The sequence below is a fragment of the Mycobacterium sp. NTMscope_MAC_269 genome, from assembly GCF_976985695.1.
Genome location: NZ_OZ335668.1, coordinates 3,299,170 through 3,354,950, shown reverse-complemented (window position 1 = coordinate 3,354,950; position 55,781 = coordinate 3,299,170). Strand labels below are relative to the sequence as shown.

Genomic DNA, 55,781 nt, shown 5'->3' with positions numbered 1-55,781 from the left:
AGCGGAGACCGCGACAGCGCGCGCAAGGAGCAAGCGGCCCGACCCGAGGTCTTCGCGAACTCGATGCAGTACAACTACCTCGAGGTGGGTTCCCTTGTCACGGAGCGCGACTACCGCGCAGCCCAGCAGCTCGCGACCATGGAGCCTGGTGATATCCCGCCATTCGTGATCTATCACCAGATGTGCGAGGAGTTGGCGCTCGCGGAGGGGGTCGACTTCCCCAAGATGTCGATGGAGCAGTACTTCGCCGGCAACGGGGATTGGCATGTGTTCCCGACCCTGGTCATCCTCGTCGAGAAGTCTTGTGCGCTGGGCTATCGCATGCTGCCCGACGCCGAGGATCCCAATCGTTGTGTGTTCGAGATGTTCTCCCTCGAACACTTCCCCGCAGGGGAGGTGCCTGAGACGAGCTGGCTGGAAGTCGAACGCTGGCAGGACCACGACAGCTGGGGCGAACTGCCCACCCAGGATCTCGTGAACATCGACGCGATCCATGCGGGTATGCATTCCCGGGGGTTCGACGGATTGTGGCTGAACACGATGCAGGAGATGTCGATTCGCAACGAACACGCCATTGCCGACCGGTTCATCTTCGGCGTCGATGACTGACACATCGTCGGCGGGTGGACGTCCTCTTCCCGCTCTGACCGCGACCAACCGCACGTATTGGACATCGGGTGCCGAAGGCGTTTGGCGTCTGCAGCGCTGCCCGGAATGCGAGCGGTTCATCCACCCGCCCACGCTGCGTTGCCAATTCGACCACGCCACGCCGGAGTGGGTCGCGCTGTCGGGTCGCGGCACGGTCGAGTCGTGGACCGTCAACAACCACCCATTCTTCCCTGGAATCCCCACCCCCTACGTCATCGCCTTCGTCAATCCAGTCGAGGATCCACGTGTCCGCGTCTTGACCAATCTCGTTGACGTCGAACCGGATCAGGTCTTCTGTGGCATGCCGGTGAGCGTCAAGTTCGAGGTCGGAACGGACGGCGGCGACGAAGACGTAAATATCCCGCTGTTCGGCCCGGAGCGCTGATGTCCGGTCGACTGACAGACGAGGTGATCATCAGCGGCATCGGCCAGTCCGACATCGGACGGCGCCTTGGCCGTGATCCGCTCGAGCTCACGGTGGACGCGTGCCTGGCCGCTGTCGAGGATGCCGGGCTCACGCTGGCCGACATCGACGGGCTCACCACCTACCCCGGTGCGTCGATGGCGGGCAAGGGTTTCTCGGGTGCCGGGCTGCGGGAGATCCACGACGCTCTCGGGATACGCCCTAACTGGGTCGCCGGCGGGGTCGAGTACCCGGGGCAGCTCGGTGCGGTCGTCGATGCGATGCTCGCCGTCGCCGGCGGGATGGCCAAGCACGTCTTGTGTTGGCGCAGCATCTGGGAGGGCACCGCGCAGGGAGCCGACCGGCGCCGAGGCTACGGGGTGCCGGCGGGCAGCCGGGCGACCGGGCAACTCGGGTGGCAGCTTCCCTACGGTGCTTCGGCGGCCAACCTCGCGGCCCTCCAGATCCGTTCGCGGATGGCCCGATTCGGGTTGACCCGCCAGCAACTCGGGCAGGTGGCCATCGTGCAGCGCTCGCACGCGAAACTCAATCCGAAGGCGGTGTACACCGAGCCGATCGATGTGGGGGACTATCTCGAGGCCCGCATGGTCTCCGACCCGCTGTGCATGTATGACTGCGACATCGCCTGCGACGGGGCGACGGCATTCGTAGTCTCACGGGCCGAACACGCAGCTGCGCTGGACCATCCTGGGGTCGTGGTGGAAGCGCTCGACTGTGCGCACCATGATCGGTTCCTGTGGGAGGGCGGTCAGGACATCGCGCGGCTCAATTCGCGGTGGTCGACCATCTGGGACCGAACGGATTTCACCGTCGATGACGTGGACTACGCATCGTTGTACGACGGCTTCAGTGTCTTTGTGTTGTGTTTTCTCGAGGACTTCGGCTTTTGCAAATTCGGCGAATCGGGGGAGTGGGTGTCGGAGCCGGCGCGGTTGTCCATCGGCGGCGAGCTGCCGATCAACACGGCGGGGGGCCAGCTGTCGGGAGGCCGCTTGCACGGCTTCGGTCATCTGCACGAGGCCTGTGTGCAGGTGCGGGGTGACGGCGGCGCTCGGCAGGTTACGGATGCCGAGCTCGCGGCCTGCGGCGTCGGCGGCGCAAATAGCGGCACCACGATGATGTTGTTGCGCCGCAACTGAATCCGGGTCAGGTGATGAAAGCACTGTCACGACTGTCAGGTAAAGGAGACCCATAATGGTCGATCCGTCGAATCTGGTGTTGATCAGCGTCGATGACCACACCGTCGAGCCGCCCGATATGTTCGCCAAACACGTGTCCGCGCGATATGTGGACGATGCTCCTCGCATCGTCGAAGAGGCCGACGGCTCTGTTGCCTGGGTGTACGACGGCGTGAAGCTGCCGAACATCGGCCTGAACGCGGTGGCGGGCAGGCCCAACGATGAGTGGGGTTTCGAACCCTCGCGGTTCGAGGACATGCGCAAGGGGTGCTATGACATTGACGCGCGCGTTGAGGACATGAATGCCTGCGGTGTATTGGCGTCGGTGTGCTTTCCTTCGTTTCCGACTATCTCGGGCGCGCTGTTCACCTTTCGTGGCGATCGCGAGATCTCGGGCGTGATGGTCAAGGCGTATAACGACTGGCACATCGAGGACTGGTGTGGTGCTCATCCGGATCGCTTCATCCCGATGGGAATTCTCCCGCTATGGGACCCGGCGAAGGCGGCGGAGGAGGTGCGTCGGTTGGCCTCGCTGGGCTGCCGGGCTGTGACCGTTCCGCAGCACATCGCGAACTACGGGCAGCCGCCGTGGCAGGACACCCACTGGGATGTGCTGTGGGAGTCCATCTGTGAGAACAACACCGTCGTCAACATTCACATCGGGACCGGGGGTGGCCTGCCGGTTCCGTCGGATCAGACGAGCTATCTCGCGTACAACTCGATGCTGGCACTGGACACCGGCCGATTCACCGCGGATCTGCTTTTCTCTCGTGTCGTCAAAGAGTTCCCTACGATAAAGTTCGCCCTGTCCGAAGGCGGCATTGGATGGATTCCGTTCCTGCTGGAACGCTTTGAAGACGTCTACAGCCGACAGCGGGCCTGGACCGGCGACGATCTCGGCGGGGGCTGCACGCCCACGGACGTCTTTCGGCGGAACTTTCTGTCGTGCTTCATCCGCGACCGCGTCGGCATCGAAAACCGCCATCGCATCGGCATCGAGACGATCTGCTGGGAGATGGATTATCCGCATTCGGATTCGAGTTGGCCTGACGCTCCCGAGCAGCTCGCAGCGGAACTCCAGGGGTGTTCGGACGATGAGGTCGAGGCCATTTCATGGCGTAATGCCGCGACGGCGTTCGGATATACCGGAGTCGAGCGGCTGGGACGAGAGAACTGCACGGTAGTCGCGCTCCGCCAAAAAGTCACGGGCAAGAATTTGTCGACGCCCAAGGTCGACGTCGATCGCATCCCGAGGCCGGGCGCGCAAGCCATCACCTACGGGGAAATGAAGACGCGGATGGCGACGATCATGACCGGTGGCAGATCCGAGTCTTGTTCAGAGTCGGTTGATCGGTGACATTTCTATGTCGGTTGATCGGTGACACTCTGTGTTGTGGTTTAGGCCGGTGCGCTGGTGCGCAGGGCCCGTTTGTTTCGTACCTCGCCGCGGCTGGTGCGCGCGGCGGTTTTGACCAGATCATCGCCGACCCAAAACCGCAGCAGGTCCCCATCGACGTGGACATCGCAGCGCGCGCCGGGCATAGTGGCGCCCGATACAGACCTGCTGCCAGGACACGCACACGATGCCGTTGGAGCACACCCGTCGACTTACCCAATCATCGCCACTGCGGTCGACGTGTCGGGCACACGAGTTCGAGGGCGGTGATGCCGGCGCACCGGCGTGAAACCGTTGAGCCGGTGTGGTCATCTTCAGGGCTTGGTGCGGCCGGGTGGTGTTGTAGTCCTCGACCCACTCATCGAGCGCCTGCTGAGCGATCTTGAGGCTGGTGAAAGGCTCACGGCCGCTGAGGAACTCGGCACGCAGACTGCGGTGAAACCGCTCGATTTTGCCCGTCGTGGTCGGACTTCGCGGCTGGGTCAACACGTGCTCGATGCCGTGCTCGCGGCAGATCGCATCAAAGAGCACCTCGACCGGTGGATGAAAGAACCGCCCGGTGAACACCTTGCCGTTATCGGTCAAGATCTGCTCAGGCACGCCGTAAGCCGCCAGCGCCGCCCGTAATCCGTCGCAGACCGCACCGGTGCGCTCACGAGCCATCAACTTGGCGCACACACACATCCGGGAATGATCATCAATACCGGTCAAGGCTTTGGCGCTGGTGCCGTCAGCCAACGCGAACCCGCCCACGATGTCCATCTGCCATAACTCCATCGGGGCGCCACGCTCCCAGCGTTTCCATTTGCGCGACCGTCGATCTCGCATCGCGGGGTCGATCAGACCGGCCCGCACCAGCGCTCGATACACCGCCGACTCCGACGGCACCGGATGGACACCTCGTTTGGCCAACTCGAACACCAACCGCCGCGGCCCCCAATACGGTCGCGAGCGGCGCAGCTCGAGCATCTCGGCCTCCACCTGCCCGGGCATCTGATGCGGACACGACACCGGCCGATGCGACCGATCCACCAGTCCTTCCAAGCCCGCGGCTTCATAACGGGCCAGCCATCGGTGCAGCGTCTGACGCGCCACCCCGGTCTTCTCTGCGGCCTGCGACACCGACAACCCGTCGCCGATCACCGCCATCACGGCCTGATACCGCTGCTCAGCCACACTTAACTCCCTCATCTAGGGAGTGTCACCGATCAACCGAAACAACTGTCACGCATCAGCCGAAACACTGACACGCATCAACCGAAGGCGAAATGTCACGCATCACCCGACGTCATACACCGCTTGAAGTGCCCCTGTTCAGAGTTGAAGTACCCCAGGTTTTGTTCCGATCCTTATAGGAGGATTGGAAGCTATGCCCCGTCAGTATCCGCCGGAGTTTCGCTCTCGTGCGTTGCGGTTGTTGGACACCATGTTGGAAACCTCGGATATATCGGAGTTTGAGGCCATCAGGTCGGTGGCCAGCAAACTCGGTATTGCGCAGGAGTCGGTGCGTCGATGGCGGCGCAAAGCGCAGGTCGATACCGGGGAGCGTCCCGGCACGACCAGTTCTGAGCACGCCGAGATACGCCGCCTTAGGCGAGAGAATCTCGAATTGCGTAGGGCCAATGAGATTTTGAAGTCTGCATCCGCGTTTTTCGCAGCGGAGCTCGACCGCCCCGCACCGAAATGATCGCCTTCATCGACGCGCATCGCGATCAGTTCGGGGTCGAGCTCATCTGCCGTGTCTTGCGGGCGCCAATCCCGGGATTTTTCACCTCACGGGGGTATCGCGCAGCGTTGACCCGGCCGCCCTCAGATCGTGAGATTCGCGATGAGCAACTGATCGCCGACCTGCAGGCGGTGCACCAGCAGAATTACTCGGTCTATGGCGTCAAGAAGATGCATCAGGCCATGACCCGGCGTGGCTGGACACTAGGTAGAGAACAAACTCGCAGGTTGATGCGCAAAGCTGGGCTGCGCGGGGTGCAGCGCGGCAAGCCGGTATTCACCACCGTCACCGATCCCGCCTCAGCGCGACCCGCCGACTTGGTCAACCGGCAGTTCCGGGCGCCGGCACCAAACCGGTTGTGGGTCGCCGATATCACCTTCGTGCGGACTTGGCAGGGATTCTGCTACACCGCGTTCGTCACCGATGCCGCCACGAAAAAGATCGTCGGTTGGGCGGTCTCGGCAACCATGCGCACCGAGGACCTTCCGCTACAGGCATTCAATCATGCTGTGTGGCAGTCTAACTCGACTCTATCTGAGTTGGTGCATCATTCCGACCGCGGATCGCAGTACCTATCGGTGACCTATACCGACCGCCTGATCGAGCTCGGGATCGCCCCCTCGGTGGGCTCGCGTGGCGATAGTTATGACAATGCCCTCGCCGAGGCGGTCAATGCCGCTTACAAGACCGAGCTGATCAACCGCGCTAAACCCTGGCGCTGCATCGACGACGTCGAACTGGCAACAGCCGAATGGGTGGCCTGGTACAACCAGGAACGCCTGCACGAAGCCCTCGGCTATCAAACCCCAGCCGAGTACGAGGCCGCCCTGACCGGCACCTCACACCCCGCGAGCCAGCCGACCCCGGCCCTCGCAACCGACTAGGAACAAAACCTGGGGTACTTCAAGTCGGTTGATTCTTGACGTTTCTGTTTCGGTTGATCCTTGACGCTCGTGTTGTGTTTTAGGGTCCTGTGCTGGTGCGCATGGCCCGTTTGATTCGTACCTCGCCGATGCTGCGTCGGGTGGCGGTTTTGACTAATTGGTCGCCGACCCAGAATCGCAGCAGCTCGCCGTCGACGTGGACATCGCAGCGTTGCCCGGCGTAGTAGCGGCCGATGCTGACCTGCTGCCAAGCCACGCACACCACCCCGTTAGTGGTCACCCGACGGCTGACCCAATCATCGCCGCTACGGTCGTCAGTTCGGGCGGTCGCGCAGTTCGACGGTGGTGATGGCGGTGCACCAGCGTGGAACCGCTGGGCGGGGGTGGCCATCTTCAGCGATTGATGCGGCCGATTGTTGTTGTAGTCATCCACCCATTCATCGAGGGCCTGCTGAGCGATCTTGAGGCTGGTGAAAGGCTCACGGCCGCTGAGGAACTCGGCACGCAGACTGCGGTGAAACCGCTCGATTTTGCCCGTCGTGGTCGGACTTCGCGGCTGGGTCAACACGTGCTCGATGCCGTGCTCGCGGCAGATCGCATCAAAGAGCACCTCGACCGGTGGATGAAAGAACCGCCGGGCGTGTCTCATTGACTGTGTAAGTGGTTGGGCCTGAATGGTGGTCAGGCATGCTGGCCACCGGACAGGAGTGAATCGCTTTGTCTCGATCGGATCCATCGCGCGATGAGGCTGCCAAGCAGTTGGCGCAGGTGCTGCCCCCGGCGGCACTTGATGCCTTGCTTGCCGACGCCGAGGCCTCCGGCATGCCTATCGACGGCCCTGATGGGCTGTTGTCCCAGATCACCAAGAGTGTTCTCGAACGCGCCCTCGATGTCGAGATCGCCGATCACCTTGGCTATGAGCACGGCGATCCGGCCGGCAATGGCTCGGGCAATTCGCGCAATGGCCACGGACGCAAGACCGTGCTGACCACCGCCGGCCCGGTGGATCTGGAAGTGCCTCGCGACCGCAATGGCACCTTCGATCCGGTCATTGTGCCTAAGCGCAAACGCCGGCTCGGCCAGGTCGAGGACATGATCTTGTCGCTCTACGCGCGCGGCATGAGCACCCGTGACATCACCGAGCACCTGGCCGAGGTCTATGGCGCCAGTGTCTCAGCGGCCACGGTCTCGCGGGTCACCGAGGTGGTGGCCGACGAGATCGCCGCCTGGCAGTCCCGGCCGGTCGATCCGGTCTATCCGATCCTCTACATCGACGCGATCCGGCTCAAGATCCGCGATGGCGGCGTGGTGGCCAACAAGGCCGCCCACGTGGTGATCGGGGTCGATGTCGAGGGCATCAAGCAGGTCTTGGGGGTGTGGATTCAGCAGACCGAAGGGGCGAAGTTCTGGCACGGCGTGCTCACCGAGCTGCGCAATCGGGGGTGCCGGGATGCGTTGTTCGTCTGCTGTGACGGGCTGACCGGGCTGCCGGAATCGATCGCCGCCGTCTGGCCCCAGGCGGTCATCCAAACCTGTGTCGTGCACTTGTTGCGGGCCAGCATGCGCTACGCCTCCTATACCGACCGCAAGAAGATGGCCGCCGCGCTGCGCCCGATCTACACCGCAGCCACCGAACAGGCCGCTGCGGTCGCCCTGGAGCAGTTTCGGTCTGAATGGAAGACCAAATCCCCGGGGGCGGTCGCGGTCTGGGACCGGGCCTGGGCGGAGTTCGTGCCGTTTTTGGCCTTCCCCGTCGAGATCCGCAAGATCATCTACACCACCAACGCCATCGAATCGCTGAACTACCAGCTGCGCAAAGTCACCAAGGCCCGCGGCTCATTCCCGTCTGACGCCGCGGCGATGAAACTGCTGTATCTGGCCATCCGCAACATCAACCAGAAACGAGGATCAGCCCAAGGACAAGGAACCTACCGCTGGACCGAAGCGCTCAATGCTTTCGCGATCCAATTCCCCGACCGACTCCCACTATGACAACCCACTAAACACCAACGGCCACAACTACTTACACAGTTATCTTGACAAGCCCGAACCGCCCGGTGAACACCTTGCCGTTATCGGTCAAGATCTGCTCAGGCACGCCGTAAGCCGCCAGCGCCGCCCGTAATCCGTCGCAGACCGCACCGGTGCGCTCACGAGCCATCAACTTGGCGCACACACACATCCGGGAATGATCATCAATACCGGTCAAGGCTTTGGCGCTGGTGCCGTCAGCCAACGCGAACCCGCCGACGATGTCCATCTGCCACAGCTCCATCGGCGCCCCACGCTCCCAGCGCTTCCATTTGCGCGACCGTCGATCTCGCATCGCGGGGTCGATCAGACCGGCCCGCACCAGCGCTCGATACACCGCCGACTCCGACGGCACCGGATGGACACCTCGTTTGGCCAACTCGAACACCAACCGCCGCGGTCCCCAATACGGTCGCGAGCGGCGCAGCTCGAGCATCTCGGCCTCCACCTGCCCGGGCATCTGATGCGGACACGACACCGGCCGATGCGACCGATCCACCAGTCCTTCCAAGCCCGCGGCTTCATAACGGGCCAGCCATCGGTGCAGCGTCTGACGCGCCACCCCGGTCTTCTCTGCGGCCTGCGACACCGACAACCCGTCGCCGATCACCGCCATCACGGCCTGATACCGCTGCTCAGCCACGCTCAACTCCCTCATCTAGGGAGTGTCAAGGATCAGCCGAAGTAGCTGTCACGCATCAGCCGAAACACTGTCAGGCATCACCCGAAGCCGGAATGTCAAACATCAGCCGAAGTCACACACGCTTGAAGTGCCCCCGGCAGGATTCGAAAATGCCGACCCGTCCGGTTCTGTTACCGTCAGTTAGCTGCAGAAATCCGCTTCTACCTGCCGATACGTCCATCATAGGTTATGCGCACAGTTGCGCAAGGGTTAGCATGAATCAGCGTGTCTGGTGCACGTGCAGGGCACGGGTGAAAGGTAGCGGGATGGCTGACCGACGATCATGGGGAAAGCTGCGCAAGCTGCCCAGCGGCCGCTGGCAGGCATCCTATGTCGGCCCGGACCTGGTGCGCCACACCGCGAAAGCCACCTTCAGCGCCAAGATAGATGCCGAAGGCTGGTTATCGGATGAACGCCGCCTCGTCGAACTGCACGCCTGGACACCGCCCGCTCAACGCGAAGCCGAACGGCTCGCCGGCGGCGTCACCGTTGCCGAATACGCAGCCGCATGGATTGAGCAGCGCCCGCTGAAGGCCCGCACGAGGATCGGATACGAATCGACGCTGGCCCGCCATATCACCGACACCAGCCTGGGACGGCTGCCCCTGCGCAACGTCACCGGCGCCGCTGTGCGCTCGTGGTACGCGGGGCTCAACACCGCCAAGCCGACCGCCCGGGCGCATGCCTATCAATTGCTCCATGCCGTGCTGGCAACCGCGGTGGTCGACGAACTGCTGCCGGCCAACCCTGCGCATATCACCCGGGCGATGGCCGCACCCACCAAACGCCAGCCCGTGATCCTCGAGGCCGCCGAGGTGGCGGCGCTCGCCGACGAGATCAAGCCCGAGCTGCGGGCGCTGATCCTGGTGGCCGCCTGGTGCGGCCCGCGATGGGGGGAACTCATCGAGCTGCGCCGAGGCGACGTCGGGAAGGACTGCGCCACGATCACGATCGCCCGGGGCGCCACCCACAGGCAGGGGAAGTGTCGCATCGACACCCCGAAGTCGGGGCGCGGCCGCTCGGTCGTGGTCCCGCCGCATGTTCGGCTGGCGCTGACCGAGCACCTGAAACGCTACGTCGGCAAAGGTACGGGGGAGAAGCTGTTCCCGCCGGCCCGTGGCGGCTGCCACCTCAACGACCGCGTGTTCCGCGAGGCGTACAACGCCGCGCTCGAGCAGATTGGCCGTGACGGCGAGAGGCTGCCCCGGCCAACGATTCACGACCTACGGCACTTCGCGGGCACCTCGGCCGCCCGCGTCGGCAACTTGCGCGAGACCATGGACCGCCTCGGCCACAGCACGATCAAGGCATCGTTGCGCTATCAGTCGATCGCGGCTGGGCGTGACGCGGAGGTGGCCGAAGCGTTGTCAAAACTCGCTGAGTCGCCAGCAAAATAGTCCATGCGACACTAGGCGAGTTTCAAACTCTGGACCCGCTGATTTTTAGTCAGCGTCTCCACTATTTCGCAACCAGCACCGCGTGCGTGAATGCCCAAATGTTGCACCCAACTGGTCCCTATGTACAGCCAACTGGTCCCCAAGTCTTCAGTCGCATTCAGGCGACACTATTTGCTATCAGCAACGAAAACCCCTGCAGCAGAGCCTAATTGTCTAGTTGTAGGCATTTGCGTGCGTTCGTTCGCTGTGTTTACCGTTGGATTACACGTTGAACGCACGAGGAGTTGAAAATGACCTCCACCAGAACGGAACTCAGCCCCGCCGAGGCGGCCGCATATAAGGGCGTGCATCCTGCGACCATCCGCCGTTGGCTGGCGTCGGGTGCGCTGTCCGGCCGACGTTGCGGACCAAAACTAATCCGCATCAAGGTCGCCGACCTCGACGCCATGGGCGCACCCATCGGCGGGGGCGCATGAGCCCCACAGCGCCGCCAGCGGAAGCGTCCACCGACACCACCCTGTCGAGCACCGATAAGTGGCGCCGCGACCATGAGCGCCGAGCTGCCCGCGCAGCGGTCGACTCCGACTACTTCGACATGATGCCCCGCGGCGTTCGTGAACGCGCACAACAGATTCAGGCCCGGCGCCCGGCATGAAGCAAAACGAAGGGCCGGCGCCCAACTGGCACCGGCCCAACGCGCAAGTGGCTATCAGCTGCCGCGGGCGTCGTTGTACAGAAACACGTCCGCCAGGGTGGTCATTTCGTCGTGTGACAGGCAATACGGCCGCTCGCACAGCGCGATCGTTGCGCGGCGGATCTGTTCCGCCGAGGGCAGTTGTTCCCTGGCGCGTTGCATCCTCCGGTCGACGAATCGGCGTTGCTCAGGCGCCGCCGCCGAATCGGGGAACCGCACCTCGAATTCGTCAAACGCAAATGCCTGGACATGGACAGCTGGGGATTCATCTAGAACCGTCATAGCAACAGTATACATAACTGGAAGGCTTACCGAAAACAAATGGATACGCTCGAAACTGACCTCACCAACCATGCGATTACAGACGAAGATTTAGCCGGAATCGACGAGCAGCTACACGGCACGGTGCGCGACCTATACGCGGCGTCAGGACACCGCGAATTCGCCATCACGGTCGCCAGGAACGCCGAACGGCGGCGCACTCAACCAGAACTGCAATTGGCATTACTTCTGAACGCCATCGACAGCGCGATAGACAGCGGACAGCGGCCTGACACTCACGTCGCCAGCGGCCGCAGCCTGGTGGAGATGCTGGCGCAGTTGTTCCCAGCCGAACCAGGGCCACAAGAGGCTGCACAAGTCTGGCACGAACTCGACACGCAACTTGCCAAGCTGGCCGGGCTTCGGCAGCTTCCACGCGACTTCTACGACCAGACCAGGGCTGCGGTGCGCATCGGCCAATACGCCTACGCTGCAACAGGAAGCAGCGATTTCGCCGTGGCGATGGCAGGCGCGTTCGAAACCAAAGTGACCAAGGGCTGTAAGCCTTCGTTGCGGCCAGTCATCCAGTCTGCCATCGCCGCCGGGACGGACCTCCACGCCCGCATAAGATGCAGCGACCTTCGCGGGCTGCTGCGATACCTGGACCCCGACATAGACCTCGACGCCGCCTGGTCGGAGACGGCAGAGGAGATCGCTATAACGGCACGTCATGCTGAAATTGCTCGCGCATTGGCAGCGGAATACGACGATGACGACAAAGACTTCTCCCCATTCTTCAGCCGGCGTCTTAATTGGTTCGACAACAAAGACGACCCACAACTGCTAGGTAAAGTATGTAATTTCCTCGACGGGGCAGACGAAGAATGCCTCGACATGGACGACGTAGCAACTGCGCTCAAACGCCACGTCGGCATCCTCGATCCCATCGTCGATGAGGCGTTCGACAAATTAGCCAATCGGAAAAAGGAGGAGGAGCGCCGAAAGGTACTGCAGCGCATACGCGGGCACTACGACACCGATGGGCAATACCGCATCCTCGGCACCTCCGTTATCCCGATGTCGCTGGCAGCCACGGGCAACACCAGCGTCCCGCCGGCCATCTGGGGTGAAGGCATGGACGTCCTTTGGACTGAGGATGAATCGCTGATTATCGAAGCCAGCTACGGGGTTGGGAAAACCACCCTTGCCGGGCTGCTGCTCCGCGGGAAGTTCTGCGGGGGTGAAGTTCTCGGCTACCCGGTGCGCAAACTGCCTGACGGGCAACGAATTCTGTATCTTGCCCTTGACCGACCGGAGCAGATCGTGCGATCCATGCTGCGGCAGTTCACGCAGGAACAGCTCGACGACCTCGGCAACCGGCTCTCGATTTGGCGTGGCCCGCTACCAGGCGACGCCGCCGAGAATGACCACCTGCTCACCGACCTTGCCGATATGCACGAGGCCGACGTCATCTTCGTGGACTCCGTGAAGGACGCTGCTTTGGGTCTATCGGAGGACCGCGCCGCAGCGATCTACCAGCGCGGCCGGCAGAGGTTGCTGCAGTCCGGCCGGCAGCTAGTCGAGCTGCATCATCTGACCAAAGGCGGTGACGCCTACGGCTCCATATGGCTCAACGCCGGTGTCGGGTCGGTTGTTCGACTGAAAGGCGCAGCGGGCGGCCCAACGGCGACACTCACGCATCTGAAGTCACCGGCACGTCGGGTCGACCCGATCGAGATCATCCACGACCGGGCCAATGGTGGCATGACCGTCGCGGCCAAGGAGGCGGCGGAACGGGGCGGCTGCGATGCCGGCGAGTCCACCGCGGACGAGCCGACCGCGGCAGGGCTGCCCGAATGGGTCGCAGGGCACGGCCCGGAAGGCGTTACCGGCGCCCAGGCCGCCGACTGGTTGTATCGGTCGAACGGCCGGAACGACAAGGTCCGCGCGCAGCGCGCACTGAACGCGCTCTGCGGCGACGGTGGCCCGTTGCGGCATGTCGAGGGCAGCCGCGGCGGGGATATCAAGACGCCGGCGCGGTGGGTGGCCAGGTGCCATGACTAGCCATTACACACCTGATCGCCCTGGCATCCGTTGCGTGCATTGGCCTGACCTGCGGTTTTCCAATGCATGTGTATTGGCTTTCCACCCACGTTTTTGCAGCTCAAAGCCCATTTTTCGACCCACCGCACACATGACACCGCAGGCCTGGTCCCCCCTCTTAGAGGGGGACAGACCAGCAGGCCCGCGGTCCATCAACCCACAACCCCCGGAATGCCGTGGGCCGCGGATCCCGGCGCGGCGGGCCGCACCCGACGCGCGTTGGGCAATCCACAGGCAGGAGTCAACAGTGAGCAACATCGACACCGCGGCCCGGCCCGGCTGCGCCCGTACAGGCGCGTGGTCCGCCGCCCTGGCTGAAGTCCCGCCCTGTGGGCACAGTCGCGCCCAGATGGCCGTAGGCGTTGACCCACAGGGGTTGTGGTGGCGCCGGTGCCTGGCGTGCAGCGGTAACAAACCTGACCACCACGGGGCGACCCGATGAACGCCGACCAGTTTGCCGCCCTGATGGGCATGGCTGCCTCTGTGCCGCGAATGCCCGATGCGGCGTGCCGCGGAGAGGCGTGGCTCGCGGACCTCGACGTCACCTCGGGTCGGGAACGGATCGACGCCGGCATCGAAACCTGCCTCGGCTGCAGGCAGTTGCAACGCTGCAGCGACTGGGTGGACGCGCTGCCAGCGGGTCAACAGGTCCGCGGCGTGGTGGCCGGCCGCCTCGTGGATCCTGCCGCGTATCAGACCGCCAGGGCGGTGATGGTGGGCGAGCTGAGACCGCACCCGCCACAGGAGGTGCCGAAGCCGCGTGGCCCGCGGCGGCCGGCGCGGCGACTACTCGCCGCATCGGAGGCCGCCGGTGAGGTTGGCCTGACCGTGCGGGAGGCGGCTGCGGTCCTGTACGGACCAGAGGCGACCTTGAATCAAGCCGAGCAGACCAGGCAGGCGCTCGAACGCATGCGACGCCGTGGTGTGCTGCGCCGCGTCGACCGCGGCCAGACCAGCGCCCGGGGGCGCGTCTCGCGGTACATGCGCGTCGACGTCGAGGCGGCGGCGTCGTGAATCACCGCCCGATCACCCGCGTGTGGCGCGCGGATCTGCCGGGGGCGCCCTGGGCGGCCGAAACCAAACCGGCCGCACCCGAACCGCCCGATCGCGAAAACAGTTGCCCCACGGGCACCTCAGCCCCGAACGCGGCGGCTGCCGCGTGGCTGCGGTCCCGACCGAGGACGAAGGGAGGGTCGTCGTGACGGCCAACTACACACCACAGGATGCGTTGCTGCATATCGCCGCGGCCATCGAGCAGATGCGTAACGAACTGGCGAGGGTGGCCGATGCTGCCCCGCCGGCCGCCACCGTGCGCGACTACGCGAATTGCGCACTTGCATACATCGATCGAGTGTTCGCTGGGATCCAGGAACACCAGGTCAACCACGGCGCGCACGGCGATCACTACAGCACCGGGCTGCCAGTATCGACAACCGCCAGCCTGGCCGGCGGGGCGAAGTGGCAGAAGTTGCATCACCCGGCGCCGGATCATCCGATCAACCGGCCCCGCGTTCTGGCGACTGGGGTGCCGCTGGGTGACGGGTCCAAGGCGGACGTGATCGCTTCGGCGCCTGGCGTTCTCGACGTAGTCCGTCGGCCGTCGCCCTATGTCGTCTAGTGTCGTTTCTTCGCGCTTGTTGGCGTGTTCCTTTATGCTGAAGGTGGATTCAGGCTGCAACCGAGTCACGAGGATTGTTGCGATGCCTGACCACCAATTCACCATCAGCGAAGCCGCCGCGCATGCGCGCGTCTCGCGTCGCACCGTGGAGCGCTGGATACATACCGGCGTGCTGCCCGCTCGACGTCTTGGCCCCAGATTGGTGCGGATCGCCGCCGAGGACCTCGCGCACGTGGGCCGGCCCGTAGAGGTGGCGGCTCGGTGACCGCGGCGACAGAACAAATCACCCTCGGCGGAAACGAACTTGTCCACCGCGCCGCGGTGTTCTGCATGACGTGCCGTCATTACCGGGACGCCCCCTGCAGCCGGCATTGCTGGTCTGACGATCGCGCATCGTGGGAGGACGAACGATGAGCGACGGCGCAAAGCTGGCATCTGGCTACATCGAGTTGACGGTCAAGAAGGCCGGCGACGCGATGAAAGAGATCACCGCCGAAATCACCGGCGTCGGTAAGCAGGCCGAGAAGGCCGGCAAGCAGGCCGGCGACGCCATCACCAAGGGTGTCACCAAGGGCGCCAAGGAAGCCGGCAAAGCGATCAACGACGAGATCACGTCGAGCGCCGAGAAGGCCGGAACCTTTGCCGGTAAGTCAGCCGGGGATGCGATCGAAGCGGGAATCGGCAAGGGCGCCAAGGGTGCCGGCAAGGCCATTCAGGACGAGATCACCAAGGCCACAAAGAAGGCCGGCGACGACATCGGCAAGACCAAGATCGAGCCGAAGGTGGAGCCGAAGGTCGACACCGCCAAGACGAAAGGTGCGCTCCGCGAGATCGGCAAGGACATCGCCGAGACCGTACAGAAGGGCATCGAGGACGCCGGATACACGACCGACCAGGTTGTCGGAGAGCTGGCCAAGCGTGCGGGCGCGAAAATCGGTCAAGAGCTGCACGACGCGGTTCTGAACGTCCCCTACCTCGGCGATGCTGTCAGAAACGTTGGGAGCGTGATCGATCCGGTGGTCGACGCCTTCCACGGAATCGGCGACGCGATCACCGGCATCAAGGACAAGGATGCTGCTGGAACGCTGAACGGGCTTGCCGCCGCGCTGAACTCGGTCGGACAGACACAGGCCGGAGCGGCGGTACAAGACGTCGCCAACAAGGCCGCCCCGCTGCAGGAGAAGATCTCCACGCTGAAGAGCGACATCGAGGGGACCACCGAGGGGTTCTTGATGTTCGCCGGGAACTCGGGGCGCATCTCTGGCGCGTTCACGGCGATCGCCGCAGCCGCCGGGCCGCTCGCGGGCACGCTCGCCGCGCTGGACACGGTGATGCCGGGGTGGCACAACGCCGGCGCGAATGTGCTCGATCAGATTCAGGGTAAGCAGCCGGTTAACGCGAAAGACTGGGTCAATACTCTGGTTCCGGGCTCGAATCTGCTCGACAGCGTTATGGGGTGGGGGCATCAACAGCGGCCAGCTTCCCCGGTACAAGGGCCGCCGTCGCCGCCAGCGCCGCCGCCCATCACCGCACCAGGGACCGACTACTCCTGGCTTCCGAAGCGCGCCACGGGCGGCGTGACGCCAGCCGGCAAGATTTACGGGCCGGGAACCGGCACGTCCGACTCGATCATCGGGATCGGCGCCGACGGTGTGCCGACCGCGCGGGTGTCAGCCGGTGAGGGCGTGGTGCGGAAGTCCGCTATGGACCGCGGCGCCGCCCCGATCGTCGCGGCCCTCAACGCCGGCACCCTCCCCGGCTTCGACGACGGCGGCATCGTGCCCCCAGCGGTGCCCGCTGTACCCCCAATCAAGGTGCCGGAAGCGACCACCGGGCAGGCCGGCGACTTCAACCAGTGGCTCGGCGCCCAACAGGGCAAGGCGTACCAGTACGGCACGCTGTACGACTGCTCGGGCTTTATGTCGCAGATCTACAACAGGCTGACCGGCAAGCAGATGCCGCGCTTTAACACCGAAAGCGACTTGGCGGCCTACGGTTTCGTCCGCGGAAGCAAGCCCGGGACATTCCAGCTCGGCATCCACCACGGCGGCGGCGGCCCGAACAGTCACATGGCGGGCACCTTGCCTGACGGCCGTGCTGTCGAGTCCGCTGGAAACGGTGTGCAGATCGGTGCGGGCGCACATGGGGCCTCAGACGCTCAATTCGAGGACCACTGGTATCTGCCGGGCAGTGAACTGGGTTCGGCGCTGACGGGTGGAGCGCCTGGCCAGCTCGCCGCAATGCTCGGAGGAATGTCTGGCAGCCAGGGGGATCCGGCTTCGCTGTCCGCCGCTGGCGGGCCTGGCGGCGGATTCGGCCGCACGCAGGGCTACATCCCCGCGGGTGCGGGCGGGGGTGGCACGGCGGGCACCAGCCTCTGGTCCGGCGCGATGCAGATGGGCGCCCAAGCTATCAACGGTTTGATCGAGCAGGCCGCGTCGGCGGCGTCGACCGCTATCTCCGCGGCTGCGACTGCAGGATCCTTCGGCGCCGGCGGCCAAGCCGGCGGGGCGGCGTCGTCGTTCCTGATTGGCATCGGCACAAAGATGGCCGAACGTGGTGTGCAATACGGCTTCCAGATGGCCGGCATCGGCGGTGACGCGCTGGCCGAGATCCTGCTGCCATTCGGCGTGCCCAGGTTCTTCCAGACCGACCCGTCTCAGTTCATGCCGCAGCTACCCGGCCAGGCCGCCGCCGTCACCACGGGCGAGAAGGCGCAGGGGCAACAAGAGGGCCTGCAGACACCATCCCCATCGGCCCCGGTGCAGCCCGGACAGCTGCCGGGACAGCAGCCGGTAGGCGCGTCGGCGCCGATCGCTACGGCCGGCACGGGGGATTTCACACCGGCGCCAACGCCGATGCAGGGGCTGGCCGATACGCAGACGCAAGGCCCGGCCGTGCCCGTTCCGCAGCCTTCGGGGTCGCCCGCCCCGGTTCAAGGACCGTGGCCCGTGCAGGGTCCGAAGCCGCAGCAGCCATCCGCGCCGGGATCGCAGCCGCCGCTTCGGCCCACCGACCTGGCGGGGCTGCTCGGCCTGTCGCGAGGCGGAGTCATTCCCGGGAAGTTTGACGACGGCGGCTGGCTGATGCCGAACGGCATCGCGATCAATCAGACAAATCGGCCCGAACCGATCCTCAACGATGAGCAGTGGGGCAACCTGCACGCGATCGCGAGCCAGGGCATGCCGACGCCGGACCCGAAGGCGTTCCGCGGTGGCGACGACTACAGCGTGCGGATCGACCAGGTGACGGTCAAGGACGTCAACGAGCTTCAGCGCGAGATTGATTCGCGCCAGCGGTTGCAGCGGATGCGGTACGGGGGGCGGCCGTGATAATCGTGGACCCCATTGGCGGCAATGCGCTGACGCCTCCACGCCAGGCAGGCGCAAGCCACACCGACGCTGACGGCTGGCCTACGCACCGCGCGAAAAGCCGAACACGACGGCGACGGAAAGCTCGTAACAGACTCAAAGGCAACAACATTCAGGGGAGGACGCGTTGACCGCCGCGAGCAGTTGGGATGCGCGTTTCTACCGGCACGTCAACCCGGACGGCTCCGTTACCGTCCCGCCGCGGATCGCCAGAATGCTCGACAAGCGAACATTGCCCGAGTGGCGAATGCTAATGCGCACCAGCGACGTCGAGGCGTACGAGATTCTGGGCGCGCTGCATCTGTCTGGTTTGGGGTACGAGCAGAACCTCTTCCGGGAACCCCAAATGTCCGGTAGCGGACACGATTTCGACACGAGCGGCGCGCAACGGACAGAATCAGAACATGAACAGTTGACCTCGCCGCAGGCAGCCGAACGGCTGGGCGTCACAGACCGCACCGTAAGACGTTGGTGCCAAACGAAACGCCTGGCCGCCAGATGGCACGGCGGCCGGTGGCACATCAACGAGTACGACCTACGCATCACCCAAGCGGCAACCGCCGCCTGACCGAATGGAAAACGCAAATGGCTACCACGCAAATCGCCGACGCGAAGAGCAAGATGACCACGATCCGCGCCAGCCTCGCCAAGAAATGCGACGCCATCCGCGCCGATCCACGCTACACGGAGGCGGGACGCCGCCAGGAACTCGCGAAAACACTTCTGGCACACCGCAAGCAGGCAGCCGCGCTGCGTGACGGCACCACGGTCGACAATGACAGCACACGCGCCAGGCTGACCACGAAGCTGTTCGGGCTGCCCGCCGGCGCCGACGCCGGCTCCACCCTGGCCTACCGCGACGCCGTGGACCGCGCCTCGCAGCTGCGCAGCGGGAAGGACCTGCAGGCCATGCGGCAACGCGCAACAGCCATGGGGGACGACCTCCTGGCGCGCGCCGCAGCCGCCCGAGCGTTTGAGCTTGGGATCCGCGATGTCGCGAAGGACTATGCCGAAGCCGCCGGCCTCGACAACGAGTACGACGACCTCGCGGCGACGCCCACATCAACGATGGCCAGCGCCGCACTGTTCTCGGTCCCGTGCCCACCGGAGCTGCGCGCAATCGTGGGCGGCGTGTCGGACGACATGTTGCAGCGCATCGCGGACGGTGACACGGCGTGAACGAGGCAGGCCACGAGGCGCAGCGGGACGCGAAAGCCGCTGCGGCCGAGGCGTTGCGCGGTGTCCACAAGAGCACTGCGCTGCCCCGGCCGCTGCAAACCCTCGTCGGGGCGGTGGTGCTCGAGTCCCGCGAGCCGGCCCGAAGGCCATGGGCCGACGTGGGATGAACCAGGACCGTGTGGAGCTTGGCACCGCCGTATCCATGGCCTGCGGCGCGGTTGCCGACCACACAAAAGGCCGCCGGGTCCGTTTCTATCGGAGGCAACGCGACCCGGCGGCACCCAAAGGTTAAGGAGCACAACCAAAAGTGAAAGCACTCACCGTCCACCGTCCACCGAATCCCGAGCCAGACGACTTCAGCCACGGCATCGAGGGTGAACTCGCCGCACCGATGTCACCATGCGCCCGGACCAATTGCGGCTGCGACCGCGCCCACATCGGCCTGAACAGCCGCGCCGGCAGCACCACGGTCATGGTCCGCGACGTGGACATGACGTTCAACGACATGGTGACCGCCTGCGCCGGCTACCTCGAAACAGCCTGGGGTGCAACACCACATGCCGCCATCGACACCGCGGCAACGATCATCGGCGAAGCAGTCAACGCAGCCACCTATCACAAAGCGGGCACAGTGCTGCGGCCGTGGTTCGATCACAGCGTCGGCGAATGGCGCTACCGTATCGCCAGCGGTGTCTCGTGACAATGCCGCAGCAGCAGCCCGAGCGCTGCAAGCACTGCGGCAACACGCGCATGAACGTAACCAAACACCGCTGGTTGTACGGGCAGCGAGTCACGCTGTGCGGGCCGTGCAACCGCAAACACAACCGGCACATGCGCAGTCGCAGCCGGGTACCGCAGGACCGCTACCGTCGACCCGCAGGTGGTGCCGCATGACACGCCGCTCAGGTTGGCAGCGCGCGGGCAAACCGACCGCCTCGAGCAACGTCACCCGGGGCTATCAGTGGCAGCGCACCCGGAGGCGGATCCTGCGTCGCGACGACCACGAGTGCCAGATCCGCGGGCCGCGATGCGCGGTCGACGCCACCGAGGTCGACAAGATCGTGCCCATATCGCTGGGCGGATCCGATACCGACGATGACAACCTGCGTGCCGTATGCGTGCCATGCCATCGCGTCAAGACAGCCCGCGAGGCCGCGGCAGCCGGTGCGGCGGCACGGGAGCGTCGCAGCAGGAAGCGCCCATCGAGGACGCACCCATCCGACGTCTTGCTAGGGGATGTGTAGTATGGCTATAAAGTTTGCTGGATGCGGAAGTGATGCGCGCTCGATGCATAACTATGCACGATGTTCAGGGCGGCAAAAGCCCGCTGACCTGCGCATACCTGGGGGGACCCCCCCTGACCTGCGGTTTTGCGCGCCGGCCGGACTTAGTGCGTGACAAAATGTCGGGTTCCACAAGTCCCCATCGGCTGCATAATATGCAGGCCGATTGTTTGCTGTGGGTTGACCTGCGGGGATGCCCGCCGACGCGCCGATCAAGGCTCCTAGTGAATTGCCGCTAACTCGGCCGAAAACCGGGCCATATCGGAAGGAAACACGGACAAAATGAGCACCACGCAACGTGGCCGGCCGCCGTCGACGGAAACCAGGATTCGCCGGCAATACGCCGAGCTGCTCGAGGAGATCGGCGGGGGCCGCATCGACTACAGCCCCGACGAGCTGGACATGATCGAGACGGCTGTGCGGCTCGGGCAGCGGGTCGACCTGCTGGGCAAAGCGCTGGCCTCCGAGGCCGGCAAGGAGAAGCCGGATCCGGCCGTGCTGGTGCGCATCAGCGCGGAGATGCGGGCCTCCGAGAAGGAAGCCGCTATGACGGCGGGACGGGTGCGGCGGGGCTTGGAAAAGACGATGGCGGTGGCGGACAAGCCGGTCACCGGGTTGCGTGTCGCCGGGCACAACGGCGGGCGGCGCTGATGGCGCGCCTACGCGTGCCGGCCGCCAAGCCGGTGTCGGATTACGACAGCGCGGGTGACTGGTTCCGCGGCTTGAGGTGCCTCGAATACGCGCACCACACGGGCGTTGTGGATGATTCTTGCGCCGAGGTGGCGAACTACCTCGACGCCTGGGAGGCGGCGAACGGCGGCTCGCCGCGGCGGCGCGACGGGGAGCGCATGTCGTCGTGGCCGGCGTTCTGCGGCGGCCGTGAGCGGTTCACCTGGCCCGGCGTGTCTGGTGAGCGGAAGCTGACCGCGGTGGCGGTCCGTGAGGGCTGGTATGCCCCGGTCGATTACATGGACCTTTGATGCGCTGGTTGTGGCCGCCGCTGCGGTGGCGGTCGGTGCGGCGGCGTATGGCCTACCTCGAGGCGCGGGTCGCGGCGTTGGAAGCTGGGCGGCCGGCGATCCTCGCCTATCGGGCCAATCGACAGCGGCATGGCTTTCGCGTTCCCTTGCGGCCAAAGTGTCGGCGGCCGGCGATAGCGTTGTGTCATGCTTGCGGCCATGGCGGTTACCTCGATGCTTGATCGTGAGGTCTATGTGTACGCGGAGGTCGACCGGCTAATCGGCCTCCGCGGGGGGACGGCTCGGCGGTGGATCAATGGCTACGAGCGGTCAGGCAAAGTCTACGACCCAATTCTGCGCGTCAAACCGCGTGATACACCGTGGGTCACGTGGGGAGAGTTCGTCGAGACGCGAATGCTTGCCGAGTTCCGCGATATCAAGAAGGTTCCGATTCCGCGGCTGCGAGCTGCAATAGACGAGCTGCGACGCGTTTACGGCACGCAGTATCCGTTGGCGCACATGCGGCCGTATCTCTCCTCGCATGACCGGGATTTGACGATCAAGGACGAAGATTCGGAGCTGGAAGTCGTCATACGTACGGGCCAGCAGTTGATCGGCGATGGCCGGTGGCTGGCTAAGAGGTCTGTTCTCGAAAATGACGAGGACGGTGAAGCGATCATCGTTGAACTCCCAGCGGACCGGGACTTCCCCGACATCGTGATCAACCCGATGCGATACAGCGGACAACCGACGTTCGTGGGTCGGCGAGTGTCGCCCGTGACGATTGCCGGCATGGCGAACAGCGGTGAGCCGCACGAGGTTCTGGCGGCCGAGTATGGGCTTAGCCTCGCGCAGGTGGATCAAGCGATCGCCTACACCGAGAGGTATCGGCTGGCGGCGGCGTAAGGACGCCGGCAATGGTCACGCTCGATGATGTGAGATTCGTCGTCGACGAAAACCTCTTAAGCCTCGGCAACGGCATGGTTGCGCTGCGCAGAGACACCGCACGGTTCAGCCGTCCACCCGTGGACGCGTTGTTGCCCCTGGGGATCCCCGACCCGCATTGGATACCGATCGTCGGCGACCGCGGTTGGATCATCATCACCAACGACCGGCGGCTGCGCACCAGGCCCGGCGAGGCTGAACTTGCAATTCAGCACAAACTCAAGGTGATTCATCTACATGGCGATATCGGCAGCAGGCCCGCGTGGACACAGATGGTGCGGTTGGCCACCCGTTGGGAGAGCATCGAACGACACGTGGAGCGGTCACCGGAAGGGCCGTGGTGGCTGTCGGTGCGGCGGAATGGCGTCGAGGCGATGGCGTTCGCGCCAGGGAACCCGGGGCGAACGTAGACGTGAGGCGGCGCAGAGGCGGGTGGGCGCGCCATGCCTTACCCCGGCGAGCGAGCGGCGGTACGGTCGACCTCGCCGCAATCCTGTGGCGAACAAGCCGAATAGGGAGAAATCAATGCCGACGCCTGACATCTTCGACTTCGACACAGAACGCCTTGCGACTTACGAGCCCGCGGACATCGACAAGGTGCTGGTCGACCAACCGGCACTGTATATCAACCATTTGCGGATAGCGCGCAGCCTAGACGGGTGGGCAGGTCGCCTGGAAACCGGACACTACAGCTCAGGCGATAACGATGAGTTCCAAAAGGGATACGTCCAAGCACTCCGCGAAGTGGCCGCGCACCTTCGACAGGCTGATTACGTCGAGGGTGGCGCGATGATCGTCAATCAGTAAGCACTGGGGGCAAGCCACCGCCTGCAGGTCCTTAAGGGCATGGTTCCCAGGAGCTGGGCCGTGTCGCGTTGGCTGCTGCTTGACGTGCGGAATTACGCTATCGGTTATGACCAATCCGTCGCAGGGCGCCCAAGGCCCAGCCGCTCAGGGGTCCGGCGCGCCGCCACCGCCGCCACCGCCGCCACCAACGCCGTCGCCCCCCGACGTGTCGTGGATCGAGTTCGATGTCGAGATGAGAAGCCAAGATCCGGCAACCATCGAGCACAAGGTCATTAACCGCGGCGACTAGTCAAAACACGCCCCATGACCAGCTCGGGCATCGAAATCTACGCCGCGTTCATCGAGGCGGAGTTGAAGATCGAGACTGACCGCCGTGAGTCGGTATACAAGCGGGCCGCCACACTCGTTACAAGCTCGGCTGGTCTGATCACCTTGGCGCTCGGTGTATTCGGCCTGTTGGCCGGCAAAAACGTGGAGTTCCCGGACGTCGCCAAACCGTTTTTCGTCGCCGCTGTTATAGGTCTCCTCGTCGCTGGCGCCTGCGCTGTTGCCGCGGGATTCCCGCGCGACCAGCACGTCGTAAAAGACAAGACGCTCGACAAGATTCTCACCGCGCACCATGCGGATTCTGCAGAGGTTGCGCACTATGGGGTGGCCTACATCAACGCAGTGGGTCTCTTGTCACTGAGGCGCGGGACGAAGAAAAAGGCGTTGCTGCTCTTTGCATCTGGGGTCGCCCAGATCTCGGCCATGTTCGCTATCGGCATATGCGTCTGGCTCGTCGTGCTAGTTAGGTAGGAACCAGCGCCCCGCTGAAGGGTGTCTGCGGGGCGCTGTTACCGACGTGGTTACGGCCGGGCAGCCCCCCACCAGGCGAAGACTGCGGTGGCGGCCGCGGCGATGAGGCCGCAGACGATCAGGAACACGGCGTAGTTGATGGTCGCGCCCCATGAATATCGGATCGGTTCGTCCGGGCCGTCGTCGTCCGCCCACGCTAACGCCGGGGCGGCGGCTTGCGGAGTTCGGGGGATCGCGGCGGTCGGGTCTGCCGCCGGTCCGATCGCGGTGTTGTCGTCGGGCCAGAAGCCGGTGTCGGCGGCGGCCAGATCGTCGTCGCGTGTCATCACTGCAGCCACGTTCACAGCGCGCGTCCGGCCGGGTGGCGGTCGTTGAGCGCCGGGGCTTCGCCGTAGCCATCAAGGTGGTCGAGCAGGTTGGCGCAGGCTCGGGCCGCGGCCGCGATGTCGGCGTACAGCGCGGCGCAGCGTTGCGTCGCCGGGGCTTCCGGCGCGCCGGCGACGATGAGCCGGTCGGTGCTTGTGATGAGCCGCATCGCATGCCGCAGGTGCAGGAGCGCGTTCGTCAGCGCGGTCTGCGCCTCGGCGGTGGCGACGTCGGGGGCGGGTGCGACCGGGCAGTTGATCTGGTGGGTCATGGGAAGCCTTTCCGTCAGGTGTTGTTTGCTGACACCAGACGGATTACCTTCCGAAGTGCACGACGGGGGCATTCGGCGTTTGGTCAGGCGGCCAAAAACCGGCCTTTACCTGCTTAAACTCTTGGTGCCCCCGGCAGGATTCGAACCTGCGACACCGGCTTTAGGAGAGCCGTGCTCTATCCCCTGAGCTACGAGGGCGGACGGGCCTGAGCTTACCGGGGCGGCAGGCTAAGGACCGAACGCCGCTGTCAGCGCAGTTCGGCGATCACCTTCGAGAAGTTGTCGATGTTGTTGTCCTGCACGGTGAAGGACGACACACCGTAATTTTCGCGGTAGGCGCGCAACGTCTCGGCGATTTCGCCGGGCGAACCGGTGAGCACCGACGGCTGCGACAGGATTTCCTCATCCGACAGATCCGGCGCATAGCTGCGGGTCAGTTTCAAATCGGGCTCGGTCTCGCCGACCCGCGGCATCGCCGTGATCGCCAGGTTCAGCTCGAGCGCGTCGAACCGGTCCCCGGCGGCGTTGCGGACGAAGTCGACACGTTCGGCGAAGGGATCGTCGACGGCGCGCACCTTCGAGCCGGTCAACCCGATGATGTCGGCGTTGCGGGCGGCGATGGTCAGCACCCGGTCACCGTTGCCGGCGATGATGAGCGGCGTCGACGGGTGGTGTTCCTTCAGATACTGCGTCATGTGTTCGAGGTAGTCGACCCGGGCGCCGGCGCTGGGATAGGGGATCTCGGCGGCCTCAAACTCTTCCCGGACATAGCCGGTGCCAAGCCCGATCTCGAGGCGGCCGTCGCTGAGTAGATCCAGGGCTTGCATGTCCCGGCTGAGCAGGGCCGGCTTGTAGAACGCGGAATTGAGCACATACATGCTCAGCTTCAGCGTCGTGGTGACCATCGCGACCGCGGTCAGGGTCGGAAACGGCGCCGCCGCACCCAAATGGTCGGGCACACAAAGAATGTCGAAGCCGGCGTCTTCAGCGCGCTTGGCCTTATCGAGCAGCGCGTCGCGCGACTTGAAGAACCGCATGCTCATTCCGAAGCGAAAATCCTTGGCCACCAACTACCTCCGTTTTAGCGATCCGACGACATTGTCCAACCACGAGCGGCCTGCGCCAGCCCTTGGATCAGCGCACTGGTGACCGACGACAAACCGTCATCACCGGGCAGCGGGCTGCGCGGGCTGATCCCCCGGACCCGCGCCGAGAGCTCCAGCTGGGTTCCGCCCTCACGCACCCGGTTTACCGGGTTGCGCGGGTGCAGACCGCGCAATTCCGGTGGGACGTCGTCGAGGTCGGTGATTACCTGGTAACCGGTCAGCCGGATGTGGCTGGCCACGTGGGCGGCCAATTTCCGGTTGCGCCCGCCGGCCAACAGCTGGGTGCTGCGCCCGTCGCGGCCGTAGCCGTGCAGCGACACCGCGACGTCGACATGGTCGAGAAACTCGGCGAGCCGTGGCGACTCGGCCGGATCGAACAGGGCTGACGGCAGGTGATGCGGGTAGCGGTCGGGATGGCGCACCACATACAGCGACGCGTCGGCGGCCTCGGCGGCACGTTCGGCGATCACGTCGGTCATCTCTTCCAGCCCGCCGCCGTGGATGGCGAGAAAGCCGAAACGCGAACGCAATTGGCTGGCCTCGGTCACCCCGGGCTCACGCAGCAAGGCTGAAAGCGACTGTGGCGCAGGGTCTGTCGTCGACGAGGATTTCGGGCGAGGCCAGCCCGCGGGGTCCCAGCGGCGCAAGAACTCGAGCCAGCGTTGGGGGAGTCCATGTTGGGTGGCGCCGTCGATGATGGTCGGCAGGTAGCCCGGGCGCGGGGGCCCGGGCGTCACGCGGTGGTCGATATAGACCCAGGCCGGTGACGGCCCGTTGTCGGTGTGCACGGTCAGCCGGTCGCGCCGGTAGCGCACCGGCACACCTTCGGCGCTGTCCAACGTGGCCAGGTCGCCGTCGGAGATCTGCCAGAGCACCCCATGCACCTGGTTTCCGGCCAACGGTTCGACGGTGGCCACGCCGCGCTGATTGATCAGCCAGTCGTGATCGGCGAGGACCGCCGGCCGCGGATCGGCGGCGTCGGGACAGCGCCGCGCCATCTGCCTGACGCATAGGTTCGAGCCGTATGCGAAGTACAGATGCCGCAGGGCCGGCATTCAGCCGGTCACCGTCAGCCAGACGAGCACCATGTTAAGCAGACTAATCAATATGCCGACGCCCCAGCCAAGAATCGTCGTGATGCGGTGGTTGGCGTCGTCGCCCATCAGCTCCCGGTTGCTCGTCAGCTTGATCAGGGGCAGCACCGCGAACGGAATGCCGAACGACAGCACCACCTGGGACAGCACCAACGCACGGGTGGGGTCGAATCCGACAGCCAGGATCACCAGGGCGGGGCACAGGGTGATCAACCGGCGCGCCACCATCGGGATCGACCGGTGCAGCAACCCCTGCATGATCATGGCGCCGGCGTAGGCGCCCACCGACGAGGACGCCAGACCGGACGCGAGGAGACCGATCGCGAACAGCACGGCAATCGTCGCGCCCAGGGTGTTGTGGATGGCGGAATAGGCGCCCTCGATGGAGGCGCTCACGTTGCGGTCCTGCAGGTTGATCGCGGCGACCAGCAGCATCGCGGCGTTCACCGTGCCGGCCACCGCCATCGCGAGGACGACGTCCCAGCGGGTGATACGCAGCAGCAGGCGGCGATGCGATCCGTCGTCGGGATGCCCGTGCCGATCCAGGACCAGACCCGAATGCATGTACACCGCGTGCGGCATGACGGTGGCCCCCAGGATGGCGGCGGCCAGCAGCACGCTCTCGGTGCCGCGGAACCTGGGCATCAGCCCGCCGAACACCTCCTGGGGAGGCGCGGTCTTGACGAAAAAGCTCGCCGCGAACCCGATCGCGATGACCAGCAGCAGGCCCGTGATGACCCGCTCGAAGATGATCTGCCCGCGCCGGTCCTGGATGCCCAGCAACAACAGGGCCACCAAGCCGGTGATCAGCCCGCCAATCATCAGCGGCAAGCCGAACAGGATGTGTAAGGCGATGGCCCCGCCGACGACCTCGGCCGCATCGGTGGCGATCGCCACGAGCTCGGCCTGCGCCCAATACACCAGCCGCAGTGGGCGGTTCATCCGTTTGCCGAGGGCGGCCGGCAGCGAGCGCCCGGTGACCAGCCCGAGCTTGGCCGACAGGTACTGCACCAGGCCCGCGAGGACGTTGGCCGCGACGATCACCCACAGCAGCAGGTAACCGTACTGCGAGCCGGCGCTGACGTTGGCGGCGACGTTTCCGGGGTCGACGTAGGCGATCGCGGCGACGAAGGCCGGCCCGAGCAGATACCAGTTGCCCTTGAGCGAGCCCTGGGTGCGCTGCGCCAACGTGCCGACCTCGATTCACTTCACCGAATAAGAAAGTGAGGTTAGTCGAACATCCTGGCGGGCCGCTGCGCGGCCGCGGCGTTTCCTGCCCGGGGCTCAGTCCGGGAGGTAGAGCCCCTTGCCGGTGACCAGCGGCAAGTCGAGCGTCGTGACGATTCCCGGGTCGGCGGCGACCACGGCGGGGATCGCGTTGACGACCCGCATCGCGGTGGCCACCAATCCGGCGTGGTTGTGATCGCCCTTGCGGCTGCTCAGGCAGATGTCCATGGCGTAGGACGGTTCGCCGGTGACCTCGATGCGGTAGGAGCCGCCCTCCTGTGCGGGCTGCGGCCACTCCGGGCACAGGTCCTCGCGCAGACGGGTGACGTGTTCGAGGACGACGGCGGGCTTGCCGTCGACCATGCCGAACACCTCGAAGCGCAGCGCGGCCGCGGTGCCCTTGGCGATATGACCCGAGGCGATGTCGAAGTCCTCCGGAGCCGGCACCCGAACGTGAGACTGGGTGACCTCGTCGAGCGAAATGCCAAGGCCTGCGGCCATTTGCCGGATCACCGAGCCCCACGCCAGGCTGAGAACACCGGGCTGCAGCAGCATCGGAATGTCGTCGAGCGGCTTGCCGAATCCCATGACGTCGAACATGACCGCCGCGCTGTCATAGGTGGCGTAATCGACGATCTCCATGCACCGGATCTGCTGGATGCTCTGGCAGGTGCCGGCCAACGCCAACGGCAGCAGGTCGTTGGCGAAGCCCGGGTCGATGCCGTTGACGTACAGGCTCGAATTGCCTTCGCGCGCCGCATCTTCCAGCGGTTTGATCAGCTCCTCGGGGATCACCTGCCACGGGTACTGCAAGAAGACCGGGCCGCTGCCGACGATGTTGATCCCGGCGGCCAATACGCGCCGGTAATCCTCGAGCGCCTCGGGCAACCGGTTGTCGGCCAGCGCGTTGTACACGGCGCATTGCGGTCCGGTGGCGAGCACGGCGTCCAGGTCGGTGCTGGCCAGCACACCCGTCGCCTCTGCGAGGCCGGCGAGCTCGGCCGCATCCTTACCGGCCTTGGCGTCCGAGGACACCCAGACACCTTTCAGGTCGAACTCCGGATTGGTGATGAGCGCCCGCAGCGCGTGGATACCGACGTTGCCGGTGCCCAGTTGGACGACGGGGATGGGCATGAGGTGCTCCTTAGCGGTCGGGGGTCACAGGTCCGGGACGGGGATGTCCAGATTCGGGAAGGTGAGGCCGCCGTCGACCTCAAGGGTCTTGCCAGTCAGAAAGTTGCCGGCGGGGGACGCCAAATAGACTGCGGCAGCAGCAATGTCGACCGGATCGCCGAGGCGGCGCATCGGGGTCGCCTTCTCCATCGGAGACCGCAGCTCGTCGTTGGAGGCGACCACGTCCAGCGCGGAGGTGAGGATCGATCCCGGCGCGATCGCGTTGACCCGAATCCGTGGGCACAGGTCCAGGGCGGTCAGCCGGGTGTAGTGGGACAGCGCGGCCTTGGCGGTGCCGTAGGCGGCGAAGCCGCGTCCGGCCAGCCGACCCATGGTCGAGGTGATGTTGATGATGCTCCCGCCGCCGGAATGCTCGAGCATCAGAGGCACCGCCGCCAGCGTGAGCGCGTGGGCGGTGCCGACGTTGAAGGTGAAGGCGTCTTTGAGATCCTTCGTCGAGGTCGTCAGCAACGTGTTGGGCATGGTTCCCCCGACGTTGTTCACGACGATGTCTAGTTTCCCGAACGCCTCGACGGCCTGACCGGCCAGCTCGGCCGTGGACTCCGGATGCGCCAGGTCGGCGGCCACCACGTGGGCACGGCGCCCCGCGGCGCGGACCTGCTCGGCGACGGCCTCTAGTTGGGATTCGGTTCGCGAGGCGATGAGAACATCCGCGCCTGCCTCGGCGAACGCCAGCGCGATGGCCGCCCCGAGACCTCGGCCTGCACCGGTGATGACGGCGACTTTGTCGTCGAGACGGAACCTGTCAAGGATCATGGCGGCCTCTCTTCTTTTCGGTGTCAGCCGACACGGTAGCAAGCCGCGCCGTCTCCGATCGAAGATTTCTAGAACAAGTTCTACTTTTTCATCCGCGTCAGTGCCCTCCGCGCGCGCAGCCAGACCATTTGCCCGTCGTTCATTTTGGTTTGGTTAGCTCAGCGACGCCGATCATTTTTGGTCCTTATCGTGAGGAAGAGACTTGGGACGCAACCGATTTGGCGCTGTGTTGGGCGTCGTAACCGCTGCTGGACTGGCGTTGTCGGGATGTGGAATGCACGACAGCAGGGCCTGGGGAAGCGGGGCAGGCTCGTCGGGCACGGTCCATTGCGGCGGCAAGGCGACGCTGAGGGCGGCAGGCTCGACGGCCCAGGCGAACGCGATGACCCGGTTCGCCGGCGCGTTCGAGCGCGCCTGCCCCGGGCAGACACTGGATTACACACCCAACGGCTCCGGCGCGGGAATCGGCCAATTCACCGGAAATCAAATCGATTTCGCGGGCTCGGATTCGGCGTTGACCCCGATCGAATACTTCGCGGCGCGGACCCGATGCGGTGCGCCGGCGTGGAATCTGCCCGTGGTCTTCGGGCCCATCGCCATCACCTACAACGTCAAGGGAGTCAGCTCGCTGATCCTCGACGGCCCCACCACCGCCAAAATCTTCAAGGGCGTTATCACCGCCTGGAACGATCCGGCGATCCGGGCGCTGAACCCGGGCACCGCGCTGCCTGCCGAGCACATTCGTGTCGTGTTCCGCAGCGACCTGTCCGGCACCACCGACAATTTCCAGAAATACCTGGACTCCGCGTCAGACGGTGTCTGGGACAAGGGCATCGGGAAGGCGTTTCACGGTGGGGTCGGGGAGGGCGCCGACGGCAACGGGGGCACGTCGGCGGCCGTCAAAGCGACCGACGGGTCGATCACCTACAACGAATGGTCGTTTGGTCTGGCCCAGAAGCTGACCATGGCCAGAATCGTCACCTCGGCCGGGCCCGAGGCGGTGGGCATCAGTGCCGGCTCGGTCGGGAGAACGATTTCCGGTGCCACCCTCACCGGCCAGGGCAATGACTTGGTGGTGGACACCTTCTCGTTTTACAAGCCGACCCGGCCCGGCTCCTACCCGATCGTGTTGGCGACCTACGAGATCGTGTGTTCGAAATATCCCGACCCGCAGGTCGGCGCCGCGGTGAAGGCGTTTCTCCAAAGCACCATCGGCGCCGGCCAGACCGGCTTGGCGGACAACGGGTACATCCCCGTGCCGGAGTCCTTCAAGTCGCGGCTGTCGGATTCGATCAACGCGATCGCGTGATGTGAGCAATCGGTGAGCGGGTTCCCCGTGCGCCGCGCACCCTTTGCTGTCGGGCACCGGCCAGGCGACGTCACGTGGAGGTAGGGCCGAGGTCGCCACTCGGCGTCGGCGCGTTCAGCGGCGATCGCCGAAGAGTTTGCTCAACGTTCAATTGTTACTGTTACGTTCGTGGCTGCGAGACGGGCTGGTCGACGCGCTTTGGCAAACTGACCGGCGGCGATCATGTTTCATCCCGACCGTAAGGAAGCGAATTGAAACTCAACCGATTTGGCGCCGTGCTGAGTGTCTTGAGCGTCGGTGCGCTGGCGCTGTCGGGGTGCGGAAGCGACAACAACGGCACGGGCGCCAGCGGGCCCATCGGATCGTCGTCGGGCAAGGTGAGTTGCGGCGGGAAGAAGGCCCTCAAGGCCAGCGGGTCGACCGCCCAGGCCAACGCGATGACCCGCTTTATCAACGCGTTCGAACAGGCCTGCCCCGGACAGACGCTGAACTACACCGCCAACGGATCGGGTGCGGGAATCAGCGAATTCACCGGAAACCAAACCGATTTCGGTGGCTCTGACTCGCCGCTGGCGGCCAACGAATACGCTGCCGCGCAGCAGCGGTGCGGTTCGCCGGCCTGGAACCTGCCGGTCGTTTTCGGTCCGATCGCCATCACCTACAACGTGACGGGCCTGGATTCGCTGACCCTCGACGGCCCCACGGCCGCCAAAATTTTCAACGGCACGATCACGACGTGGAATGACCCCGCGCTCCAGACGCTCAACCCCGGTGCCACGTTGCCCGCCGTGCCGATTCACGTCGTGTTCCGCAACGACGAATCCGGTACCACCGACAATTTCCAGAAATACCTCGACGCCGCCGCCGACGGGGCCTGGGGCAAAGGCGCCGGAAAGACCTTTAAAGGCGGCGTCGGCGAAGGAGCCAAGGGCAACGACGGTACCTCGGCGGCGATCAAGGCCACCGAGGGATCGATCACCTACAACGAATGGTCGTTTGCTGAGGCGCAGAAACTGAACATGGCCAAGATCGTCACCTCGGCCGGCCCGGACGCCGTGTCGATCAGCGCCGAATCGGTCGGCAAGACAATTGCTGGAGCCAAGATCTCCGGCCAGGGTAGCGACCTGGTGCTCGACACGCTGTCGTTCTACAAGCCCAAGCAGCCCGGCTCCTACCCGATCGTGCTGGCGACCTACGAGGTCGTGTGCTCGAAGTACCCCGACTCGGGCGTCGGTGCCGCGGTGAAGGGATTCCTGCAAAGCACCATCGGCGCCGGGCAGAACGGCCTGGCCGACAACGGCTACATCCCGATTCCCGACGCGTTCAAGGCGAGACTGTCTGATTCCATCAACGCCATCACATAGCCTGAGGTGGTCGTGACACGAGGAACAGCAACCAGCCCGTCGACCGCGGAAGAGCCGGCACCAACGGCGCTGAATGCACGCGTGGCGCGGCGGGGCGATCGGCTGTTCAAGCTAGCAGCCGCCACCGCGGGCTCGACGATCGTGGTCGCTATCGCGTTGATCGCGGTGTTCCTGCTGCTGCGTGCCGTCCCGTCGTTGCGCGTCAACCACGCAAACTTCTTCACCAGCGCCGAGTTCAGCACCAGCAATCCCCACAACCTGGCTTTCGGTATCCGGGACCTGCTCATGGTCACGGTGCTCAGCTCGCTCACCGCGCTGGTGCTTTCCGTTCCCATCGCGGTCGGTATCGCCGTGTTCCTCACCCAGTACGCGCCGAAGCGGCTCGCGCGCCCATTCGGAGCGGTGGTGGACCTGCTGGCCGCGGTGCCGTCGATCATCTTCGGGCTGTGGGGGATCTTCATCCTCGCTCCCCGCATCGAGCCGGTGGCGGCGTTTCTCAATCGGCACCTGGGCTGGTTTTTCCTGTTCAAACAGGGCAACGTCTCGCTTGCCGGCGGCGGCACCATCTTCACCGCCGGCGTCGTGCTCTCGGTGATGATCCTGCCGATCGTCACCTCGGTCTCACGCGAGGTCTTTCGGCAGACCCCCCACATCCAGATGGAGGCGGCGCAGGCGTTGGGCGCCACCAAGTGGGAAGTGGTGCGGATGACCGTGCTGCCGTTCGGCCGCAGCGGCGTCATCGCCGCCTCGATGCTGGGGCTGGGCCGCGCGCTGGGCGAGACCGTGGCGGTGCTGATCATCTTGCGTTCGGCCGCCCGCCCTGGGAACTGGTCGCTGTTCGACGGCGGCTACACGTTTGCCTCCAAGATCGCGTCGGCGGCCGCGGAGTTCAGCGCACCGTTGCCCACCGGCGCCTACATCTCGGCGGGATTCGCCCTGTTCGTCCTGACGTTCATCGTCAACGCGCTCGCCCGTGCGATCGCCGGCGGCAAGGTCAACGGATGACGCGCGCCGTGACGATGCAGAGCGAAGCGATGAGGAGGAGCGGCGCTCGTGACGGTTGCCGTGACGATGCAGAGCGAAGCGATGAGGAGGAGCGGCGCTCGTGACGGTTGCCGTGACGATGCAGAGCGAAGCGATGAGGAGGAGCGGCGCTCGTGACGGTTGACGCACTCGACCGGCCGGTCAAGGCCGAGGTGTTCCGGCCACTCAGCGTCCGGCGGCGGATCACCAACAACGCCGCGACGATCTTCTTCCTTGCCTCGTTTCTCATCGCGCTGGTGCCGCTGTTCTGGGTGTTGTCGGTCGTGGTCGAACGGGGCTGGTACGCCGTGACGCGGTCGGGATGGTGGACGCACTCGCTGCACGGCGTGCTGCCCGAACAGTTCCTCGGCGGCGTCTACCACGCGCTGTACGGGACGCTGGCGCAGGCCGCGGTGGCCGCCGTCATTGCCGTGCCGCTGGGACTGATGACCGCGGTCTTCCTGGTCGAATACGGTTCCGGCCGTCTGGTGCGGCTGACCACGTTCATGGTCGACGTGCTGGCCGGGGTCCCCTCGATCGTCGCGGCGCTGTTCATCTTCAGCCTCTGGATCGCCACGCTGGGCTTCCAGCAGAGCTCGTTCGCGGTGTCGCTCGCCTTGGTGTTGCTGATGCTGCCGGTGGTGGTGCGCTCCGCCGAAGAAATGCTGCGGTTGGTGCCTGACGACCTGCGCGAGGCCAGCTACGCGTTGGGTGTGCCGAAATGGAAGACCATCGTGCGGATCGTCTTTCCGATCGCGATGCCCGGGATCGTCTCCGGCATCTTGTTGTCCATCGCGCGGGTGATCGGCGAAACCGCGCCGGTGCTGGTGCTGGTCGGCTACAGCCGGTCGATCAACTTCGACATCCTCCACGGCAACATGGCCTCGCTGCCGCTGCTGATCTACACCGAACTCACCAACCCCGAACACGCCGGTTTCCTACGGATCTGGGGTGCGGCACTGACGCTGATCATCATCGTCGCCGTCATCAACATCGTCGCCGCGGCCACCCGCTTCCTGGCGACCCGCAATCGCTGACCGAGGCGCGTCAGGACTTCGACGCCGCTTTCTTGGCCGGAGCCTTCTTGGCAGCCGTCTTTTTTGCGGGCGCCTTCTTGGCTGCGGTCTTTTTCGCCGGTGCCCTTTTCGCGGCGGTCTTTTTCGCGGGCGCCTTGCCGTCACCGTCATCCGAGCGCGCCTTCACGCTGGCCTCCAGCTTGGCGAGCAGATCGGAGACGTCTTCGGTCTCGTCCAGCTCCTTGGGCTGCTCTTCGGTGGTAAACGCCTCTCCGCCTTCGAGTTTGGCTTGGACGAGCTCGTGTAGCTGTTCCTGATAATCGTCGTGGTAGCGGTCGGGGTTGAACTCTTCGGCCATCGAGTCCACGACCTGCCCGGCCATTTTGAGTTCGGCGGGCTTGACTTCGACCTTCTTGTCGAGGATCGGAAAGTCCGGGTCACGAATCTCGTCGGGCCACAACAACGTGTGAATGACCATCACGTCACGCTTGCCGAAGTCCTTGACCCGCAACGCCGCCAGCCGCGTCTTGTTGCGCAGCGTGAAATGCACGATCGCCATCCGATCCGTCTCGGCCAGCGTCTTGGCCAGCAGCACATAGGATTTCGACGACTTGGAGTCGGGCTCAAGGAAGTAGCTGCGGTCGAAGAGCATCGGGTCCACGTCGCTGGCCGGCACGAACTCCAGCACTTCGATCTCGCGGCTGCGTTCTTCGGGCAGGGTGGCGATGTCGTCGTCGGTGATGATGACCATTTGACCGTCGTCGGATTCGTAGGCCCGTGCGATGTCACGGTATTCGACCACTTCCCCGTCCACCTCGCACACGCGCTGGTATCGGATGCGGCCGTTGTCCTTGGCGTGCACCTGGTGGAACTTGATGTCGTGGTCCTGGGTGGCGCTGTACACCTTGACCGGGACGTTCACCAGACCGAACGCGATGGAACCCTTCCAGATGGAGCGCATGTAAGTCAGTATGCCCATACTGTTCGCTGCCTAACAGCACCCGCGCCGTCGCGCCGCTGCTCAGGAGCCCGCCGGATATCAGGGAGGTTGGTTTGCCTGGGCCCGAAGCGCCGCGCGATCGGGGAGATCGGCACCGGCCCGCGAAACGGTCAGTGCCGACACCGTGCCGGCGGCCTCGAGCGCCGACGTGAGCGCGTCGAGCTTGACGCTGCGCAGGGCGGCCCGCCGGTCGGCGCCCAGCAAACCCCGTTCCCACAGCGCGTCCAGCAAGCCGACCATGAAGGCGTCGCCGGCACCAACGGTGTCGATCACCCGGACCGGCCTGGCCTCCACCCGGACGTCCCCGGCTGCGCAGTACGCCGCTGCACCGCGGTTTCCTAGGGTCAGGACGACGATCGCGGGCCCCGACGCCAGCCAGCCTCGGGCGATGCGTCGGGGCTCGTGGTCGGGGTCGATCCAGTTCAAGTCCTCGTCACTGACCTTGACGACGTCGCTGCGCTCGACCAGATGCGCGATACGGGCCCGTGCCGCGTCACGGTCGGCGATCAGCGACGGTCGCACGTTGGGATCGAAGCTGACGGTGGCCGAGACGCGATAAGCATCGAGCAGCGCGGCGACCGCCAGGCACCCCGGTTCGCGCACGGCGGCGATCGACCCGGTGTGCACCACCAGCGGCGGCGCGACCTCGGGCGTACCGGAAAGGCGCCACTGCAGATCGAACGTGTAACTGGCCGAGCCGTCGTCGCCGATCGTCGCGACCGCGGTCGGCGTACTTCCGGCCGACACACTTCCCGGAACGAGTTGCACGCCAGAGGATTTCACGTACTCGGCGATGCGCTTGCCTGCTTTGTCATCGGCGATATGGGTCAAGAAATTGACTTCCCTACCCAACCGGGCCAGCCCCACCGCGACGTTGAGCGGACTGCCGCCGACATGCTCGACGGTGCCGTGTTGTTCGACCCTGTCGATCAGCGCTTCACCAATCACCAGCGCACCGCCCATAGACTCACACTATGAGTTCGACGGCGGGGCCGCGGGTCAAGCTGACCAACGCCGAAAAGGTGCTGTACCCCGCCACCGGAACCACCAAGAGCGACATCTTCGACTACTACACGCGTATCGCCGAGGTGATGATCCCGCACATCGCCGGGCGCCCGGCCACGCGCAAACGCTGGCCGAACGGCGTCGAACAGGAATCGTTCTTCGAGAAGCAGCTGGCCTCGTCGGCGCCCGACTGGTTGCCCCGCGCCAGCGTGACCCACCGATCCGGAACGACGACCTATCCGATCATCGACGACCCCACCGCGCTGGCCTGGATCGCCCAGCAAGCGGCGCTGGAAGTCCACGTGCCGCAGTGGCGGTTCGTCGCCGAGTGGACCCGCCGCGGGGCCGAAGAACTCAAGCCCGGTCCGGCGACCCGACTGGTGTTCGACCTCGATCCCGGCGAACGCGTGACGATGGCCCAGATGGCCGAGGTGGCGCGCGCCGTCCGCGACCTGATCGCCGGGATCGGACTGGCCACCTTCCCGCTCACCAGTGGCAGCAAGGGCCTGCACCTGTACGCGCCCCTCGACGAGCCCGTAAGCAGCAAGGGCGCCACGGTGTTGGCCAAACGCGTTGCGCAACAGCTGGAAAAGACGATGCCCAAGCTGGTCACGTCGACCATGACCAAGAGCCTGCGGGCGGGAAAGATCTTTCTGGACTGGAGCCAGAACAACGGCTCCAAGACGACCATCGCGCCGTATTCGCTGCGCGGACGCGAACATCCCACCGTCGCGGCGCCGCGCACCTGGGACGAACTCGACGACCCGTCGCTGCGCCAGCTGCGGTACGACGAAGTGCTGGCCCGCGTCGCGCGCGACGGCGATCTGCTTGCGGAGTTGGACGAGGACGCGCCGGTTCCGGATCGGCTGTCCAAGTACCGCAGCATGCGTGATGCGTCGAAAACCCCCGAGCCGGTACCGGCCGCGAGACCCGCTGTGGGCCAGGGAAACACCTTCGTCATCCAGGAACACCATGCCCGACGGCTGCACTACGACTTCCGGCTGGAGCGCGACGGCGTGCTGGTGTCCTGGGCGGTGCCCAAGAACCTGCCCGAGACCACTTCGGTGAACCACCTGGCGGTGCACACCGAGGACCATCCGCTGGAATACGGCGGATTCGAAGGCGTCATCCCCAAAGGCGAATACGGTGCGGGCAAGGTGATCATCTGGGACTGCGGAACCTACGACGCCGAGAAATTCCTCGATGACGAGGTCATCGTCAACCTGCACGGCAGCAAGATCTCCGGGCGATACGCGCTGATTCAAACCAATGGCGACCAGTGGCTGGCGCACCGGATGAAGGACCAGAAGGTCTTCGAGTTCGACACGATCGCGCCGATGCTCGCCACGCACGGTTCGGTGACGTCCCTGAAGGCGAGCCAGTGGGCGTTCGAAGGCAAATGGGACGGTTATCGGCTGCTGATCGAGGCCGACCACGGATCGTTGCGGATACGGTCCCGACGCGGCCGCGAAGTCACCCAGGAATACCGCGAACTGCGATGGCTGGCAGATGAATTCGTCGAGCACCACGTGGTGCTCGACGGCGAGGCCGTCGTGCTGGACTCCTCCGGCGTGCCCAACTTCCACGAGATGCAAAACCGCGGCCGGGGCTCGCGGGTCGAATTCTGGGCGTTTGACCTGCTCTACCTCGACGGCCGTTCGCTGCTGCGGGCCCGCTACCGGGATCGGCGAAAGCTGCTGGAAATGCTGGCCGCCGGTAGCCGCCTCATCGTCCCCGACCCACTGCCCGGAGACGGCAAAGAGGCACTGGCGCACTCCGGAGAACGTGGCTGGGAGGGGGTGATCGCCAAGAAGCGCGACTCCACCTATCAGCCGGGCCGCCGCTCATCGTCCTGGATCAAGGACAAGCATTGGAACACCCAGGAAGTCGTCATCGGCGGCTGGAAGGCCGGTGAGGGCGGACGCAGCAGCGGCATCGGCTCGCTGCTGATGGGTATCCCAGGCGCGGACGGCCTGCATTTCGCCGGCCGTGTCGGCACCGGGTTCACCGAACGCGACCTGGCCAACTTGAAGAAAACGCTGGCGCCCCTGCACACCGACGAATCCCCCTTCGACCCACCGCTTCCCAAGAGCGAGACCAGGGGCGTGACGTTCGTCGAGCCGGTACTGGTGGGGGAGGTGCGCTACAGCGAGTGGACCCCGGATGACCGGTTACGCCAATCGAGTTGGCGCGGGTTGCGGCCCGACAAGGAGGCAAGCGAGGTGGTACGCGAGTGAAATGGGTTACCTATCAAGACGCTTCAGGAGGTGAACGCGTCGGCGTTCTCTCGGGTGACACGATCTATGCGATGCCGCCGGACGTGACGCTCCTCGACCTCGTCGCCCGTGGTCCCGAGGCATTGCGGCAGGCGGGTGACGATGTGCAGCGTTCTCCCGCGGCGGTCGTCGCGCTCGCAGAGGCGCGATTGCTGGCCCCGATCCCACGTCCGCCGTCCATCCGGGACTCCCTGTGCTTCCTCGACCACATGCGCAATTGCCAGGCCGCGCTGGGCGCCGGCCGGACGCTCGGCGATTCCTGGTACCGCATACCCGCGTTTTACTTCGCCTGCCCGGCAACCATTTTGGGTCCGTACGACGACGCCCCGACGGCGCCCGGAAGCGCCTGGCAGGACTTCGAATTGGAGATCGCCGCGGTGATCGGGGCCGGCGGAAAAGATCTCACGGTCGAAGAGGCAGAACAGGCGATCATCGGGTACACCATCTTCAACGACTGGTCCGCGCGTGATCTGCAGCAGATGGAGAGTCAACTGGGGATCGGGCAAGGCAAGGGCAAAGACAGCGGGGTCACGCTGGGCCCCTACCTGGTGACCCCCGACGAGCTCGAACCGTATCGCCGGGACGGCAAGCTGGACCTGCGGGTCACCGCGCTGGTCAACGACGTCGTCATCGGGTCCGGATCGACCGCCCAGATGGACTGGACCTTCGGCGAAGTCATCTCCTATGCCTCGCGCGGCGTCACCCTCGCCCCCGGCGACGTGATCGGCTCCGGGACCGTGCCGACCTGCACGCTGGTTGAGCACCTCAATCCCGCAGCCCTGGAATCGTTTCCGGGTTGGCTGCACGACGGCGACGTCGTCACGCTCCAGGTCCAAGGGTTGGGCGAGACGCGGCAAACCGTGCGCGCGAGCGCGGCGCCGCACCCGTTGGCCGCGCGCCCGAATCCGGACGCCACGCCGGCCCCGCTGCGGATCAATCGGGCCCGCGCCCGAGTGCCCTACACCCGTGGGCTGCACGAGGTCGGCGATCGGGTGTGGGCCTGGACCCTGCCTGACGGTGGCTATGGGTGGAGCAACGCCGGACTGGTTACCGGTGACGGCGCCTCCCTGCTGGTGGACACCTTGTTCGACCTGGCATTGACCCGCGAAATGCTCACCGCGATGCAGCCGTTCACCGCGTCGGCGCCGATCACCGACGCCGTGATCACGCACTCCAACGGGGACCACACGCACGGTAACCAACTGCTCGATGCCTCGGTGCGGATCATCGCCGCGCGTGGCACCGCCGAGGAGATCGAACACGGGATGGCCCCGGAGATGCTCGCCATGGCGCAGACGGCCAACCTCGGGCCGGTCGCAACGCCCTACACGCGAGAACGCTTCGGACATTTCGACTTCAGCAACATCACGTTACGCAATGCCGACCAGACGTTCGAGCGCAACCTCGCCGTCGAGGTGGGTGGGCGGCGCATCGATGTGCTGAACCTGGGGCCCGCGCACACCGCCGCCGACTCGGTGGTGCATGTGCCGGATGCGGGTGTGTTGTTCGGAGGCGACCTGCTGTTCATCGGCTGCACACCCATCGTGTGGGCCGGTCCCATCGCCAACTGGGTCGCGGCCTGCGACGCGATGATCGCGCTGGACGCGCCGACAGTGGTACCGGGCCACGGGCCCGTCACCGATCCAGATGGGATCCGTTCGGTGCGTGGCTATCTCGTTCATGTCGCTGAGCAGGCCGAGGCGGCCTACCGCCAGGGCCTGTCATGGGCCGAGGCCGCCGACACCATCGACCTCGGCGAGTACGCCTCCTGGCTGGACGCCGAGCGCGTCGTCGTCAACGTCTATCAGCGCTACCGCGAACTCGACCCACAGACACCGCAATTGGAGGTCATGGCCCTGCTCGTGATGCAGGCCGAATGGCTGGCCAAACGGGCTGTGTGACGCTTCTTGTGGCCTCGAGAATGTAACTGCCAACGCATTTCTCGAGAAGAGGCGTCGGCAGTTACACTCTCGCGGTCAGGTTCGCACCGCCCGGACGAAGCTGATAGTGGCGGCGGGCGCCTGGTGCTCGGCTTCCCCCAATTCGGCCAGACCCGCGGCCGAAAACAGGTCGGCGAGCCGGGATTCGGCGGTCTCCCATCCGTTGTCGCGCAAATGCGCGGCGATGTCGGTGTGCTCCCCGGGATAGGTCAGCGCGGTGATGTCCAGGTCGAGTCCCTGGCGCCGCCACCCCTCGGCCATGAGCCGCGATTTCTCCAGCGCCTCCGGCGACGTCCCGGCGACGGCCCCGAAATCGGCGGCGAACCGGCTGCCCTCGGCGGACAGCGGAATGATGGCATCCAGCAGCTTCACCTCGGCGTCGGGCGGCAGGAATCCGATCAGCACCCCCTCGGCCAGCCACGCCGTCGGCTTGTTCGGGTCAAACCCCGACTCCTGCAGGGCCGCCGGCCAATCCTCGCGCAGATCGATACCCACGGTGCGCAGTTCGGCGGTCGGGGCCGCGCCGATCTCGGCCAGCACCGCGGTCTTGAACGCGATCACCTCCGGCTGATCGATCTCGTACACCGTCGTCCCGGCGGGCCACGGCAGCCGACAGGCGCGGGAATCCAGCCCGGACGCCACGATCACGACCTGGCGCAGCCCGGCCTGTCCGGCCCCGGCGAAATAGTCGTCGAAAAACAGCGCCCGTGCGGCGAAAGTGTCGACGAACCGCGAAAACCCGACGCCCTCTTCGATGTCGGAGGAATCGAGCTCGCCGGATGCCAACTTGGTGAACAGATCCAGGCCGGCGGCGCGCACCAGCGGCTCGGCGAATTCATCGGTGATGACCGGTTGTGGACGTCGTGTGGCGGCCGCCCGGGCGGCGGCCACCATGGTGGCGGTGGCGCCCACGCTGTTGGCCAGGTCCCACGTGTCCCCTTCGGTTCGTGCCATGGCTGCTCCTTCGATGTGTGGCCCAACCACGGTATGCCCGATCGGTCGCCTACGGTCTCGGTATGCCATCAGTGAAACTGGAAACCCTCGAGGACAACATCGCCTGCATCACGCTGAACCGGCCCGAGCGCCTCAACGCGATCGACGGGTCGTTGATCGACGGCGTCGATGAGGCCTTGGACGCGCTCAGCACAGGCGAGTTCAGGGTGGCGATCCTGACCGGCGCCGGCCGGGGATTTTGCGCCGGCGCGGATTTGAGCGGCACCGGGCAGCCCTGGACCCAGAACAAGCCGACCACCCCGGCGTTCAAGGTCACCTACGACGCCCAGGTTCGGCTGGCCAACCTCTACACCCGGATCTACGAGCTGGACATCCCGGTGATCGCCGCGGTCAACGGTGTGGCCGTCGGGGGCGGCCTGGCATTCACGTTGGTCAGCGATATCCGCGTCGCCTCGGATCAGGCGCGGTTCGGCTCGGTGTTCATCAAGGCCGGCTTCTCGTCGATGGACATGGGCACCAGTTACCTGCTGCCGAAGATCGTCGGGGCCGGGGTGGCCCGCGAACTCATGCTCACCGGGCGCATCATCGACGCGGCCGAGGCCTACCGCATCAAGCTGGTGCATGAGGTCGTCGCTCCCGACGACCTGATGCCCGCGGCGCTGCGGCTGGCCCGCTCGATCGCCGAGAACAACGCTTATGGCGTGTGGCAGACCAAGATTGGGCTCAACGCGGCGCTCGACGCGCCGAGCCTGCGCCATGCCATCGAGATCGAGAACCGCACCCAGATCCTCAGCGGCTTCACCAACAACCCGGTCGAGGCCGCCAAAGCGCACATGGAGAAGCGCGCGCCGCGGTGGGACCCGCTGTGACGAGGGTGGCGACCGCGGCTAGCTCGATGGCGGCGGCCCGCTGCGCCCGGCTTTCGCCGCGCTTGCCACCGCCGCTAAAGCTTCGCGATCACGTTCTCGGCGAACATCTCCAGGTTGCGGATCTTGCTCTCCAGCGGCTCGGTGTCTTTGCCCTTGATGTAGGGGATGCGGAAGCCGACGATGACGTCGGTGACGCCCTTGTCCTCGAGCCGCTTGATACCGTCGGCGGTGTACGCGTCGACCGAGATGACGTGGATCTCGAAAGGCCCGGTCTTGCCGGCTTCTTCGCGGAACCGCTTGAGCTTGGCGAGCAGGTGGTCGAGTTCCTCGGGGTCGCCGCCGCCGTGCATCCAGCCGTCCAACCGGGCCGCGCGCCGCAGCGCCGCGTCGGCGTGACCGCCGATCAGGATCGGGACGGGTTTGGTGGGAGCCGGGGTCATCTTGGTCTTGGGGATGTCGTAGAACTCACCGTGGAATTCGAAGTAGTCACCGGACGTGAGGCCCTGGATGATTTCGATGCATTCGTCCATCCGCTTGCCGCGCTTGGCGAAGGGGACGCCCAGCAATTCGTAGTCCTCGGGCCACGGGCTGGTGCCGACGCCGAAACCCACACGGTTGTCGGTCATCGCGGCCAGTGATCCAATTTGCTTGGCCACCAACGCCGGTGGCCGGATGGGCAGCTTGAGGACGAAGAAGTTGAACCGCAGCTTCGAGGTGACCGCACCCAATGCCGATGTCAGCACAAAGGTTTCGATGAACTCCTTGCCGTCCAGGAACTCGCGGTTGCCGTCCGGTGTGTAGGGGTACTTCGAGTCGGATTCGAAGGGGTAGGCGATGCTGTCGGCGATCGTCATGGCGTCGTAGCCGGCTGCCTCGGCCGCCTTGGCCAGCGGGACGTAGAACCGAAAGTCAGTCATCGCCTCTGCGTAGGTAAACCGCACGTCATCTGCCTTCCTGAAGGGGTCGTCCCACGACATTAGAACGTGTTCTAGTTTCAGCACAACCGGCAGATGGGTGTGGCTAGAACTGGTTGGGACGAGTCAGAGCTGATTCTCGGGGCCGATGACCGCCCACACCGTCTTGCCGGACGCCGTCGGTGTGCTGCCCCAGGTGCGGGACAACGCGTCGACGATCGCCAGTCCGGAGACGTCGATGCCCTTCTCCGGAGACGCAAGCCGTACGGCGGCGGTGTTGCTGGCATCGGAGACCGCGATGGTCGCCGTCGTGCCCTGCGCCTCGATCCGCATCACCGGGAGGCTGGCGGTGTGTTCCAGCACGTTCTCGACGAACACGTTGACGACCACCAGCGCAACGGGGATGAGCTTGGCCTGCGACCACGTGGTGAGCCACTCGCGGACCAGCCGCCGCGACTCACGGAGGCTGGTCAGGTCGGCGGGCAGCTGGGCGTCGGCACGCCGCACGGCGCGACGGCCGCTCTGACCCAGCGCCTTCCTGGCCGCCTTCTCGCTGGAGTACACCGGCATGAAGTGAGCGATGCCGCTGCGGGTGATGGCCTCGCGCGTGGCCCGGTTGGTGCAGACGAACGCGATCGGCACGTGGGTCGCGCTGCCGATCTGCCAGTAGGCGCCCATGAAGCTCGACCACGCCGGTTCGGCGTTCAGCTTGAGCCTGGACACGTCGACGATGACCGCGGAGGCCGCGTCCGTCGTCGCCTTGATGAGGCGGTCGCGCAGCGCGGTGGAGTTGGCGGCGTCAAGCACACCGTCGACGGTCAAAACGGCGATCGAGTCATCCGTCCGCGTCGCGACGGCCAACGAGCTGGCCGACTCAGCCACCGGGCTCATCCCAGCTCGATCGGGACGTCCGGTTTCATTTCCCGCTCCTCGTATTCTGCCGGGCCGACTGCTTGAGTATCCGCCATCAGCGGCAAAAGTCTAGTTCGCGGCGAAGTGGCCTCAACGCACCGAGAAGTGGCAGGCCGCGATCGGGATCCCCCCGAACTCACTCCGCAGACCCGCAATAAATGAATCATGCGCCCCCCTCCGTGCCCGTCGAGGCGTCGATCTCCAGTGCCCCGAACGCGCCATGGAGTTCATTGCCCAGCACGCGCTATTCCACGGGGTTACCACACGGCGGGCGCGGCCAAACTTTCTGGTATGGCCGAAAAAACAGGGCTTTTCCTGCGGAAATGCGCTCCTCGGTGTCAGCTGTCGACGCGGTGGCGGTTCTGGTTCACCCGTGGCTCAGCGCGTAGGGGGGAGCACCCACGCCGGCGACCGAGTGCGTGCCCCAGGGTGTCCGTTCGACGATGCGGGCCGGCGCGCTGCGCTCACCCACCGTCAGCGTGGCCATTCGCGCCTGACTCAGGTCGTCGGATGGCGAGTCGAATACCGTTCCTTGCCAGTGGTAGCGCCCGTCGATCGGGTCCAGATGGCCGGTGAGCCGCACCCGCACCGGGTGGCGGTTCCCGGCGATCTCCAGCGTGGCGGCGCCGTCGTAGGTGTCCTCACCGGCCGGCGCGCTGGCCGAAAGGTCGAAGGCGGACGCCACCGGCGGGGGTTCGGCCGGTCGCAGTTGGGCGCGTTCGTTGAAAACCTGCTGGCTACTGGCGCGCACCTCGATGCGGCCGCTGCCGGTGCGCTTCATGAGCTTCAGGCATTCGACGATGTAGCGGGCGTGCGTCCCGGTGTCGGGGCCGGTGGTGAAGAAGTAGTTGGGAAACCCGCGAACCGCGACTCCGCAGAACGGCTCCATGCCGTCGTGCCAGGCCAGCCGAATGGGCAGGCCGCCCGCGCCGGTCAGCGCATCGTCGGCGACGTGATCGGGGATCGAGAATCCGGTGCCGTAGACGATGGCGTCGACGCTGTGCTGGACGCCATCGGCGGTGCGCACGCCCGCCGCGGTCACCGCCTCGAGCGCCGACGAAGCGATCACCACCGGAGACCGCGACGCGCCATGGCGGCGCAGCCAGCGTGTGGCACGGGAACGCCACAGCGGCACCTCGGTGACAACGCGACGCGGCGCGCGCGCAAAAACCGTCACCGATGCCGCGGCGTCGGCCAGCCGGCTCAAGTGGTAGCCGGCGGTGGCGTCGGTGCCGATGACCGCGATTCGCTTGCCGCGCGGGTCGAATGCCGCATCCCACGCGGCCGCGTGAAACGACTTGCCGCGAAACTCGTCTCGCCCGGCAATGGGCGGCAGCCACGGGACACAGACGCTTTGGCCGGCGGCGACGACGACATCGGCCCGGACGATTTCGCCATCGGCCGTGGTCAACAGCCACGTGTCGGAGGCGTCGTCGAACCGTGACTCGAGGACGTGCTGATCGAGCACGACCAGGTCAGTGAAGCCGGCGCCCGTTAAGGCATCGCGGACGCTCTGACCGCCGACCCCGGCACCGACAATGGCGATGTGGCAACGGGATTCGCCGCCGGCACGGGAGACCGTCACAGAAACCTGCTGCGCTTCCAGCCCCGTCGCGCGAGGCGACCCATCAGGCCCACCTCGGTCAAAAACGCCGCCAGTGGAGCGAAGCCGGCAACCTGAGTGTCGCGGCGATGTGGGCTGGTGCGCGCGGTCTTTCGGGCCCGCTTCGGGTCAAGACCCGTTCGCGCATAAGGGACCGGGTTGCTGAACAGATAGTTGAAGAAGTAGCCGCCCAGCCCGTTGATGTTGGCCATGAACCAGCGGTTGAACCGGGGCATTTCGGCGACGCGCTTGCGCGCGCCGTCGCGGGCGAATTGGATGTGGCGTGCCTCTTCGGTCACGTGAATGCGCATGAGCCGCTGAATGATTGGCTGCAGTTCGGGGTCGTCCATCATTTGCCGCTGTAGCGAGTCGAAGATCTCCTCGCCGATGAGGGCGGCCACCCACAGCATCGAGCCGCGCTGAAACGCCAGCGGAAGGAAGTTGATGATCATCCGGTGAAACAGCCGGGGGCGCACCGGTTTTGCGCCGATGCGTTCGATGGCCTTGCCGAACATGACCATGTGACGCGTCTCGTCACCCAGCTCGGTCAGCTTGTAATGCGTCGAATTACTGGTTGGGTCCTCGTGCAGGATGGTGCGCAGCAAGGACTGGTTGAGCATGTTCTCGAACCAGATCCCGGCCGACAGCGTGTTGACCAATTCCTGGCGGGACAGCTCGATCTGCTGTTCGCGGGTCATCTCGTCCCACATCGCGGTGCCGTACAGCGACACCAATCGTGGCGGCAGATAGAACTTGTCCGGGTCGAGCGGCGCATCCCAATCGATGTCGACGATGGGCTCATAGGACTTCTTGACCGAGCCCTTCAGCAGCCGTTCGGAGAATTCTTCACGACTCGGCCCACCTGGCTTCAACGAAGCGGTCATCCCTGGCGTCCCTCCATTGGGTGCTTAGACAGTACCCATGGTACTGGGTACTTCAGGTCCCGACTAGGCCTTTGCGGTATCGATTCGGCAATGTGGTTGAGCAGCGACGCACGTCAGGAGAGTTCATTGGGCCGGCACATCCACGTCATCGGCATCGGCGCCGGCGATCCCGATTACGTGACCCTGCAGGCGATCGAGGCGCTCAACGACACGCAGGTTTTTTTCGCCATGGACAAGGGTGAGCAGAAAAGCGACCTGGTGGCGCTGCGCCGCGAGATCTGCACCCGGTTCATCCGCGGATCGGACTACCGATTCGTCGAACTGTCCGACCCCAAACGCGCAGACGCCGACGGCCGGCAAGCCGACTACCGGGATGCCGTCGCGGATTGGCACGGCGCGCGCGCGCGGATCTGGGCCACCGCGATATCGGGCGAGCTGGGTCCGCACGGCGTCGGCGCCTTCTTAGCCTGGGGTGACCCGTCGCTTTACGACAGCACCCTGCGCATCCTCGACGCCGTTGCGGCGCAGGTCGATTTCACGTTCGACGTGATCCCGGGCATCACCGCGGTGCAGGCGCTGACCGCCCGGCATCGCATCCCGCTCAACGAGGTTGGCGAACCCGTGCTGATCACCACCGGACGCCAGCTGCGCGCGCAGGGCACCTCCGGATCGGCCGTCGTGATGCTCGACGCGGACTGCTCGTTCCAGGCGTGCCCCCCGGAAACCCGCATCTGGTGGGGCGCCTACCTCGGCACCGACGACGAACTGCTCATCGCCGGCACGGTCGGCGAGGTGGGGTCGCGCATCGTTTCGCTGCGGGCCGAAGCCCGCACCCGGCACGGCTGGATCATGGACACCTATTTGCTCCGACCGGCACACTGAAACCGTGCCCGAACTGCCCGAGATCGAAGCGCTGGCCGACCATCTACGGCGCCACGCCGTGGGCCTGACCGTCGGCCGGGTCGATATCGCCGCCCTATCCGTCTTGAAGACCTTCGACCCGCCGATCAGCGCGCTGCACGGCCAGACCGTGGTCGGAGCCGACCGCTGGGGCAAGTACCTGGGTCTGCGGACGGACGACCTTTTCCTGGTCGCCCATTTGTCGCGTGCCGGTTGGTTGCGGTGGTCCGACAAGCTGGCGGCGGCGCCGTTGCGGCCCGGCAAGGGCCCGATTGCGCTGCGCGTGCACCTGGGCACGCCCGGGGAGGCGCCCGGGTTCGACCTCACCGAGGCCGGCACCCAGAAGCGGCTGGCGGTGTGGCTGGTCGGCGACCCGCAGCAGATTCCGCAGATCGCTGCCCTCGGTCCGGACGCGCTGGAACTCGGCCCCGACGAGCTGGCCGGTGTTCTGGCCGGCAACAGCGGCCGGATCAAGACGGTCATCACCGACCAGAAGGTGATCGCCGGCATCGGCAACGCCTACAGCGACGAGATCTTGCACGTCGCGAAGATCTCGCCCTTCGCCACCGCCGGCAAGCTGTCCGAAAAGCAGCTCGCCACCCTGCACGACGCGATGATCACGGTGCTGACCGACGCGGTGAGCCGATCCGTCGGCCAGGGCGCGGCCATGCTCAAGGGTGAGAAGCGCTCCGGATTGCGCGTGCACGCCCGCACGGGGCTGCCCTGCCCGGTGTGCGGGGACACGGTGCGCGAAGTGTCGTTCGCGGACAAGTCTTTTCAATACTGTCCGACGTGTCAGACCGGCGGCAAGGTCCTGGCCGACCGGCGGATGTCGCGTTTGCTGAAGTAGTCGCCCGTCCGGGACTTGACACCTGTCGATATGCTGCCCCGATGACTCGCCAGAAGATCCTCATCACGGGTGCCAGCTCCGGCCTGGGCGCAGGCATGGCGCGTGCCTTCGCCGCCAAAGGCCGCGACCTGGCCCTGTGTGCGCGTCGCACCGACCGGCTTGATGAGCTCAAAGCCGAGCTGACGCAGGCACATCCGGGCATCACCATCGCCGTCGCGGCGCTGGACGTCAACGACCACGAGGCCGTCCCCAAGGTGTTTGCCGAACTCAGCGACGAGCTGGGCGGCATTGACCGGATCGTCGTCAACGCGGGCATCGGCAAGGGCGCCAAACTCGGCTCCGGCAAGCTCTGGGCGAACAAGGCGACCCTCGAGACCAACCTGGTGGCCGCGCTGGTGCAGATCGAGTCGGCGCTGGAAATGTTCAACAACAAGGGGTCGGGCCACCTGGTGCTGATTTCGTCGGTGCTCGGCAACAAGGGCGTGCCGGGCGTCAAGGCGGCGTACGCGGCGAGCAAGGCCGGCCTGAGCTCACTGGGCGAATCGTTGCGCGCCGAATACGCCAAGGGGCCCGTGAAGGTTTCGGTCATCGAACCCGGCTACATCGAGTCGGAGATGACGGCCAAGTCGAACAGCACGATGTTGATGGTGGACAACGAAACTGGCGTCAACGCGCTCGTCGCCGCCATGGAGCGGGAGCCCGGGCGGGCGGCGGTGCCGTGGTGGCCGTGGGCGCCGCTGGTGCAGTTGATGCGGGTGCTGCCGCCTCAGCTGACCAAGATGTTCGCCTGAGAACCGGTCAGCTGGTGCGGCCTCGTTCGCTGCGGTAGCGGCGGACCAGCGCGTCGGTGGAGCTGTCCGATTGCGGCGCCGGCGAGGCGTCCGCGGTGAGTACCGGGAGCAGGGCTTTGGCCTGAGTTTTGCCCAGCTCGACGCCCCACTGGTCGAACGAATCGATTCCCCAGACCACACCCTCGGTGAAGACCTGATGCTCGTAGAGTGCGATCAGCTGGCCCAGCACCGACGGGGTGAGCCGGTCGGCCAGGATCGAGGTCGACGGCCGGTTTCCCGGCATCACCTTGTGCGGCACGATATCCGCGGGCGTGCCCTCGGCGGCGATCTCCTCGGCGGTCTTGCCGAAGGCCAGCACCTGGGTCTGCGCGAAGAAGTTGCTCATCAACAAGTCGTGCATGCTGCCGTCGCCCTCGGCGGTGGGCAGGTCATCGATGGGTTGGCTGAAACCGATGAAGTCGGCCGGCACCAGCCGGGTGCCCTGATGCAGCAACTGGTAGAAAGCGTGCTGCCCATTGGTTCCTGGTTCGCCCCAAAAGATTTCGCCGGTGTCGGTGGTGACGGGACTGCCGTCCGCTCGGGTCGACTTGCCGTTGGACTCCATGGTCAGCTGTTGCAGATAGGCCGCGAAGCGTGCCAAGTCGTTGGAGTACGGCAGCACCGCGCGCGATTGCGCGCCCATGAAATTCGAATACCACAGGCCGATAAGTCCAAGCAGCACAGGGGCATTGGACTCCAGCGGGGCGGTCTTGAAATGCCGGTCGACGATGTGGAATCCGGACAGGAAGTCCGCGAACGCCTCGCGGCCGATGGCGGCCATCACCGACAGGCCGATCGCCGAGTCCACCGAGTAGCGGCCCCCCACCCAATCCCAGAACCCGAACATGTTGTCGGTGTTGATCCCGAAGTCGTCGACGAGGCGCTTGTTGGTGGAGACGGCCACGAAGTGCTGCGCCACCGCGGCGTCGCCGAGGGCGTCGGTCACCCAGCGGCGCGCGGCCGTGGCGTTGGTCAGGGTTTCCAGAGTGGAGAACGTCTTCGACGCGACGATGAAAAGTGTTGTGGCAGGGTCCAAGTCGGCCAGGGTGGCGATCAGGTCGGCTGGGTCGACGTTGGACACGAAGCGCGCCGAGATGCCCGCATCCGCGTAATGGCGAAGGGCCTGGTAGACCATCACCGGGCCGAGGTCCGATCCGCCGATCCCGATGTTGACCACGGTGCTGATGCGTTTGCCGGTGGCTCCGGTCCATTCACCGCTGCGCAAACGGTCGGTGAAGTCGCCCATCCTGTCCAGCACCGCATGCACGTCCTCGACGACGTTTTGGCCATCGACACTCAGCTCGGCGTCCCTGGGTAGGCGCAGCGCGGTGTGCAGCACCGCACGATCCTCCGAGGTGTTGATGTGGACACCTGCGAACATCTGGTCGCGCCGCTGTTCGAGGTTCGCGGTGCGGGCCAGATCGACCAAGAGCCGCAGGGTTTCTCGCGTGATGCGGTGCTTGCTGTAGTCGATGTAGAGGTCGCCGACCGAGACGGTCAGCTCGCGGCCGCGATCGGGATCCTCGTCGAAAAGACGGCGCAGATGGGTGTCGGCGATTTGTTCATGATGCCTGTGCAGGGCGTCCCACGCCGGGGTGGCGGTGATGTCGGGGAGGGTGTGTACGGAGGTCATTGGCGTCGCTCCTCTTCGTCGCTTCGCTCTGCATCGTCGCTGACGCGGGTCATGCTTCGACCCTATGGGCTCCGACGTGAACGAGCCAGGCGCGGCGGTGACCCGGCGCCGAGCGCGGGTTCAGTGACCGAGCCGGCCCCTGCCCAGCCGCAGCAGCAGGATCGCCAGGTCCTTGCCGTCGGGGCCGAGCTCGCTGTAGCGCTCGATGACCTTCATCTCGCGGCTATGGACAAGTCGAGTGCCGCCGGATGCCATCCGGGCCTTGCCGATCGCTTGTGACACCTCGGTGCGCCGTTTGACCGCGGCGAGGATTGCGGCGTCCAGCCGATCGATCTCGTGGCGTAGGTCGTCGATGTCGGTGGCCTCTTGGGTCTCCACCATGTCGATGTTCATCTCTGCTGCCTCCGCGCCGTCGTCGTGATGTGTGGGTTCTGGACTCATGCAGTATCGGGCCTCACTGAAGACGAGCCCCGGGTGCCGAAGGCGGGCCCGGGGCTCTGCGGAAGCAGTTAGACCACGGGCACCGCGGAACGGCACCCGTAGGGGAATCGGCGGCGCCACTCCGGGGTGGAGGAGCGCCGACGATACTGCGGATTGAGCACAAATTGAGTGTGCCACCAAAAACGGTGGGGGTGCAAAAATATCCCGTCTAACCTGCGCTTTTTGCACTTGGGTGCAATTGCGGGATCACACCGTGGCGAGTGCCCGCGGGAACAGAACGTTGTTCTCCTTGTGCACATGCAGGTGCAGGTCGGATTCGATCTCTTCCAGACCGGCCAACATTGCCGTGTACGACCCACAGGCATCCGCGGGGACCGCGTAACCGCTGGTAAGCTCGCGCAGCTCTGCCAGCAGTCCGCCGGCGACATCGTGTTCTTTCATGTTCTGCTCCAGCGCGGTGCGCAGTTCACCGGAGACTGCGGCGCCACCGCGGGCGCGCAGCTCGGGGAAGATGCTGTCCTCCTCGGTGCGCAGGTGCGCCTCAATCTTTTCGCGCAGTTCACCGAAGGCATTTCGGACCTGGCCGAGTTCGGGGTGGTTGTCCCCATGCACCCGGGCCACCTTGTCCACCAGTGCCCACATCCGCGGGAATTCATCCCACAGGAACCGGTGGTGCGTGTCGAGGATGTGCTCGATCAATGCGGCGTCGGCCATATCCGCCCAGTCGGCCCGTGGTCCGGGCTCCTCGCCGTTCAATGCGGTGAGAACCTCGTCGACGTCGATCTGCGCCTCGTTGCACGCCGCACCGATCGGGCGTTGGCCATGACAGCAGTAGTCGATGCCGAAGCGGTCCAATATCCGGGTGCGCGAAGGGTCGGCAGTGATGACATCGCCGAGAATCGTCTCGGGCGTGTAGGTGGCCATCGCAATCTCCTTGTGGTCGGTGAGTCGGGTCGCAGTCCTGACAAGCTCACGCGTGCTGATATTTATTCCGGATTATGCCGTATTTATTCCGGGGCATGGCGCAGGGCGAACGCTGCACCGGTTGTCGGTATCGGGCGGTAGGTTAGGAACGTCATGACCGGATACCTGACCGACGCTGTGACAAGCGCGTTTCCTTCGCCTCAAGCCTCCTCGGCCAGCCAGGAGCTGCTCGACGGCCTCAACCCACAGCAGCGCCAGGCGGTGGTGCACCAGGGTTCACCGCTGCTGATCGTCGCGGGGGCGGGTTCGGGCAAGACCGCGGTGCTCACGCGCCGCATCGCCTACCTGATCGCGGAGCGCGGGGTCGGGGTGGGCCAGGTGCTGGCCATCACCTTCACCAACAAGGCCGCAGCGGAGATGCGCGAACGGGTGGTGCGGCTGGTCGGTAACCGGGCCCGCGCCATGTGGGTGTCCACCTTTCACTCCACCTGCGTGCGCATCCTGCGCAACCAGGCGTCCCTGATCGACGGCCTCAACTCCAACTTTTCGATCTATGACGCCGACGATTCGCGGCGGCTGTTACAGATGATCGGGCGCGACATGGGGCTCGACATCAAGCGCTACTCGCCGCGGCTGTTGGCCAACGCCATCTCCAATCTGAAGAACGAGCTGATCGACCCCGCCGACGCGGTCTCCAAGCTGACCGACGATTCCGATGAGTTGTCCCGCACGGTGGCCAGCGTCTACGGCGAGTATCAGCGGCGGCTGCGGGCGGCGAACGCGCTGGACTTCGACGACCTGATCGGCGAAACCGTGGCGGTGTTGCGGGCCTTCCCGCAGATCGCCCAGCATTATCGGCGGCGGTTCCGGCACGTGCTCGTCGACGAGTACCAGGACACCAACCACGCCCAGTACGTGCTGGTGCGCGAATTGGTGGGCCGCGGCGGTGCGGTGAACCAGACCGGCAGCGACGAGCTATCCGACGAGGTGCCGCCGGCCGAGTTGTGCGTGGTCGGCGACGCCGACCAGTCGATCTATGCGTTCCGCGGCGCCACCATCCGCAACATCGAGGACTTCGAACGCGACTACCCCGACGCGACAACCATTCTGCTGGAACAGAATTACCGGTCGACGCAGAACATTCTGTCGGCGGCTAATTCGGTGATCGCTCGCAATTCCGGGCGGCGTGACAAGCGACTGTGGACCGCCGAGGGCGCCGGCGAGTTGATCGTCGGCTATGTCGCCGACAACGAGCATGACGAGGCCAGATTCGTCGCCGAGGAGATCGACGCGCTTGCCGACAAGGGTGAGATCACCTACAACGACGTCGCCGTGTTCTATCGCACCAACAACTCGTCACGGTCGCTCGAAGAGGTCTTCATCCGCGCCGGCATCCCCTACAAAGTCGTTGGGGGAGTGCGCTTTTACGAGCGCAAGGAGATTCGCGACATCGTCGCCTACCTGCGGGTGCTGGATAACCCCGGCGACGCGGTCAGCATGCGGCGCATCCTCAACACCCCACGTCGCGGCATCGGAGATCGCGCCGAGGCCTGCGTGGCGGTGTACGCCGAGAACACCGGGGCCAGCTTCGCCGACGCGCTCGTCGCCGCTGCCGAAGGCAAAGTGCCGATGCTGAATTCGCGCGCGGAGAAGGTGATCGCCGGTTTCGTCGAACTGCTTGACGAGCTGCGGGGCCGCCTGGACGACGATCTCGGAGATCTTGTCGAGTCGGTGCTCGAACGCACCGGGTACCGCAGGGAGCTGGAGTCCTCCACCGACCCTCAGGAACTGGCGCGGTTGGACAACCTCAACGAACTCGTCAGTGTGGCACACGAATTCAGCACCGACCGGGCGAACGCCGAAGCGCTGGATGAGTCGCTGCACACTCCCGAAGACGAGGACGTACCGGATACCGGTGTGCTGGCGGAGTTCTTGGAAAGGGTGTCGCTGGTTTCCGACAGCGACGAAATCCCCGAGGACGGTGCCGGCATGGTCACGCTGATGACCCTGCACACCGCGAAAGGCCTCGAGTTTCCGGTGGTGTTCGTCACCGGGTGGGAGGACGGGATGTTCCCCCATATGCGGTCATTGGACGACCCGACCGAGCTTTCCGAGGAGCGGCGGCTGGCCTACGTGGGCATCACCCGCGCCCGGCAGCGGCTGTATGTCAGCAGGGCCATCGTCCGTTCCTCGTGGGGACAGCCCATGCTCAACCCGGAATCCCGGTTCCTGCGGGAGATTCCGCAAGAATTGATCGAGTGGCGTCGCACCGCGCCGGCCCCGTCGTTCAGCGCGCCGGTGAGTGGCGCCGGACGATTCGGTACGCCGCGCGCGGCACCCACCCGCTCCGGGATGAGCAAACGGCCCCTGCTGGTGCTCGAGCCCGGCGACCGGGTGACGCACGACAAGTACGGCCTGGGCCGGGTCGAGGAAGTCTCCGGCGTCGGCGAATCGGCGATGTCGCTGATCGACTTCGGCAGTTCGGGGCGGGTGAAGCTGATGCACAACCACGCGCCGATCAGCAAACTCTAGCCCGGCGGCGAGGAGCCGCGTCGAGCATGCACCCAGCGCGAAAACAGCGAAATCTTCGCTGTCAGTACACGTTCGGCGGCGGTCAGGGTTCCAGCCAGCGTTTGGTTTGCGGCACCATCACCAGCACCATCGTGGAAATCGGCAATAGCGGCAGCAGGTGCACGACCCACGCCACACGCGCACCGGCGATGAACACTCCAATGT

Annotated in this window: 56 protein-coding genes, 1 tRNA gene, 4 pseudogenes and 1 other annotated feature (2 of these 62 only partly in view); of the genes and pseudogenes, 38 read left to right on the top strand and 23 right to left on the bottom strand. The window is 65.4% G+C overall.

Annotated features, from left to right (window positions below; genetic code table 11):
* The 4 genes in view from ACZ50Z_RS15530 to ACZ50Z_RS15515 are tightly spaced (at most 55 nt apart) and all read left to right on the top strand, a layout consistent with a single transcriptional unit that may run on beyond the window.
* Window positions 1-609: the end of an aromatic ring-hydroxylating oxygenase subunit alpha gene (locus ACZ50Z_RS15530; RefSeq protein WP_464484345.1), read on the top strand. 792 nt of this gene lie to the left of the window's left edge; the window shows 609 of its 1,401 coding nt (coding positions 793-1,401); its start codon lies off the left edge, out of view; the stop codon is at window positions 607-609.
* Entirely contained in the window at window positions 602-1,033 is a 432-nt protein-coding gene (locus ACZ50Z_RS15525; RefSeq protein WP_464484344.1) for a Zn-ribbon domain-containing OB-fold protein, read from the top strand. The genes ACZ50Z_RS15530 and ACZ50Z_RS15525 overlap by 8 nt, the downstream gene beginning before the upstream one ends.
* Window positions 1,033-2,211 (top strand): thiolase family protein, encoded by a 1,179-nt coding sequence (locus ACZ50Z_RS15520; protein ID WP_464484343.1) that lies wholly within the window; start codon window positions 1,033-1,035, stop codon window positions 2,209-2,211. The genes ACZ50Z_RS15525 and ACZ50Z_RS15520 overlap by 1 nt, the downstream gene beginning before the upstream one ends.
* Window positions 2,212-2,266: 55 nt before the next feature.
* On the top strand, window positions 2,267-3,607 hold the full coding sequence (locus ACZ50Z_RS15515; RefSeq protein ID WP_464484342.1) for an amidohydrolase family protein: 1,341 nt from the start codon (window positions 2,267-2,269) through the stop codon (window positions 3,605-3,607).
* 41 nt (window positions 3,608-3,648) lie between these two features.
* Here ACZ50Z_RS15515 and ACZ50Z_RS15510 read toward each other — a convergent pair.
* Window positions 3,649-4,837: pseudogene (locus ACZ50Z_RS15510) on the bottom strand (IS481 family transposase).
* Window positions 4,838-5,015: 178 nt separating this feature from the next.
* Here ACZ50Z_RS15510 and ACZ50Z_RS15505 point away from each other — a divergent pair.
* Window positions 5,016-6,256 (top strand): IS3 family transposase gene (locus ACZ50Z_RS15505; protein ID WP_464482219.1). Its coding sequence is split into 2 segments (ribosomal slippage): window positions 5,016-5,301 and window positions 5,301-6,256, totalling 1,242 coding nucleotides; the frame shifts between segments, so codons are not numbered across the junction.
* Window positions 5,291-5,407: a sequence feature (AL1L pseudoknot), on the top strand. Its footprint overlaps the gene before it by 117 nt.
* 79 nt (window positions 6,257-6,335) lie before the next feature.
* Here the strand turns inward: ACZ50Z_RS15505 and ACZ50Z_RS15500 are convergent.
* A pseudogene (locus ACZ50Z_RS15500) lies at window positions 6,336-6,890 on the bottom strand (integrase core domain-containing protein); the annotation flags it as partial.
* Window positions 6,891-7,015: 125 nt separating this feature from the next.
* Here ACZ50Z_RS15500 and ACZ50Z_RS15495 point away from each other — a divergent pair.
* Window positions 7,016-8,248, top strand: a complete 1,233-nt coding sequence (locus ACZ50Z_RS15495; RefSeq protein WP_464486090.1) for an IS256 family transposase — start codon at window positions 7,016-7,018, stop codon at window positions 8,246-8,248.
* Between the two features lie 55 nt (window positions 8,249-8,303).
* Here ACZ50Z_RS15495 and ACZ50Z_RS15490 read toward each other — a convergent pair.
* Window positions 8,304-8,945 (bottom strand): annotated as a pseudogene (locus ACZ50Z_RS15490) (helix-turn-helix domain-containing protein); the annotation flags it as partial.
* 290 nt (window positions 8,946-9,235) lie between these two features.
* On the opposite strand from ACZ50Z_RS15490, the gene ACZ50Z_RS15485 reads away from it, so the two are divergent.
* The 3 genes from ACZ50Z_RS15485 (at window position 9,236) to ACZ50Z_RS15475 (ending at window position 11,021) form a co-directional block, all read left to right on the top strand.
* Window positions 9,236-10,366 (top strand): tyrosine-type recombinase/integrase, encoded by a 1,131-nt coding sequence (locus tag ACZ50Z_RS15485; protein ID WP_464484341.1) that lies wholly within the window; start codon window positions 9,236-9,238, stop codon window positions 10,364-10,366.
* A gap of 290 nt (window positions 10,367-10,656) precedes the next feature.
* The gene (locus ACZ50Z_RS15480; protein ID WP_464484340.1) at window positions 10,657-10,842 is read left to right on the top strand and encodes a helix-turn-helix domain-containing protein; all 186 of its coding nucleotides are present in this window, start codon (window positions 10,657-10,659) and stop codon (window positions 10,840-10,842) included.
* The gene (locus tag ACZ50Z_RS15475) at window positions 10,839-11,021 is read left to right on the top strand and encodes a hypothetical protein (protein WP_464484339.1); all 183 of its coding nucleotides are present in this window, start codon (window positions 10,839-10,841) and stop codon (window positions 11,019-11,021) included. The genes ACZ50Z_RS15480 and ACZ50Z_RS15475 overlap by 4 nt, the downstream gene beginning before the upstream one ends.
* A gap of 54 nt (window positions 11,022-11,075) precedes the next feature.
* On the opposite strand, the gene ACZ50Z_RS15470 is transcribed toward ACZ50Z_RS15475, so the two are convergent.
* Complete coding sequence (locus ACZ50Z_RS15470) at window positions 11,076-11,342, bottom strand: hypothetical protein (RefSeq protein WP_464484338.1); 267 nt, start codon at window positions 11,340-11,342, stop codon at window positions 11,076-11,078.
* A gap of 39 nt (window positions 11,343-11,381) precedes the next feature.
* Between ACZ50Z_RS15470 and ACZ50Z_RS15465 the strand changes: the two genes are divergently transcribed.
* The 17 genes from ACZ50Z_RS15465 (at window position 11,382) to ACZ50Z_RS15385 (ending at window position 24,384) form a co-directional block, all read left to right on the top strand.
* Window positions 11,382-13,385 (top strand): AAA family ATPase, encoded by a 2,004-nt coding sequence (locus tag ACZ50Z_RS15465; RefSeq protein WP_464484337.1) that lies wholly within the window; start codon window positions 11,382-11,384, stop codon window positions 13,383-13,385.
* 477 nt (window positions 13,386-13,862) lie between these two features.
* A complete protein-coding gene (locus tag ACZ50Z_RS15460; protein ID WP_464484336.1) occupies window positions 13,863-14,438 on the top strand; it encodes a hypothetical protein in 576 nt (191 codons plus the stop codon).
* Between the two features lie 184 nt (window positions 14,439-14,622).
* A complete protein-coding gene (locus ACZ50Z_RS15455) occupies window positions 14,623-15,042 on the top strand; it encodes a hypothetical protein (protein ID WP_464484335.1) in 420 nt (139 codons plus the stop codon).
* Window positions 15,043-15,124: 82 nt separating this feature from the next.
* The gene (locus ACZ50Z_RS15450; protein ID WP_464484334.1) at window positions 15,125-15,307 is read left to right on the top strand and encodes a helix-turn-helix domain-containing protein; all 183 of its coding nucleotides are present in this window, start codon (window positions 15,125-15,127) and stop codon (window positions 15,305-15,307) included.
* A gap of 145 nt (window positions 15,308-15,452) precedes the next feature.
* Window positions 15,453-18,374, top strand: coding sequence for a C40 family peptidase (locus ACZ50Z_RS15445; RefSeq protein ID WP_464484333.1), 2,922 nt, complete (start codon window positions 15,453-15,455; stop codon window positions 18,372-18,374).
* 166 nt (window positions 18,375-18,540) lie between these two features.
* Window positions 18,541-18,981: a helix-turn-helix domain-containing protein gene (locus ACZ50Z_RS15440; protein ID WP_464484332.1), complete on the top strand. Its 441-nt coding sequence runs from the start codon at window positions 18,541-18,543 to the stop codon at window positions 18,979-18,981.
* A 17-nt stretch (window positions 18,982-18,998) separates the two neighbouring features.
* The gene (locus ACZ50Z_RS15435) at window positions 18,999-19,592 is read left to right on the top strand and encodes a hypothetical protein (RefSeq protein WP_464484331.1); all 594 of its coding nucleotides are present in this window, start codon (window positions 18,999-19,001) and stop codon (window positions 19,590-19,592) included.
* A complete protein-coding gene (locus tag ACZ50Z_RS15430; RefSeq protein WP_464484330.1) occupies window positions 19,589-19,759 on the top strand; it encodes a hypothetical protein in 171 nt (56 codons plus the stop codon). Before ACZ50Z_RS15435 ends, ACZ50Z_RS15430 begins: the two co-directional genes overlap by 4 nt.
* 140 nt (window positions 19,760-19,899) lie before the next feature.
* Complete coding sequence (locus ACZ50Z_RS15425) at window positions 19,900-20,292, top strand: DUF7715 family protein (RefSeq protein WP_464484329.1); 393 nt, start codon at window positions 19,900-19,902, stop codon at window positions 20,290-20,292.
* A 190-nt stretch (window positions 20,293-20,482) separates the two neighbouring features.
* Window positions 20,483-20,836 (top strand): HNH endonuclease, encoded by a 354-nt coding sequence (locus tag ACZ50Z_RS15420; protein WP_464484328.1) that lies wholly within the window; start codon window positions 20,483-20,485, stop codon window positions 20,834-20,836.
* Between the two features lie 321 nt (window positions 20,837-21,157).
* Window positions 21,158-21,526 (top strand): hypothetical protein, encoded by a 369-nt coding sequence (locus ACZ50Z_RS15415; RefSeq protein WP_464484327.1) that lies wholly within the window; start codon window positions 21,158-21,160, stop codon window positions 21,524-21,526.
* A complete protein-coding gene (locus tag ACZ50Z_RS15410) occupies window positions 21,526-21,855 on the top strand; it encodes a hypothetical protein (RefSeq protein WP_464484326.1) in 330 nt (109 codons plus the stop codon). The genes ACZ50Z_RS15415 and ACZ50Z_RS15410 overlap by 1 nt, the downstream gene beginning before the upstream one ends.
* 186 nt (window positions 21,856-22,041) lie before the next feature.
* Window positions 22,042-22,740 (top strand): DUF433 domain-containing protein, encoded by a 699-nt coding sequence (locus ACZ50Z_RS15405; protein WP_464484325.1) that lies wholly within the window; start codon window positions 22,042-22,044, stop codon window positions 22,738-22,740.
* An 11-nt stretch (window positions 22,741-22,751) separates the two neighbouring features.
* The gene (locus tag ACZ50Z_RS15400) at window positions 22,752-23,189 is read left to right on the top strand and encodes a PIN-like domain-containing protein (RefSeq protein WP_464484324.1); all 438 of its coding nucleotides are present in this window, start codon (window positions 22,752-22,754) and stop codon (window positions 23,187-23,189) included.
* A gap of 115 nt (window positions 23,190-23,304) precedes the next feature.
* Window positions 23,305-23,586, top strand: a complete 282-nt coding sequence (locus tag ACZ50Z_RS15395; RefSeq protein ID WP_464484323.1) for a hypothetical protein — start codon at window positions 23,305-23,307, stop codon at window positions 23,584-23,586.
* A gap of 106 nt (window positions 23,587-23,692) precedes the next feature.
* On the top strand, window positions 23,693-23,875 hold the full coding sequence (locus ACZ50Z_RS15390) for a hypothetical protein (RefSeq protein WP_464484322.1): 183 nt from the start codon (window positions 23,693-23,695) through the stop codon (window positions 23,873-23,875).
* Window positions 23,876-23,889: 14 nt separating this feature from the next.
* Entirely contained in the window at window positions 23,890-24,384 is a 495-nt protein-coding gene (locus tag ACZ50Z_RS15385; RefSeq protein WP_464484321.1) for a hypothetical protein, read from the top strand.
* A 50-nt stretch (window positions 24,385-24,434) separates the two neighbouring features.
* Here the strand turns inward: ACZ50Z_RS15385 and ACZ50Z_RS15380 are convergent, their stop codons facing one another.
* The 8 genes from ACZ50Z_RS15380 to ACZ50Z_RS15345 form a co-directional block, all read right to left on the bottom strand.
* Window positions 24,435-24,710 carry a hypothetical protein gene (locus ACZ50Z_RS15380; RefSeq protein ID WP_464484320.1) on the bottom strand — a complete coding sequence of 92 codons (276 nt, stop codon included), beginning with the start codon at window positions 24,708-24,710 and terminating at the stop codon, window positions 24,435-24,437.
* Window positions 24,711-24,724: 14 nt separating this feature from the next.
* Window positions 24,725-25,021 carry a hypothetical protein gene (locus tag ACZ50Z_RS15375; protein ID WP_464484319.1) on the bottom strand — a complete coding sequence of 99 codons (297 nt, stop codon included), beginning with the start codon at window positions 25,019-25,021 and terminating at the stop codon, window positions 24,725-24,727.
* Between the two features lie 122 nt (window positions 25,022-25,143).
* Window positions 25,144-25,219: transfer RNA gene (locus tag ACZ50Z_RS15370), tRNA-Arg, on the bottom strand.
* A gap of 50 nt (window positions 25,220-25,269) precedes the next feature.
* Window positions 25,270-26,064 carry an LLM class F420-dependent oxidoreductase gene (locus ACZ50Z_RS15365; RefSeq protein WP_464486259.1) on the bottom strand — a complete coding sequence of 265 codons (795 nt, stop codon included), beginning with the start codon at window positions 26,062-26,064 and terminating at the stop codon, window positions 25,270-25,272.
* Window positions 26,065-26,102: 38 nt separating this feature from the next.
* Window positions 26,103-27,182, bottom strand: a complete 1,080-nt coding sequence (locus ACZ50Z_RS15360) for a poly-gamma-glutamate hydrolase family protein (RefSeq protein WP_464484318.1) — start codon at window positions 27,180-27,182, stop codon at window positions 26,103-26,105.
* Window positions 27,183-28,424, bottom strand: a complete 1,242-nt coding sequence (locus tag ACZ50Z_RS15355; protein WP_464486258.1) for an Nramp family divalent metal transporter — start codon at window positions 28,422-28,424, stop codon at window positions 27,183-27,185.
* Between the two features lie 81 nt (window positions 28,425-28,505).
* The gene (locus tag ACZ50Z_RS15350; RefSeq protein ID WP_464484317.1) at window positions 28,506-29,582 is read right to left on the bottom strand and encodes an NAD(P)H-dependent amine dehydrogenase family protein; all 1,077 of its coding nucleotides are present in this window, start codon (window positions 29,580-29,582) and stop codon (window positions 28,506-28,508) included.
* 24 nt (window positions 29,583-29,606) lie between these two features.
* Entirely contained in the window at window positions 29,607-30,398 is a 792-nt protein-coding gene (locus ACZ50Z_RS15345) for an SDR family oxidoreductase (protein WP_014381870.1), read from the bottom strand.
* Window positions 30,399-30,600: 202 nt separating this feature from the next.
* Between ACZ50Z_RS15345 and pstS (ACZ50Z_RS15340) the strand changes: the two genes are divergently transcribed.
* The 4 genes from pstS (ACZ50Z_RS15340) (at window position 30,601) to pstA (ending at window position 35,131) form a co-directional block, all read left to right on the top strand.
* Window positions 30,601-31,707, top strand: coding sequence for a phosphate ABC transporter substrate-binding protein PstS (pstS, locus tag ACZ50Z_RS15340; RefSeq protein ID WP_464484316.1), 1,107 nt, complete (start codon window positions 30,601-30,603; stop codon window positions 31,705-31,707).
* A 251-nt stretch (window positions 31,708-31,958) separates the two neighbouring features.
* Window positions 31,959-33,071, top strand: a complete 1,113-nt coding sequence (pstS, locus tag ACZ50Z_RS15335; RefSeq protein WP_464484315.1) for a phosphate ABC transporter substrate-binding protein PstS — start codon at window positions 31,959-31,961, stop codon at window positions 33,069-33,071.
* Window positions 33,072-33,140: 69 nt separating this feature from the next.
* Window positions 33,141-34,076: a phosphate ABC transporter permease subunit PstC gene (gene pstC, locus ACZ50Z_RS15330; protein WP_464486257.1), complete on the top strand. Its 936-nt coding sequence runs from the start codon at window positions 33,141-33,143 to the stop codon at window positions 34,074-34,076.
* A gap of 152 nt (window positions 34,077-34,228) precedes the next feature.
* Window positions 34,229-35,131 (top strand): phosphate ABC transporter permease PstA, encoded by a 903-nt coding sequence (gene pstA, locus ACZ50Z_RS15325; protein ID WP_464484314.1) that lies wholly within the window; start codon window positions 34,229-34,231, stop codon window positions 35,129-35,131.
* A gap of 10 nt (window positions 35,132-35,141) precedes the next feature.
* On the opposite strand, the gene ku is transcribed toward pstA, so the two are convergent.
* The gene (gene ku / locus ACZ50Z_RS15320; RefSeq protein ID WP_464484313.1) at window positions 35,142-36,071 is read right to left on the bottom strand and encodes a non-homologous end joining protein Ku; all 930 of its coding nucleotides are present in this window, start codon (window positions 36,069-36,071) and stop codon (window positions 35,142-35,144) included.
* 78 nt (window positions 36,072-36,149) lie between these two features.
* Window positions 36,150-37,073, bottom strand: coding sequence for a carbohydrate kinase family protein (locus ACZ50Z_RS15315; protein ID WP_464484312.1), 924 nt, complete (start codon window positions 37,071-37,073; stop codon window positions 36,150-36,152).
* An 11-nt stretch (window positions 37,074-37,084) separates the two neighbouring features.
* Between ACZ50Z_RS15315 and ACZ50Z_RS15310 the strand changes: the two genes are divergently transcribed.
* Together ACZ50Z_RS15310 and ACZ50Z_RS15305 are read left to right on the top strand one after the other, a co-directional pair.
* A complete protein-coding gene (locus tag ACZ50Z_RS15310; RefSeq protein WP_464484311.1) occupies window positions 37,085-39,352 on the top strand; it encodes an ATP-dependent DNA ligase in 2,268 nt (755 codons plus the stop codon).
* The gene (locus ACZ50Z_RS15305) at window positions 39,349-41,292 is read left to right on the top strand and encodes a fumarylacetoacetate hydrolase family protein (protein WP_464484310.1); all 1,944 of its coding nucleotides are present in this window, start codon (window positions 39,349-39,351) and stop codon (window positions 41,290-41,292) included. Before ACZ50Z_RS15310 ends, ACZ50Z_RS15305 begins: the two co-directional genes overlap by 4 nt.
* 75 nt (window positions 41,293-41,367) lie before the next feature.
* On the opposite strand, the gene ACZ50Z_RS15300 is transcribed toward ACZ50Z_RS15305, so the two are convergent.
* A complete protein-coding gene (locus tag ACZ50Z_RS15300) occupies window positions 41,368-42,285 on the bottom strand; it encodes an SAM-dependent methyltransferase (protein ID WP_464484309.1) in 918 nt (305 codons plus the stop codon).
* 62 nt (window positions 42,286-42,347) lie between these two features.
* Between ACZ50Z_RS15300 and ACZ50Z_RS15295 the strand changes: the two genes are divergently transcribed.
* On the top strand, window positions 42,348-43,154 hold the full coding sequence (locus tag ACZ50Z_RS15295) for an enoyl-CoA hydratase/isomerase family protein (RefSeq protein WP_464484308.1): 807 nt from the start codon (window positions 42,348-42,350) through the stop codon (window positions 43,152-43,154).
* 74 nt (window positions 43,155-43,228) lie between these two features.
* On the opposite strand, the gene ACZ50Z_RS15290 is transcribed toward ACZ50Z_RS15295, so the two are convergent.
* The 4 genes from ACZ50Z_RS15290 to ACZ50Z_RS15275 form a co-directional block, all read right to left on the bottom strand.
* Entirely contained in the window at window positions 43,229-44,095 is an 867-nt protein-coding gene (locus ACZ50Z_RS15290; protein WP_163706098.1) for an LLM class flavin-dependent oxidoreductase, read from the bottom strand.
* Between the two features lie 99 nt (window positions 44,096-44,194).
* Window positions 44,195-44,959 (bottom strand): STAS domain-containing protein, encoded by a 765-nt coding sequence (locus tag ACZ50Z_RS15285; RefSeq protein WP_464484307.1) that lies wholly within the window; start codon window positions 44,957-44,959, stop codon window positions 44,195-44,197.
* A 388-nt stretch (window positions 44,960-45,347) separates the two neighbouring features.
* On the bottom strand, window positions 45,348-46,316 hold the full coding sequence (locus tag ACZ50Z_RS15280; RefSeq protein WP_464486256.1) for a DUF4873 domain-containing protein: 969 nt from the start codon (window positions 46,314-46,316) through the stop codon (window positions 45,348-45,350).
* Between the two features lie 245 nt (window positions 46,317-46,561).
* Window positions 46,562-47,467, bottom strand: coding sequence for an AurF N-oxygenase family protein (locus ACZ50Z_RS15275; protein WP_464484306.1), 906 nt, complete (start codon window positions 47,465-47,467; stop codon window positions 46,562-46,564).
* A 126-nt stretch (window positions 47,468-47,593) separates the two neighbouring features.
* On the opposite strand from ACZ50Z_RS15275, the gene cobF reads away from it, so the two are divergent.
* The 4 genes and pseudogenes from cobF to ACZ50Z_RS15255 all read left to right on the top strand — a co-directional run bounded on the left by cobF (window position 47,594) and on the right by ACZ50Z_RS15255 (window position 50,008).
* Window positions 47,594-48,349 (top strand): precorrin-6A synthase (deacetylating), encoded by a 756-nt coding sequence (gene cobF / locus ACZ50Z_RS15270; protein WP_464484305.1) that lies wholly within the window; start codon window positions 47,594-47,596, stop codon window positions 48,347-48,349.
* 4 nt (window positions 48,350-48,353) lie between these two features.
* A pseudogene (locus ACZ50Z_RS15265) lies at window positions 48,354-48,596 on the top strand (DNA-formamidopyrimidine glycosylase family protein); the annotation flags it as partial.
* A gap of 153 nt (window positions 48,597-48,749) precedes the next feature.
* Entirely contained in the window at window positions 48,750-49,217 is a 468-nt protein-coding gene (locus ACZ50Z_RS15260) for a zinc finger domain-containing protein (protein WP_464486255.1), read from the top strand.
* A 41-nt stretch (window positions 49,218-49,258) separates the two neighbouring features.
* Window positions 49,259-50,008, top strand: a complete 750-nt coding sequence (locus tag ACZ50Z_RS15255) for an SDR family oxidoreductase (protein WP_464484304.1) — start codon at window positions 49,259-49,261, stop codon at window positions 50,006-50,008.
* A gap of 7 nt (window positions 50,009-50,015) precedes the next feature.
* Here ACZ50Z_RS15255 and pgi read toward each other — a convergent pair whose 3' ends face one another.
* From pgi to ric, 3 genes are all read right to left on the bottom strand, one after another.
* Window positions 50,016-51,680, bottom strand: a complete 1,665-nt coding sequence (gene pgi / locus ACZ50Z_RS15250; RefSeq protein WP_464484303.1) for a glucose-6-phosphate isomerase — start codon at window positions 51,678-51,680, stop codon at window positions 50,016-50,018.
* Window positions 51,681-51,800: 120 nt separating this feature from the next.
* Window positions 51,801-52,121, bottom strand: coding sequence for a chorismate mutase (locus ACZ50Z_RS15245; RefSeq protein ID WP_464484302.1), 321 nt, complete (start codon window positions 52,119-52,121; stop codon window positions 51,801-51,803).
* 246 nt (window positions 52,122-52,367) lie between these two features.
* The gene (gene ric, locus ACZ50Z_RS15240; protein ID WP_464484301.1) at window positions 52,368-53,045 is read right to left on the bottom strand and encodes an iron-sulfur cluster repair di-iron protein; all 678 of its coding nucleotides are present in this window, start codon (window positions 53,043-53,045) and stop codon (window positions 52,368-52,370) included.
* Between the two features lie 153 nt (window positions 53,046-53,198).
* Here ric and pcrA point away from each other — a divergent pair, with 153 nt between their 5' ends.
* A complete protein-coding gene (pcrA, locus tag ACZ50Z_RS15235; RefSeq protein ID WP_464484300.1) occupies window positions 53,199-55,577 on the top strand; it encodes a DNA helicase PcrA in 2,379 nt (792 codons plus the stop codon).
* Between the two features lie 82 nt (window positions 55,578-55,659).
* On the opposite strand, the gene ACZ50Z_RS15230 is transcribed toward pcrA, so the two are convergent.
* Window positions 55,660-55,781: the 3' portion of a hypothetical protein gene (locus ACZ50Z_RS15230; RefSeq protein ID WP_464484299.1), read on the bottom strand. Its footprint extends 484 nt past the window's final position; 122 of the gene's 606 nt are visible here — the last part of the coding sequence; its start codon lies off the right edge, out of view; the stop codon is at window positions 55,660-55,662.

What these genes read in the sequence shown, in the direction of transcription:
- ACZ50Z_RS15525 (WP_464484344.1), top strand. Translation starts at nt 602, where the DNA reads ATGACTGACACATCGTCGGCGGGTGGACGTCCTCTTCCCGCTCTGACC.
- ACZ50Z_RS15520 (WP_464484343.1), top strand. Translation starts at nt 1,033, where the DNA reads ATGTCCGGTCGACTGACAGACGAGGTGATCATCAGCGGCATCGGCCAG.
- ACZ50Z_RS15515 (WP_464484342.1), top strand. Translation starts at nt 2,267, where the DNA reads ATGGTCGATCCGTCGAATCTGGTGTTGATCAGCGTCGATGACCACACC.
- ACZ50Z_RS15485 (WP_464484341.1), top strand. Translation starts at nt 9,236, where the DNA reads ATGGCTGACCGACGATCATGGGGAAAGCTGCGCAAGCTGCCCAGCGGC.
- ACZ50Z_RS15480 (WP_464484340.1), top strand. Translation starts at nt 10,657, where the DNA reads ATGACCTCCACCAGAACGGAACTCAGCCCCGCCGAGGCGGCCGCATAT.
- ACZ50Z_RS15475 (WP_464484339.1), top strand. Translation starts at nt 10,839, where the DNA reads ATGAGCCCCACAGCGCCGCCAGCGGAAGCGTCCACCGACACCACCCTG.
- ACZ50Z_RS15470 (WP_464484338.1), bottom strand. Translation starts at nt 11,342, where the DNA reads ATGACGGTTCTAGATGAATCCCCAGCTGTCCATGTCCAGGCATTTGCG.
- ACZ50Z_RS15465 (WP_464484337.1), top strand. Translation starts at nt 11,382, where the DNA reads ATGGATACGCTCGAAACTGACCTCACCAACCATGCGATTACAGACGAA.
- ACZ50Z_RS15460 (WP_464484336.1), top strand. Translation starts at nt 13,863, where the DNA reads ATGAACGCCGACCAGTTTGCCGCCCTGATGGGCATGGCTGCCTCTGTG.
- ACZ50Z_RS15450 (WP_464484334.1), top strand. Translation starts at nt 15,125, where the DNA reads ATGCCTGACCACCAATTCACCATCAGCGAAGCCGCCGCGCATGCGCGC.
- ACZ50Z_RS15445 (WP_464484333.1), top strand. Translation starts at nt 15,453, where the DNA reads ATGAGCGACGGCGCAAAGCTGGCATCTGGCTACATCGAGTTGACGGTC.
- ACZ50Z_RS15435 (WP_464484331.1), top strand. Translation starts at nt 18,999, where the DNA reads ATGGCTACCACGCAAATCGCCGACGCGAAGAGCAAGATGACCACGATC.
- ACZ50Z_RS15420 (WP_464484328.1), top strand. Translation starts at nt 20,483, where the DNA reads ATGACACGCCGCTCAGGTTGGCAGCGCGCGGGCAAACCGACCGCCTCG.
- ACZ50Z_RS15415 (WP_464484327.1), top strand. Translation starts at nt 21,158, where the DNA reads ATGAGCACCACGCAACGTGGCCGGCCGCCGTCGACGGAAACCAGGATT.
- ACZ50Z_RS15410 (WP_464484326.1), top strand. Translation starts at nt 21,526, where the DNA reads ATGGCGCGCCTACGCGTGCCGGCCGCCAAGCCGGTGTCGGATTACGAC.
- ACZ50Z_RS15405 (WP_464484325.1), top strand. Translation starts at nt 22,042, where the DNA reads ATGCTTGCGGCCATGGCGGTTACCTCGATGCTTGATCGTGAGGTCTAT.
- ACZ50Z_RS15400 (WP_464484324.1), top strand. Translation starts at nt 22,752, where the DNA reads ATGGTCACGCTCGATGATGTGAGATTCGTCGTCGACGAAAACCTCTTA.
- ACZ50Z_RS15395 (WP_464484323.1), top strand. Translation starts at nt 23,305, where the DNA reads ATGCCGACGCCTGACATCTTCGACTTCGACACAGAACGCCTTGCGACT.
- ACZ50Z_RS15390 (WP_464484322.1), top strand. Translation starts at nt 23,693, where the DNA reads ATGACCAATCCGTCGCAGGGCGCCCAAGGCCCAGCCGCTCAGGGGTCC.
- ACZ50Z_RS15385 (WP_464484321.1), top strand. Translation starts at nt 23,890, where the DNA reads ATGACCAGCTCGGGCATCGAAATCTACGCCGCGTTCATCGAGGCGGAG.
- ACZ50Z_RS15380 (WP_464484320.1), bottom strand. Translation starts at nt 24,710, where the DNA reads ATGACACGCGACGACGATCTGGCCGCCGCCGACACCGGCTTCTGGCCC.
- ACZ50Z_RS15375 (WP_464484319.1), bottom strand. Translation starts at nt 25,021, where the DNA reads ATGACCCACCAGATCAACTGCCCGGTCGCACCCGCCCCCGACGTCGCC.
- ACZ50Z_RS15365 (WP_464486259.1), bottom strand. Translation starts at nt 26,064, where the DNA reads ATGAGCATGCGGTTCTTCAAGTCGCGCGACGCGCTGCTCGATAAGGCC.
- ACZ50Z_RS15360 (WP_464484318.1), bottom strand. Translation starts at nt 27,182, where the DNA reads ATGCCGGCCCTGCGGCATCTGTACTTCGCATACGGCTCGAACCTATGC.
- ACZ50Z_RS15350 (WP_464484317.1), bottom strand. Translation starts at nt 29,582, where the DNA reads ATGCCCATCCCCGTCGTCCAACTGGGCACCGGCAACGTCGGTATCCAC.
- ACZ50Z_RS15345 (WP_014381870.1), bottom strand. Translation starts at nt 30,398, where the DNA reads ATGATCCTTGACAGGTTCCGTCTCGACGACAAAGTCGCCGTCATCACC.
- ku (WP_464484313.1), bottom strand. Translation starts at nt 36,071, where the DNA reads ATGCGCTCCATCTGGAAGGGTTCCATCGCGTTCGGTCTGGTGAACGTC.
- ACZ50Z_RS15315 (WP_464484312.1), bottom strand. Translation starts at nt 37,073, where the DNA reads ATGGGCGGTGCGCTGGTGATTGGTGAAGCGCTGATCGACAGGGTCGAA.
- ACZ50Z_RS15310 (WP_464484311.1), top strand. Translation starts at nt 37,085, where the DNA reads ATGAGTTCGACGGCGGGGCCGCGGGTCAAGCTGACCAACGCCGAAAAG.
- ACZ50Z_RS15300 (WP_464484309.1), bottom strand. Translation starts at nt 42,285, where the DNA reads ATGGCACGAACCGAAGGGGACACGTGGGACCTGGCCAACAGCGTGGGC.
- ACZ50Z_RS15295 (WP_464484308.1), top strand. Translation starts at nt 42,348, where the DNA reads ATGCCATCAGTGAAACTGGAAACCCTCGAGGACAACATCGCCTGCATC.
- ACZ50Z_RS15285 (WP_464484307.1), bottom strand. Translation starts at nt 44,959, where the DNA reads ATGAGCCCGGTGGCTGAGTCGGCCAGCTCGTTGGCCGTCGCGACGCGG.
- ACZ50Z_RS15275 (WP_464484306.1), bottom strand. Translation starts at nt 47,467, where the DNA reads ATGACCGCTTCGTTGAAGCCAGGTGGGCCGAGTCGTGAAGAATTCTCC.
- ACZ50Z_RS15255 (WP_464484304.1), top strand. Translation starts at nt 49,259, where the DNA reads ATGACTCGCCAGAAGATCCTCATCACGGGTGCCAGCTCCGGCCTGGGC.
- pgi (WP_464484303.1), bottom strand. Translation starts at nt 51,680, where the DNA reads ATGACCTCCGTACACACCCTCCCCGACATCACCGCCACCCCGGCGTGG.
- ACZ50Z_RS15245 (WP_464484302.1), bottom strand. Translation starts at nt 52,121, where the DNA reads ATGAGTCCAGAACCCACACATCACGACGACGGCGCGGAGGCAGCAGAG.
- ric (WP_464484301.1), bottom strand. Translation starts at nt 53,045, where the DNA reads ATGGCCACCTACACGCCCGAGACGATTCTCGGCGATGTCATCACTGCC.
- pcrA (WP_464484300.1), top strand. Translation starts at nt 53,199, where the DNA reads ATGACCGGATACCTGACCGACGCTGTGACAAGCGCGTTTCCTTCGCCT.